Annotated in this window: 56 protein-coding genes; 37 read left to right on the top strand and 19 right to left on the bottom strand. The window is 39.1% G+C overall.

Going from position 1 to position 54,714, the window contains the following annotated elements; genetic code table 11:
* A partial coding sequence (locus tag FTU05_RS12050) for a transposase (protein WP_180165448.1) occupies positions 1–210 on the bottom strand: 210 nt, incomplete at its 3' end.
* Between the two features lie 41 nt (positions 211–251).
* Between FTU05_RS12050 and FTU05_RS12045 the strand changes: the two genes are divergently transcribed.
* The gene (locus tag FTU05_RS12045) at positions 252–518 is read left to right on the top strand and encodes a hypothetical protein (protein ID WP_180036251.1); all 267 of its coding nucleotides are present in this window, start codon (positions 252–254) and stop codon (positions 516–518) included.
* Positions 512–1,138, top strand: coding sequence for a hypothetical protein (locus FTU05_RS12040; protein WP_180112650.1), 627 nt, complete (start codon positions 512–514; stop codon positions 1,136–1,138). Before FTU05_RS12045 ends, FTU05_RS12040 begins: the two co-directional genes overlap by 7 nt.
* Positions 1,139–1,373: 235 nt before the next feature.
* Here the strand turns inward: FTU05_RS12040 and FTU05_RS12035 are convergent, their stop codons facing one another.
* The 3 genes from FTU05_RS12035 to FTU05_RS12025 all read right to left on the bottom strand — a co-directional run bounded on the left by FTU05_RS12035 (position 1,374) and on the right by FTU05_RS12025 (position 2,581).
* A complete protein-coding gene (locus FTU05_RS12035; protein WP_070155664.1) occupies positions 1,374–1,664 on the bottom strand; it encodes an addiction module antidote protein in 291 nt (96 codons plus the stop codon).
* 1 nt (position 1,665) lies between these two features.
* Positions 1,666–1,962, bottom strand: coding sequence for a type II toxin-antitoxin system RelE/ParE family toxin (locus tag FTU05_RS12030; RefSeq protein WP_004647749.1), 297 nt, complete (start codon positions 1,960–1,962; stop codon positions 1,666–1,668).
* A gap of 97 nt (positions 1,963–2,059) precedes the next feature.
* Positions 2,060–2,581: a hypothetical protein gene (locus FTU05_RS12025; RefSeq protein WP_180105732.1), complete on the bottom strand. Its 522-nt coding sequence runs from the start codon at positions 2,579–2,581 to the stop codon at positions 2,060–2,062.
* A gap of 172 nt (positions 2,582–2,753) precedes the next feature.
* Between FTU05_RS12025 and FTU05_RS12020 the strand changes: the two genes are divergently transcribed.
* The gene (locus FTU05_RS12020; protein ID WP_180165452.1) at positions 2,754–4,079 is read left to right on the top strand and encodes an ISNCY family transposase; all 1,326 of its coding nucleotides are present in this window, start codon (positions 2,754–2,756) and stop codon (positions 4,077–4,079) included.
* Between the two features lie 501 nt (positions 4,080–4,580).
* On the opposite strand, the gene FTU05_RS12015 is transcribed toward FTU05_RS12020, so the two are convergent.
* Together FTU05_RS12015 and FTU05_RS12010 are read right to left on the bottom strand one after the other, a co-directional pair.
* A complete protein-coding gene (locus FTU05_RS12015) occupies positions 4,581–4,895 on the bottom strand; it encodes a hypothetical protein (RefSeq protein WP_058971764.1) in 315 nt (104 codons plus the stop codon).
* A gap of 138 nt (positions 4,896–5,033) precedes the next feature.
* Positions 5,034–5,294 carry a hypothetical protein gene (locus tag FTU05_RS12010; protein ID WP_068976015.1) on the bottom strand — a complete coding sequence of 87 codons (261 nt, stop codon included), beginning with the start codon at positions 5,292–5,294 and terminating at the stop codon, positions 5,034–5,036.
* A 166-nt stretch (positions 5,295–5,460) separates the two neighbouring features.
* Between FTU05_RS12010 and FTU05_RS12005 the strand changes: the two genes are divergently transcribed.
* From FTU05_RS12005 to FTU05_RS11985, 5 genes are all read left to right on the top strand, one after another.
* Positions 5,461–5,781, top strand: coding sequence for a type II toxin-antitoxin system RelE/ParE family toxin (locus FTU05_RS12005; protein ID WP_058971762.1), 321 nt, complete (start codon positions 5,461–5,463; stop codon positions 5,779–5,781).
* Positions 5,774–6,046 carry a NadS family protein gene (nadS, locus tag FTU05_RS12000; protein WP_000369781.1) on the top strand — a complete coding sequence of 91 codons (273 nt, stop codon included), beginning with the start codon at positions 5,774–5,776 and terminating at the stop codon, positions 6,044–6,046. The genes FTU05_RS12005 and nadS overlap by 8 nt, the downstream gene beginning before the upstream one ends.
* A gap of 96 nt (positions 6,047–6,142) precedes the next feature.
* Positions 6,143–6,478: a hypothetical protein gene (locus tag FTU05_RS11995; protein WP_179997550.1), complete on the top strand. Its 336-nt coding sequence runs from the start codon at positions 6,143–6,145 to the stop codon at positions 6,476–6,478.
* Positions 6,479–6,527: 49 nt separating this feature from the next.
* Complete coding sequence (locus FTU05_RS11990; RefSeq protein WP_001231652.1) at positions 6,528–6,707, top strand: hypothetical protein; 180 nt, start codon at positions 6,528–6,530, stop codon at positions 6,705–6,707.
* Positions 6,704–7,090 (top strand): type II toxin-antitoxin system death-on-curing family toxin, encoded by a 387-nt coding sequence (locus tag FTU05_RS11985; protein ID WP_000053135.1) that lies wholly within the window; start codon positions 6,704–6,706, stop codon positions 7,088–7,090. The genes FTU05_RS11990 and FTU05_RS11985 overlap by 4 nt, the downstream gene beginning before the upstream one ends.
* Position 7,091: 1 nt before the next feature.
* On the opposite strand, the gene FTU05_RS11980 is transcribed toward FTU05_RS11985, so the two are convergent.
* Together FTU05_RS11980 and FTU05_RS11975 are read right to left on the bottom strand one after the other, a co-directional pair.
* Entirely contained in the window at positions 7,092–7,643 is a 552-nt protein-coding gene (locus tag FTU05_RS11980) for a macro domain-containing protein (protein ID WP_000755487.1), read from the bottom strand.
* A gap of 5 nt (positions 7,644–7,648) precedes the next feature.
* Positions 7,649–8,332 (bottom strand): hypothetical protein, encoded by a 684-nt coding sequence (locus FTU05_RS11975; protein WP_180165450.1) that lies wholly within the window; start codon positions 8,330–8,332, stop codon positions 7,649–7,651.
* Positions 8,333–9,415: 1,083 nt separating this feature from the next.
* Here FTU05_RS11975 and FTU05_RS11970 point away from each other — a divergent pair.
* From FTU05_RS11970 to FTU05_RS11955, 4 genes are all read left to right on the top strand, one after another.
* The gene (locus FTU05_RS11970) at positions 9,416–9,694 is read left to right on the top strand and encodes a metalloregulator ArsR/SmtB family transcription factor (protein ID WP_004871185.1); all 279 of its coding nucleotides are present in this window, start codon (positions 9,416–9,418) and stop codon (positions 9,692–9,694) included.
* 10 nt (positions 9,695–9,704) lie between these two features.
* Entirely contained in the window at positions 9,705–10,724 is a 1,020-nt protein-coding gene (locus FTU05_RS11965; protein WP_180056120.1) for a permease, read from the top strand.
* A 24-nt stretch (positions 10,725–10,748) separates the two neighbouring features.
* Positions 10,749–10,988, top strand: coding sequence for a thioredoxin family protein (locus FTU05_RS11960; RefSeq protein WP_004871187.1), 240 nt, complete (start codon positions 10,749–10,751; stop codon positions 10,986–10,988).
* An 86-nt stretch (positions 10,989–11,074) separates the two neighbouring features.
* Positions 11,075–12,136, top strand: coding sequence for an ArsO family NAD(P)H-dependent flavin-containing monooxygenase (locus FTU05_RS11955; RefSeq protein WP_020846547.1), 1,062 nt, complete (start codon positions 11,075–11,077; stop codon positions 12,134–12,136).
* A gap of 396 nt (positions 12,137–12,532) precedes the next feature.
* Here the strand turns inward: FTU05_RS11955 and FTU05_RS11950 are convergent, their stop codons facing one another.
* The 3 genes from FTU05_RS11950 to FTU05_RS11940 form a co-directional block, all read right to left on the bottom strand.
* Positions 12,533–12,814, bottom strand: coding sequence for an addiction module antidote protein (locus tag FTU05_RS11950; protein ID WP_180136112.1), 282 nt, complete (start codon positions 12,812–12,814; stop codon positions 12,533–12,535).
* Positions 12,815–13,117, bottom strand: a complete 303-nt coding sequence (locus FTU05_RS11945; RefSeq protein WP_180165446.1) for a type II toxin-antitoxin system RelE/ParE family toxin — start codon at positions 13,115–13,117, stop codon at positions 12,815–12,817.
* A 108-nt stretch (positions 13,118–13,225) separates the two neighbouring features.
* Positions 13,226–13,552, bottom strand: coding sequence for a hypothetical protein (locus tag FTU05_RS11940; protein ID WP_180022336.1), 327 nt, complete (start codon positions 13,550–13,552; stop codon positions 13,226–13,228).
* Between the two features lie 1,071 nt (positions 13,553–14,623).
* On the opposite strand from FTU05_RS11940, the gene FTU05_RS11935 reads away from it, so the two are divergent.
* Positions 14,624–14,884: a helix-turn-helix domain-containing protein gene (locus FTU05_RS11935; RefSeq protein ID WP_180024772.1), complete on the top strand. Its 261-nt coding sequence runs from the start codon at positions 14,624–14,626 to the stop codon at positions 14,882–14,884.
* 777 nt (positions 14,885–15,661) lie between these two features.
* Here FTU05_RS11935 and FTU05_RS11930 read toward each other — a convergent pair.
* On the bottom strand, positions 15,662–18,079 hold the full coding sequence (locus FTU05_RS11930; RefSeq protein ID WP_168378843.1) for a membrane-bound PQQ-dependent dehydrogenase, glucose/quinate/shikimate family: 2,418 nt from the start codon (positions 18,077–18,079) through the stop codon (positions 15,662–15,664).
* A gap of 990 nt (positions 18,080–19,069) precedes the next feature.
* On the opposite strand from FTU05_RS11930, the gene FTU05_RS11925 reads away from it, so the two are divergent.
* From FTU05_RS11925 to FTU05_RS11900, 6 genes are all read left to right on the top strand, one after another.
* Positions 19,070–20,296, top strand: a complete 1,227-nt coding sequence (locus FTU05_RS11925; protein ID WP_216076653.1) for an SfnB family sulfur acquisition oxidoreductase — start codon at positions 19,070–19,072, stop codon at positions 20,294–20,296.
* Between the two features lie 11 nt (positions 20,297–20,307).
* Positions 20,308–21,537, top strand: coding sequence for an SfnB family sulfur acquisition oxidoreductase (locus tag FTU05_RS11920; protein WP_180165444.1), 1,230 nt, complete (start codon positions 20,308–20,310; stop codon positions 21,535–21,537).
* Entirely contained in the window at positions 21,537–22,973 is a 1,437-nt protein-coding gene (locus tag FTU05_RS11915; protein WP_180165442.1) for an LLM class flavin-dependent oxidoreductase, read from the top strand. Before FTU05_RS11920 ends, FTU05_RS11915 begins: the two co-directional genes overlap by 1 nt.
* Before the next feature lie 64 nt (positions 22,974–23,037).
* Positions 23,038–23,868 (top strand): MetQ/NlpA family ABC transporter substrate-binding protein, encoded by an 831-nt coding sequence (locus FTU05_RS11910; protein WP_180123837.1) that lies wholly within the window; start codon positions 23,038–23,040, stop codon positions 23,866–23,868.
* Positions 23,869–23,878: 10 nt separating this feature from the next.
* Positions 23,879–24,949 carry a methionine ABC transporter ATP-binding protein gene (locus FTU05_RS11905; protein ID WP_180165440.1) on the top strand — a complete coding sequence of 357 codons (1,071 nt, stop codon included), beginning with the start codon at positions 23,879–23,881 and terminating at the stop codon, positions 24,947–24,949.
* On the top strand, positions 24,930–25,589 hold the full coding sequence (locus FTU05_RS11900; RefSeq protein WP_078191524.1) for a methionine ABC transporter permease: 660 nt from the start codon (positions 24,930–24,932) through the stop codon (positions 25,587–25,589). The genes FTU05_RS11905 and FTU05_RS11900 overlap by 20 nt, the downstream gene beginning before the upstream one ends.
* A gap of 140 nt (positions 25,590–25,729) precedes the next feature.
* Here the strand turns inward: FTU05_RS11900 and FTU05_RS11895 are convergent, their stop codons facing one another.
* Positions 25,730–27,430 (bottom strand): NAD-dependent malic enzyme, encoded by a 1,701-nt coding sequence (locus FTU05_RS11895; protein ID WP_180165438.1) that lies wholly within the window; start codon positions 27,428–27,430, stop codon positions 25,730–25,732.
* A 400-nt stretch (positions 27,431–27,830) separates the two neighbouring features.
* On the opposite strand from FTU05_RS11895, the gene FTU05_RS11890 reads away from it, so the two are divergent.
* Both FTU05_RS11890 and FTU05_RS11885 read left to right on the top strand, forming a co-directional pair.
* Positions 27,831–29,042, top strand: coding sequence for an iron-containing alcohol dehydrogenase (locus FTU05_RS11890; RefSeq protein ID WP_180123833.1), 1,212 nt, complete (start codon positions 27,831–27,833; stop codon positions 29,040–29,042).
* Positions 29,043–29,288: 246 nt separating this feature from the next.
* Entirely contained in the window at positions 29,289–30,251 is a 963-nt protein-coding gene (locus FTU05_RS11885; protein WP_180041637.1) for an alpha/beta hydrolase, read from the top strand.
* Between the two features lie 21 nt (positions 30,252–30,272).
* Here the strand turns inward: FTU05_RS11885 and FTU05_RS11880 are convergent, their stop codons facing one another.
* On the bottom strand, positions 30,273–31,454 hold the full coding sequence (locus FTU05_RS11880; RefSeq protein WP_078191528.1) for a transcriptional regulator: 1,182 nt from the start codon (positions 31,452–31,454) through the stop codon (positions 30,273–30,275).
* A gap of 221 nt (positions 31,455–31,675) precedes the next feature.
* On the opposite strand from FTU05_RS11880, the gene FTU05_RS11875 reads away from it, so the two are divergent.
* The gene (locus FTU05_RS11875) at positions 31,676–33,187 is read left to right on the top strand and encodes an aldehyde dehydrogenase family protein (RefSeq protein ID WP_078194071.1); all 1,512 of its coding nucleotides are present in this window, start codon (positions 31,676–31,678) and stop codon (positions 33,185–33,187) included.
* A gap of 242 nt (positions 33,188–33,429) precedes the next feature.
* Entirely contained in the window at positions 33,430–33,921 is a 492-nt protein-coding gene (locus FTU05_RS11870) for a hypothetical protein (RefSeq protein ID WP_180024783.1), read from the top strand.
* A gap of 191 nt (positions 33,922–34,112) precedes the next feature.
* On the opposite strand, the gene FTU05_RS11865 is transcribed toward FTU05_RS11870, so the two are convergent.
* Complete coding sequence (locus tag FTU05_RS11865; protein WP_180165436.1) at positions 34,113–34,718, bottom strand: 2-hydroxychromene-2-carboxylate isomerase; 606 nt, start codon at positions 34,716–34,718, stop codon at positions 34,113–34,115.
* 314 nt (positions 34,719–35,032) lie between these two features.
* Positions 35,033–35,776 (bottom strand): SDR family oxidoreductase, encoded by a 744-nt coding sequence (locus FTU05_RS11860; RefSeq protein ID WP_180117765.1) that lies wholly within the window; start codon positions 35,774–35,776, stop codon positions 35,033–35,035.
* A gap of 153 nt (positions 35,777–35,929) precedes the next feature.
* Between FTU05_RS11860 and FTU05_RS11855 the strand changes: the two genes are divergently transcribed.
* The 8 genes from FTU05_RS11855 to glmS all read left to right on the top strand — a co-directional run bounded on the left by FTU05_RS11855 (position 35,930) and on the right by glmS (position 43,549).
* Positions 35,930–36,502, top strand: coding sequence for a TetR/AcrR family transcriptional regulator (locus FTU05_RS11855; RefSeq protein WP_180165434.1), 573 nt, complete (start codon positions 35,930–35,932; stop codon positions 36,500–36,502).
* A 314-nt stretch (positions 36,503–36,816) separates the two neighbouring features.
* The gene (gene ribBA / locus FTU05_RS11850) at positions 36,817–37,932 is read left to right on the top strand and encodes a bifunctional 3,4-dihydroxy-2-butanone-4-phosphate synthase/GTP cyclohydrolase II (RefSeq protein ID WP_180165432.1); all 1,116 of its coding nucleotides are present in this window, start codon (positions 36,817–36,819) and stop codon (positions 37,930–37,932) included.
* Between the two features lie 18 nt (positions 37,933–37,950).
* Positions 37,951–38,421, top strand: coding sequence for a 6,7-dimethyl-8-ribityllumazine synthase (gene ribE / locus FTU05_RS11845; protein ID WP_180165430.1), 471 nt, complete (start codon positions 37,951–37,953; stop codon positions 38,419–38,421).
* Positions 38,422–38,425: 4 nt separating this feature from the next.
* On the top strand, positions 38,426–38,875 hold the full coding sequence (gene nusB / locus FTU05_RS11840; RefSeq protein ID WP_180065119.1) for a transcription antitermination factor NusB: 450 nt from the start codon (positions 38,426–38,428) through the stop codon (positions 38,873–38,875).
* Positions 38,876–38,895: 20 nt separating this feature from the next.
* A complete protein-coding gene (gene thiL, locus FTU05_RS11835; RefSeq protein WP_180165428.1) occupies positions 38,896–39,813 on the top strand; it encodes a thiamine-phosphate kinase in 918 nt (305 codons plus the stop codon).
* A gap of 22 nt (positions 39,814–39,835) precedes the next feature.
* Positions 39,836–40,312, top strand: coding sequence for a phosphatidylglycerophosphatase A (locus tag FTU05_RS11830; protein WP_078194116.1), 477 nt, complete (start codon positions 39,836–39,838; stop codon positions 40,310–40,312).
* 21 nt (positions 40,313–40,333) lie between these two features.
* Entirely contained in the window at positions 40,334–41,698 is a 1,365-nt protein-coding gene (gene glmU / locus FTU05_RS11825; protein WP_180165426.1) for a bifunctional UDP-N-acetylglucosamine diphosphorylase/glucosamine-1-phosphate N-acetyltransferase GlmU, read from the top strand.
* 12 nt (positions 41,699–41,710) lie between these two features.
* Positions 41,711–43,549 carry a glutamine--fructose-6-phosphate transaminase (isomerizing) gene (glmS, locus tag FTU05_RS11820; RefSeq protein WP_180165424.1) on the top strand — a complete coding sequence of 613 codons (1,839 nt, stop codon included), beginning with the start codon at positions 41,711–41,713 and terminating at the stop codon, positions 43,547–43,549.
* A gap of 594 nt (positions 43,550–44,143) precedes the next feature.
* Here the strand turns inward: glmS and FTU05_RS11815 are convergent.
* Both FTU05_RS11815 and FTU05_RS11810 read right to left on the bottom strand, forming a co-directional pair.
* Complete coding sequence (locus FTU05_RS11815) at positions 44,144–44,629, bottom strand: GNAT family N-acetyltransferase (protein ID WP_180003567.1); 486 nt, start codon at positions 44,627–44,629, stop codon at positions 44,144–44,146.
* Positions 44,619–44,885: a DUF1778 domain-containing protein gene (locus tag FTU05_RS11810; protein WP_180165422.1), complete on the bottom strand. Its 267-nt coding sequence runs from the start codon at positions 44,883–44,885 to the stop codon at positions 44,619–44,621. Before FTU05_RS11810 ends, FTU05_RS11815 begins: the two co-directional genes overlap by 11 nt.
* A 429-nt stretch (positions 44,886–45,314) precedes the next feature.
* Here FTU05_RS11810 and FTU05_RS11805 point away from each other — a divergent pair, with 429 nt between their 5' ends.
* The 6 genes from FTU05_RS11805 to FTU05_RS11780 all read left to right on the top strand — a co-directional run bounded on the left by FTU05_RS11805 (position 45,315) and on the right by FTU05_RS11780 (position 54,512).
* Positions 45,315–46,118, top strand: coding sequence for a TnsA endonuclease C-terminal domain-containing protein (locus FTU05_RS11805; RefSeq protein WP_180003570.1), 804 nt, complete (start codon positions 45,315–45,317; stop codon positions 46,116–46,118).
* Positions 46,105–48,225, top strand: a complete 2,121-nt coding sequence (locus FTU05_RS11800) for a Mu transposase C-terminal domain-containing protein (RefSeq protein WP_180033628.1) — start codon at positions 46,105–46,107, stop codon at positions 48,223–48,225. The genes FTU05_RS11805 and FTU05_RS11800 overlap by 14 nt, the downstream gene beginning before the upstream one ends.
* Positions 48,222–49,904 (top strand): AAA family ATPase, encoded by a 1,683-nt coding sequence (locus FTU05_RS11795; RefSeq protein ID WP_180165421.1) that lies wholly within the window; start codon positions 48,222–48,224, stop codon positions 49,902–49,904. Before FTU05_RS11800 ends, FTU05_RS11795 begins: the two co-directional genes overlap by 4 nt.
* Positions 49,905–49,929: 25 nt before the next feature.
* On the top strand, positions 49,930–51,471 hold the full coding sequence (locus tag FTU05_RS11790; protein WP_180165420.1) for a TnsD family Tn7-like transposition protein: 1,542 nt from the start codon (positions 49,930–49,932) through the stop codon (positions 51,469–51,471).
* Positions 51,464–53,053 carry a Tn7-like element transposition protein TnsE gene (locus FTU05_RS11785; RefSeq protein WP_180003577.1) on the top strand — a complete coding sequence of 530 codons (1,590 nt, stop codon included), beginning with the start codon at positions 51,464–51,466 and terminating at the stop codon, positions 53,051–53,053. Before FTU05_RS11790 ends, FTU05_RS11785 begins: the two co-directional genes overlap by 8 nt.
* Positions 53,054–53,141: 88 nt before the next feature.
* Positions 53,142–54,512: a phosphomannomutase CpsG gene (locus tag FTU05_RS11780; RefSeq protein ID WP_180165419.1), complete on the top strand. Its 1,371-nt coding sequence runs from the start codon at positions 53,142–53,144 to the stop codon at positions 54,510–54,512.
* Positions 54,513–54,618: 106 nt separating this feature from the next.
* Here the strand turns inward: FTU05_RS11780 and FTU05_RS11775 are convergent.
* On the bottom strand, positions 54,619–54,714 hold a 96-nt coding region (locus tag FTU05_RS11775; RefSeq protein ID WP_179992416.1), incomplete at its 5' end, for a transposase domain-containing protein.

Below are 54,714 nucleotides of genomic sequence, written 5' to 3'. Positions count from 1 at the left end.
TAAAGATAGACGGAATAAGGATTTAATCATTAAGCAGCATTGGATAGCTGCGTCGGAGTAGGTTTGATTTCGCCCTTGTTTGCCTTTTGATGGAGCATACCATTGCGTAGCAGGATCAAACCAAATGGCAATATTTCCGCGACTCATGAGTGCTCGGTTATATGCGGGCCAATTGGTTGTGCGATAGATTTTGTGTATAGGCTTCTTCATTTGAAAATTATATCGCTGAAAAAGCCTTTACAGATAGGTTTGTGCAACAAAGCCCATGTGCAGAAACAATGCTTGAAATATTAAGACCTTATATACCTGAATTACCAATAGGGAAAGGGAAAACGGGAACGTATTATGTATATATTAGAGCAGTTACTCCTTACTGGCTTTTTGATGACTTTAAAAAAGCAGGAACACCATATAAAGTATTTCCAACAGATCCAAGTAAATATACGAAAGAAGATCCTAAAAAATTAATTAAAGAGTATGTTCCTGCAATGAATGATTTGGATTATATAAAATGGTAACTAAACATGCTTTATTGATATTATGTGTTTTTGCACTAATGGGTTGTCATGAAAAAGATAATCCTGCTGAGAACCATCAGAAGATAAATATTATTCCTAAAATTGAGAAACTTGTTATGACAAATGATGAATATGATAAAGAATATTTTGGATCTCTAAGAGATTGGATATCAGAAAATGATTTTTTGAAAATATCTGAGTATGTTATAAAAAAAGCAAAAGAAAATAATTTTCAGGATATTGATCCTGTTTTAGGAAAAAAAGAAAAAATGTATAGCAAGGATTTTAGCGATCCTTATATGTCTTATCATTATATTAATATTCCTAATTTATCTCAAACGGAAGTTTATTTGAAATATAAAAAAGATAATAATAAATTAACTTATATTTCTTTATCCTCTGGTGGACCAGTAAGCTTTATTTTGAAAAATTCAGATATAAATGTATTAAATGAATTAAAATTAAAACTATTGAAAAAAGAAAAGCTTAGTTACTCAAATCAACTAGCGGAATATCAACTGAGTGACGGAACTTTAAAGTATCAGGTAGTAGCAAAAAATACCCTAGATGATACAAGCTTACCTAAAGAATTCTATAGCTTTGATATATATATAGAATAGTTGAAAATAAAGTTTTGAGACTGTTCTAAATTTTGTGTAAATGCTTAATTTTAATTTATCATTAAAAGAATAATTACAAAAGGTACTTCACATAGAAAACAATATAAAGTCATTCGTAATTAAGTTGATTATTTTCAGTGGTTCTAAAGATTTCCTAAAATTAACATAATACACCTTATACGAAATAAAAAAATGGGAGCTTTAATCTCCCATTTTTATTATATTTTTTAATATTTTAGGCGTGTTGTACTGTGAGTTTTAAGCCTAAAGCATTCACTACACGATTAATCGTATCAAAACGTGGTGCTGAATCCTGACGTAGGGCTTTGTAAAGTGCTTCACGTCCAATCCCTGCTTCTTTAGCGATTTGAGTCATGCCACGAGCTTTAGCAATTACGCCAAGGGCATGAGCTAATTCAGCTGGATCATTTTCTTCAAGAACTATGTTGAGATACATCACAATGTCTTCTTCAGTTTTGAGTGACTCAGCCATATCAAAACTTGGTAAATCAGCGACTTTAACCATTTTAATCCTCCAATGTTTTCGATAATTTGACTGCACGATCGATGTCTTGTTGTTGAGTTGATTTATCTCCTCCACCAAGCATTACAATCACTACGTCACCATGTTGGATGTAATACATCCTCCATCCGGAACCGAAGAATTCTCTCATTTCCCAAACGCCATCCTGGAGAGGTTTAATATCTCCCCAATTTCCACGTTGAACCTTATCTAATCGACGATTCAGGCGGATACGAGTCATATTGTCTTTAATGCCATCTAACCATTCATCAAATTCTGGCAGACGTTTAATTTCAATCATGAGTATTCCTTCTCTTCTCACCATATTGTATTCGATCGAATACAATATGCAAGTAATCTATACGAACATCCATTAATTTCGTATAACAGCCATTATGTTAAATCCCCTCATTCCAAGCTTTATCTAAACTTTTCAAATTATTGTATGCTTCTTCAAAATTATTTAATTTAAATGTTAAAACAGGAGATGAAAAAGGTTTTTCCCAAACTACGGATGTTACAAGGTCATGCATATTGTCCCATGCTACCCCAAATCGAATCCATTGAACCTCTGATTCAGTCACGATCTGTTCAATCATAATTACATTACAGACAAGATCTAAATCATCAGGACAAATTAAAATTGGTATGACAGTTGATACTGCACCATATTCAGAAGTTTCGGGTTTTAATAGTTTCCATGCATTACTCAAAGGAACGCTATTTTCAAAGTCATATAGCCAACCCTGTGCTGGAACGGAAGATTTTGCATCTTTAAAACTAGTGTTTTTACTTATCCATATATTTAATGGAAGCCCATCAATAGCAAAAATAGGAAATGGTTTAGTGTTTCCACTTCCATCCTGAATACATCCTTTGATAGGGTGTTCATTTAATAATGTTGCTGAAATTAAGTTCATATATTTTTTAAATACTTTAAAGATTTCCTAAAATTAACATAATAGAGCTTATACGAAACAAGCTTTGTAAGCCCCAAGTAGAAATGTCCGGTTTCTCCAAAGTAAAAATGTCCGCTTTTAGAATATGCACTTTTGCAATTTTCTTAGCGGACGGTTTGATATGTTGGTGTCTATGTCGGATAAAGAACTTAAACGATTGTCGGTCTTGCAAGAAATCTGTGATCAACGCATAACCCAGTCCCAAGCTGCTCAGCTACTTCATATTTCAGAACGTCAGATCAGACGTTTATTGCAGAAATACAAAGCTCAAGGCCCAGCTGCATTAGCACATGCTGCACGTGGCCAAATCAGCAATTCCAGGCTTCCTGAAGAGCTCAGACTCAAGTGCCTCAATATTGTTTCGGATCAACTGCATGGTTTTGGACCCACTTTAGCGCATGAAAAGCTCACCACTGTTCATGGATTCGATATTTCAGTGGAAACACTGCGTTCCTGGATGATTGCAGCCGATCTGTGGATTCCTCGCGCCAAGCGCCTGAAACGCCCGTATCAGCCTCGTTATAACCGAGATTGTTATGGTGAACTGATTCAAATCGATGGCTCACATCATGACTGGTTTGAAGGACGCGCTGCTAAGTGCTGTCTGCTGGTATTTATCGATGATGCCACAGGAAAATTACAGCATTTACGCTTCTGTGAGTCGGAATCAGCATTTGACTATATGATTTCAACACGTTTGTATGTTGAGCAGCATGGTAAGCCGTTGGCGTTTTACAGTGATAAACATTCAGTCTTCAGGGTGAATCAAAGCAGCAAGAAAGACACCAAGATTACCCAGTTTGGACGCGTACTCAGTACCCTCAATATCGATATCATCTTCGCCAATTCACCACAAGCCAAAGGCCGTGTAGAACGGGCGAATAGAACGCTTCAGGACCGTCTGATTAAAGAAATGCGCCTGGAAGGCATCTGTTCGATTGAGCAAGCGAATGCCTGGCTGCCCTGCTTTATCGAGCAATTTAATCGTAAATTTGCCAATATGGCCTTTAATCCCAAGGATCTACACCAGACTGTCACTGAAACAGCCGAAGAGTTAGATGATGTTTTTACCTGGCGTGAACCCCGCAGAGTCACGAACAGCCTGACGATTACTTATGATAAATGCGTATATTTACTGGAAAATACCGAAGAAAATAAAAGGTTGATCGGCAAGTATCTTGAGTTTCTGGAATACCCGGATGGCACGGTAGCCATTGAACATCAAGGAAGAAAAATCAATTACAGCATCTTCGATAAATTAAGTCAGCTCAACCAGCGAGAGGTTGTTGAGAATAAACGTTTAGGTGCTGTTCTCAATCATATTCAACAACAGCACGAAGAATTAGAACAGCAAAACAAACGCAATCGTTCTCAAAAGATGCCGAGCAGACGTGCACAGAAAACAGTAATCAAAGAACGAAATCTGAATCCTGTGCTTGACTTGGAAGTGTCTGTATAGGACATTTCTATTTGGTTATTAGGTAGGACATTTCTACTTAGGAATAACAAAGCTTTTTAAAATATCCTTGTTTTTCATAAAGTTAAAAAATTTTCATCCCCCTAAAAAACAACAAAAAACCGACTTGGAAACAAGTCGGTTTCTTTTTAAGCAAAACTGTAACTTTTAGCCAATAAAATTGATCAAAAAATATTCATTTTTGCGTTTTTTCTTGATTTCTTAAGGGTCACAGTTCAGAAATAATCCCCAATTTCTGCGGACAACTCTCGGGATAAAAATCCACCAATTGTGTACGCCTGAGCGCACATGAATTTAGGGGTTTTGCGGATATTCACAATCCCTTGTATTCAATATCATGAAGTCATAAGAGAACAGGACGTTCCGCAGAATAAAAATAAATAATCGCACAAGGATCGGCGGCACGACAGGAGTCAAGCCAAGCGAACCAATACGAAAAAGCCCGACAGGATGTCGGGCTTTTTTATTGCCTGCATTTAAGATCTAATCAGTCTTAGCCAATTCATTTTGGTTGATAAGTTTAATCAGCGCATTTTGAACAAACTCATCAAGTTCAATCCCTTTTTCTTTTATGATGGTTTCTATCTTTGCTAGCGTTTCACTTTCTAATTCGAACTCGATTTCTGCTGATGTTTCCATGAGTAAATCATAGTTATTTTCGACCATCTTTTTAAAGGTTTCTTCTAGATCTTTTGTTGATGGAATATTGAAAGATAAGCGTAATGAGCTATTGATAATTTCAACATGGGTATACCCTAAATATTCAGTACTTTTTCCTACAAATCCTAAGTGCTTCATAAAAAACCTTCAATAAATATAGTAAAGAGCTGTCTAAATTAAGCCAGACTCTCTTTTACAAATTTTAGATCAGCAATAAATAACCGAATAACGCCCATTATGTTAATTTTAGAAAGTCTTCAAGCTCACCTTAAAGAATTAACCTACTAGAGGATGCTCTTTCATTAAATTCTGTATGTCATTTGGGTCATAACAACCACATAAGCCTAGAAGCACTACGTCTGATATCTCATCAATACAACAACCTGAAACGATTTGCATACGTTGATTTTTGTCATATCCAAAAACTGTATATGTCAAATCTTCATCATCAAAATGATCTTTACAGATTGAACAGCAATCAGGGTATTTCTTCAAAACCTTATCAATATCTTTTTGCTGAGTAACAGTAACGCTCATATAACAACTCAAATAACTTTTCTTGGCCATAATTTTACATCTATATTTTTCTGAATATCCTTTTATTTAGCATGATGGGCATTATTCGGAATGAGAGCGGACAACTCTCGTTTTTTGTTATGGAAACTGCTAAAATACAAGTACGCCATTGACGTACAAAGAGTCCATGTTATTTATTGAAACCAGCATCTTTACCAAGCAAATTAAAGACCTTGTATCTGATGAGGAATATCGTCAACTTCAGGAAGATCTTTTGGTACAGCCTGATAGAGGTGATCTAATCAAGAATGGCGGTGGTATTCGCAAAGTACGTTGTGCTCAAGGTAACAAAGGAAAAAGTGGTGGCATTCGGGTGATTTATTATTGGGTCACCGAGGATGATCAGATATTTTTCTTAGTGGCTTATCCAAAATCAGTGAAAGATAATTTAACAGATAAGGAAACAGCCATTCTGCGCCAACTCGTGAAGGAGCAATTTCATGGATAACAACTTATTTGATGACTTGGTTGCTTCAATCAAAGAAGCTGGAGCTATCAAACGTAAAGAAGTTAAAGCAAGTCGAGTTACAGAACTCGAACTACCAGATATTAAAGAAGTACGTGAAAAAACAGGCTTGAGCCAAAATGAGTTTGCTGCACGTCTGCATATTAGTCCTCGTACCCTGCAAAATTGGGAACAGGGACGACGCTATCCAACTGGACCAGCAGCTACATTGATTCGAATTTTAGATGCTCATCCAAGTCTTATTTAAAAAATTACTTAAAAAATGGGAGCTTAAGGCTCCCATTTTTAGATTCGTATAACGTGTATTATGTTAATTTTAGGGAAATTAATCAGTTGATGAAAAATGAAAATAGGAATCTTTTGGTTTTTGCAAAAGCAAGTTATCGGCATAGCTCATCCATTCAATTTAAATGATGCAGATTCAATAGGCTTAATTGATAGTCCATATACACATGTCGATTATTGGAAAAATATGCAAAGTGTATACCCAGAACTACGTCATTATGAATATGAACAGATTCCAAGGGGTAGGGTAATTTTCGACACAAATAAAGGAAAAGCAATCGTGTATATGGACAAAAAATTATTTAACACAGTAACAGCCACTAAAATTTATGATTTCTTTGATATAGATTCAGAAAATGCTATTCCAAGAAAAGATCCTCACTATCGTACTTAATTGTTTAATTTAGGCTAAAATGAAATTCTCTTTTAATAGGGGTATGAAGATGAGAAAGCGTTTAAAAGACTATAGCCTTGATCAAATTTCAAATCGTGAAAAGGTTTCGGGTCAAGTATTACCAATCCAATTTAGCAATGACGAAGCGACTAAACGTGTTGTGATGCATAGTGCAAAACGAGTCATTAATCAGCATAAAGCTGAAATCCAAGAGCTTGCTTATAAATGAGTTTGATTAGCTCAACATTCGTCATTGCTGTGCATGATGAGATCCTATTACAAACTGGCGTAGGGCGAATAGGCTGTCATATTGAAAAGCTAGAAAGCGTATTAAGCCGTATAGATCAGCAAATGTATTACAGTAATGTAAGCGACATTTTTGAGATCGCAGCATGGTTTGGTATAGCTATCTCAAAAGGTCATGCTTTTGTTGATGGTAATAAAAGAACTGGTTTAGCTGTAATGCTGACTTATCTCGAAATTCAAGGTGTTACCATTCAGGAACAAACAGGTTTAGATGATTTGATGGTCGATATTGTTGAATCACAAGAAGAACATGAATTATTAGCCAAAATTGTGGCTGAATTCTTATACGAGCTTTCGATAATTTAAACTAAGAAATCAGAATCTGAATATTTGGATCATCGATATTCGATAAAAGATTCTTATAAATTAAATAATTTTCATCCTCTCGGCAGATAAAAAATACTTCTGCAACATGATCATATTGAGGCAACATAGAGAGTATGGTGCCAATCGCAATTTCAGCAGCCTTTTGAGGTGGAAAACCATAAACACCTGTACTAATACATGGAAAAGAAACAGTGAGTGCATGAATTTCATTAGCTTTGAATAGTGCATTACTATAAGCATCACAAAGCAATTGTGGCTCATTGTGTTCGCCATCTAACCATCGTGGTCCAACCGCATGAATAAGGTATTTAGCAGGCAGATTACCTGCTGTTGTTACTTCTGCTTGACCTGTAGGGCATCCACCTTTTTCTTGATTTAGACGAACACATTCTTCTTTCATCAATGGTCCAGCTTTTTTATGAATCACATAATCAAGTCCCCCACCACCAAGCAAAGATTTATTTGCTGAGTTAACGATGGCATGTACAGCAAAAGCTGTTATATCTGCTTGGATGAGATGGACTTTTTTCATAAATTTTATGCAATACCGCGATCTTTTTTAAATTGAGAAATAATAGGATTTAATTCAGATCCACAGAATTCAATATACTCATTTGTAATTCCACGACCACTAGAAGGATGTGGCAACCCAACTACAGTGCAGTTTTCAAATTTATTGATATAAGCCAATGAGCCATGATAATCAGGCATTCTTAATGTTTGCAATTTTTCAATTTCATTGCCCATAATTGGAGTGAATTTATCCCTTACTTTATAAAATTTTAGTACCTTAGTTAAAAGCTCACTTCCCATAAACAGAATTACTTTAGGTCTAAGTTCTTCTATATGTGCTATAAAATTATCAACATTTTCATCTTGTTTGTATAAAGGAATTGCAGAACGAGATTTTTTTGATTCTACAGCCCAATTAGTTTGTACAATCATTTTGTCGAAAGCATCGCCTAAGCCTTCCTCATTTAGAGGATGCCCCCACATAGAAAACCAAGTTCTAATTCTTTTATCGTATTTAATCCATGTCTTAGCAACATCACCATATCGCAATGATTTATTAGAAAAGGTACATTCTTTAGTCATATCTATTATAACTTCTTGCCCCTTACTTTGTGATTCTTCACCCCATTCATAACCACAAATCATTAATCCGTTTTTATCATTAAAGCCTGCGAAAATTGAATTTGCTAAATTTAGACTTTTTCCCACTTTATCTTCTCTGATACTTTTAAGACTCAAATTATCACATATATTTCATATAAATCATTTATATGGAAAGTTTTTTATAGATATAAAAATACACTTAACATAAAATCTCTTATACGAAATCCAGATTCAAGACATAAAAAAGCCCAACATCCTGTTGGGCTTTTTCGTATTGGTTCGCTCGGTATAACTCCTGTCGTACCTTACAGTCCTTGTGCGTATCTATGTTCTTATTATTGTGTGGAACTTCCTGTTCCTGATGAATCCATCATAGGAAATTGCAGCCAGATCGTATAGGCGCAAAGGGCCGGAATTGGTGTGAGCCAAAGCGTACAAAATTGGTGGATTTTTATCCCAAGAGTTGTCCGCAGAAATTGGGGATAATTTAAGCCAGCGCTGTCTTGATAACGCAGAGAAAAATGACAAATTGATTAAATATTGATCAATTTTATTGGCAAGAAGTATCAAAATTGCTCGAAAAGAAACCGACTTGTTTCCAAGTCGGTTTTTTGTTGTTTTTCAGGGGGGGTGAAAAAATTTTTAACTATATGAAAAACAATGATATTTCAAAAAGCATTTCGTATAAGCTCTATTATGTTAAATAGAATCCTATTTAGTTGAATATTCATGCTTATAAGTGGTGTGTAAATCTTAAGTGAGAAAATCACTTTTATTTCAGCACACGTCAGATGCCGTGATCGCAGAAATTACCGAATTTTTGCATCATCATTTTGATCTCAATCATGTGACTGTACAGCTAGAATCAATCGATTATGCTGAACATTGTGAGATGAACCATAAATATCATGTTTCATAGACATCTGACATTTAGTAGTACGTGAAGAAACCCTATATTTTGTATCGTCCATCCTAAGTGGTTTTAGATATTCCTTTGGCACAGTTAGGTACTTTTTTTAAAGAAGATGGAAAATTCATTATTGGGGAAAATGGTAAGTATTTAAAATAAAAACATAATTTATTGTGAAGGCCCTGAAAAATGGTTTTTTTTATTTCCCATGTCACATTGACAATAATCAATATGATTTACATACTGGTTACATTAGAGCCATTTAAGGATAGTGTAGATTGAACAATCTTCAGGCCTGTAATTTATATAAAGCTTTAACCGATGAAACGCGGGTTAAAATTTTACAAACACTGCATTCAGGTGAATGTTGTGCCTGTGAACTATTGAAAAATTTATCAATTACGCAATCTACGCTCTCCCATCATATGAAGTGTCTGACTGAATTAGGTCTAGTCAAGGGAAGAAAAGATGGACGCTGGATGCGTTATTCACTAAATATCCCTTGTACCGAACAGCTCTATTCATTCACTAAAACACTTTTAGTCGGCCAAGGTTAGGGGGATTTAAATGGACAGTATTATTGCAATCTTTGCATGGTTAAATAGCGTCCTGTTGAAAATGACATGGCTATCAGATGGAGTTGCCTGGTTCGTTGAAAATATCTTAGGTTTATCGATTGCCACGCAAGTCGGTGGCAGCGTGCATTTTTTTATCTATGATGTCATTAAAATTTTTATACTTTTAAGTGTCCTGATCTATTCACTGTCGTATATCCAGAGCTATTTCCCTCCAGAACGAACCCGACAAATTCTGGGACGCATGAAAGGGATTAAAGCCAATATCATGGGTGCCTTACTGGGAACCATTACCCCATTTTGTTCATGTTCATCTATTCCTATCTTTATTGGTTTTACTCGGGCCGGTTTACCTGTCGGCGTAACATTCTCTTTTTTGATTTCCTCTCCTTTGGTCGATTTAGCTTCCATTATTTTACTCGCGAGTATCTTCAACTGGAAAATTGCCATGATCTACGTGGTACTTGGTCTGATTCTGGCAGTCCTAGGTGGTTCACTCATCAGCTTTTTCAAAATGGAAAGGTATGTCGCTGAATTTGTAACGCACAATAATGCGGTGCAAGATGATGAAAATTTTAAAATGTCCGCGAAAGAGCGTCGCGAATTTGCCTGGGAGCAGGTGGTCGAAATCTTCCGGAAAGTTTGGATCTATGTCTTGATCGGTGTCGGTATTGGTGCTGCGATTCATAACTGGATTCCAACGCAGTGGATTACTGCCTTATTAGGGCAAGACCATTGGTATTCAGTGCTTGTTGCGACTGTGGTCGGCATGCCGATGTACGCAGATATATTTGGATCTTTACCTATCGCAGAAGCATTGGTAGCTAAAGGTGTGGGCTTAGGTACAGTTTTGGCCTTTATGATGGCGGTGACAGCGCTTTCTCTGCCATCGTTAATTTTGTTAAAACAGGTCGTGAAGAAACAATTGCTCAGCCTTTTTGTCGCGATTGTTTTTGTTGGTGTTTTAATCATTGGATATAGTCTAAATTTAGTTGGTCAGTTCTTTATATAAAAAAGCAGTCTCAGGAGATTAGAAATGCAGATTAAAGTTATGGGTACAGGTTGTCATAAATGTAAGGCTTTACTAGCAGCGACAGAAGAAGCAGTGAAAAGCAGTGGGGTACAAGCTGAAATTGAGTATGTCACGGACATAATTAAGATTGCTGAAACAGGTTTGATGAGTACGCCTGGTCTAGTCATTAATGATAAAATTGTCTCAAGCGGTAAAGTATTAGAAGCTCCAGCAATAGCTGAGTTAATTGAAAAAAATAAGTAAATTGAGTTATTGAAATTTAATATAAAAAACCAGTTGCTCCGGCAACTGGTTTTTTATATTAAAGAAAAATGAAAGGGGAAAGGGCTTTGAATCATAAACAGAATGAAACGGATGTGATCATTATCGGTGGTGGGCAGGCTGCTTTATCTACGGCTTATTTTTTAAAGCGAAAAAAAATACCATTCATTATTTTAGATGATCAAAATCAAGCAGGTGGAGCCTGGTTACATGCCTGGAATTCTTTGCGTCTATTTTCACCGAATAGCTGGAGTTCCTTACCAGGTTGGGTTATGCCGAATACAGAACAAACGTATCCGACCAAGAAAGAAGTTATTGAATACTTGCAGCAATATGAGCAGCGTTACCACTTTCCGATTATTCGTCCTATATATGTTGATCACGTCAAAAGCGAAGGAGAGGCATTGAGTGTGCATGCAGGTGAACAGTTATGGAAAGCCAAGGCTGTAGTCAGTGCAACGGGCACCTGGAGTCATCCTTATATCCCATCTTACCCGGGCCAAGAAAATTTTAAAGGGCTGAAATTACACTCCGCCCATTATCAAAATGCAGAACCGTTTAAAGATAAGCACGTCATGATTATCGGTGGTGGAAATTCCGGAGCACAAATTTTGGCTGAAGTTTCCCAAGTGGCAGACACTCTTTGGATCACGCCAACACCTCCTCAATTTTTAGCAGATGATGTTGATGGCCGTATACTATTTTTACGTGCGACAGAGCGTTTAAAGGCAAAATTAGAAGGCGGCACAATAGATCAGCCTGTTGGCGGTCTAGGTGATATTGTCATGATTGATTCAGTCAAAGATGCACGTTCACGAGGAGTTTTACATAGTGAGCGCCCGTTTTCGGCTTTTACAGAAGATGGCGTGATTTGGGAAGATGGATCTTTTCAACAGGTTGATGCAGTGATTTGGTGTACTGGATTTAAAGCGACTTTAGACCATTTAAAGCCACTTGGAATAGTAGAGGAAAATAATACGATACTGGTTGAAGGAACAAGATCAGTAAAACAACCCAACCTATGGTTAGTAGGATATGGTGAATGGACTGGACCTGGTTCAGCAACGCTGGTGGGTGTTTCAAGGACCGCGAGAACAACTGCTGAGGAAATTTCCGAATTTCTGGATTAAAATTTTGACCTATTTGTCTTGAGCAAGAAATAGCACAACAAATGGCAAATAAAACTCGTTATTTGGGTGCTATTTTTGTGGGCAAAATAAAAAGTTAAAAAATCAGTAGAAACCCGGCTTGGAAACAAGTCGGTTTTTTGGGTTTTCGCCACCGATTTTTTATAACATAACCTTTTGAAATATAACACTATTTATTTTGATGCGAAGTATGATTTTAATTTCCTGTTGGAAAGCCATGAGACATCCATTGTATGCCCCATAAAATAATTAGAATTAAAATTACGAAAAAGATAATTTCTAATTTTTTCATTTTTAAAGTTCTACTAAAATTAACATAATACACCTTATACGAAATTAAAAAATGGAGCCTAAAGCTCCATTTTTTAATAACTTTTTTTAAATTGCTAAGCGTAAATTCAGTGCTTTTACAACTTTAATCACAGTATCAAAACTAGGGTTAACATCACCAGAAAGTGCTTTATAAAGACTTTCTCGGCCTAAGCCTGTATCTCGTGATAATTGAGCCATTCCTTTAGCTTTTGCAATGTTACCTAAAGCCTTTGCAATGAATGCGGCATCGCCATTAGATTCTTCAATACATGCTTGTAAGTAAGCCTGCATATCATTCTCTGTTTTAAGATGCTCAGCACTGTCCCATTTGCGAAGTTTAATAGCCATTTATAGCTCCTCCTCTAAATCTTGTGCCAATTGCAGGGCAAGTTTTATATCTTTACTTTGCGTAGACTTATCTCCGCCTGCTAAAAGAATAACAACCCTTTGCCCTTGCTTGCAGTAATAAATCCTATAGCCTGGCCCAAAGAAGAAACGTAATTCAGAAACACCTTCACCGACCGGCTCAGTATCTCCAAAGTTTCCATCTTCAACCCGATCAATTCGGACTTGTATGCGTCTTTTTGCCTGCTGGTCTTTTAACTTGGTGAACCAGTCATCAAAGACTTCAGTGATATATATTGAGTACATAAGTAGAATGTATCCTATAGGATACATTTATGCAAGAAATAAACTTGATATTTGGGGCTCGAAACGGTGAATTTCGTATAACAGCCATTATGTTAAATGGAGAGAAAATTAGTCTAAAATTCTTATATATTCTTTTTGTACCCCAGTTAAGATACTCACAAGTTGTTTCTTTAAATTATCAGCATCTTCTTTATAATCAGTATTCCAATCATTCCATTCAGTTGGTCTGTTAGCTAAATCCCAATCGCATAAAGCTAACCCATTTATTACTTCCATATCGAAAATTAAAGTACCTAATTGCTCCTGCATTTCTATAGGGAAATTATCTTTAAAACCATCGTAAATATTTTCAACATTTTTCGTAAATTCAGCATAGTGGTAATGAGTTTCTGTGGGTCTCGAATAGTTCTGTACAAATTCTAAAAGTTCATTCATTTTATTTTCCCTTACCATCAATTTTCCCATGCGATACTGTAACCACATCGCCTCGTTTATTAGTTACCACTGTGACTGATGGTTTTGCTGCAACTCGTGGTGTGCCACTATTTTCTCCACCTGCTCTACCCATGAAAAAATTTATCAATGGTGTATTAATAGAAACAGCATTCCAAAATCAATTTAATGATCATAGGAATAACGTAAATTGAAGAAAAAAATTGGAATTTTTATCATCCTTATAGGCCTAATTATGGTAATAGCTGCTAATTTTGAAAAGAAGGCAGAGTAAAACTTCTATAAAAATTTTTATTAAAAAATTTAATAATTTATATTACATTTCTTCAAGTAATATAACACCCAGTATTGAAGCTATTTCAGAAAATTCCTTTAAAGACATAGATGCTTTCAAGAGTAATAAGCATGACATTAAGATGTTAGGCTATCTAGATAAGCCTTAATTATTATGTTTACCTTAAGTCTAATTTATGAATTTTTTTATAAATGCTTAATATTAATTTCCTGTTGGAAAGCCATGAAACATCCATTGTATTCCCAATAAGATTACTAAAATGAGGATCACCCAAACAATAATCTTTAACATATACATTTTGTAAGTTTTCCTAAAATTAACATAATACAGATTATACGAAATTCTTGAAATTTTACTATAAGAATCAATATCTTAGTCAAAGCCGTTCCAGGGTTCAGCGCACTGGAACGGCTTTTTTGTGATTTTTCACGTTCCACGCCTGTTCTTTAATCAAAGTTCCACATCTTTGTGTAGTTTCATTTAACCCTAAAGCAGAAAAAAATGTCCAGATAAAACAAGAATAGATGTCCAAGTAATTATTGATTTTGCATCAAGAGACAGGTTAGCCTAATTCTAAAAAGTATTGAAAATACTATACACATATGAGCTCCATTCAAATAATTTAAGGCAAAATCGAACCTTATTAATTCAATAATATTCAAAAATCACTATAAAAAAGTTTGCTATATAGCGAATATTTGCCATAATTTATAAAAAGTTCGCTATATAGCAAACAAATTTCTAAGGTTAAAATTGATATGGCTACAAGAGAAGAAATAGGTAAAGAAATACGTTTGGCAAGAAAAGCTCTGGGCTATACACAGAAAAATCTTTCAGAAAAAACGAACATCAATAAAACAACAATTTCAGAGATAGAAAATGGCCACTTTACAGGCTCATTTAGCATATTTGAATGTGTACTTAATGCAGTAGGCCTGCAATTTGAAGTGGATAAAAAGAAGTATAAATTTCCGCAGTGGGATGAAATTGAAACAATGTTTGCGGAAGATGATGAATAAAAGTTTAGCGGCTTAGATTATCAGTCGAAGTGCAACAAAGATGAATTTTTAGATAAGAAAGTAGAAAGGCTATATTTATACGTCTTACGCCAAAAGGCAAAATAGAAATCGTAATTCCAGATCGTATAGCCTCAACACCAAATTATACCAATCAGTAAAACCCCCTTAGATTCAGTATGTATGTGTCGGTTATTATTGTTGATTATCACAATAATTTTAGTGACCAAAAACCAAAGTACCTCACCCTACTTTAAGTTACACTACATAAAATAAAGACTTTATATAATTGTTATATATAGGATTTATTAAAATACAATTTATGTAATTCGAGGTATTTTATGTCGGTGACTATTGCCAAGGTTGGGGTCGGGAGTTCGAGTCTCCTTTCCCGCTCCAAATTCAAAAAGCCCTCATCGAAAGATGGGGGCTTTTTTTATGACTAATTTTATTCATTTTTTGAAAACCTCCTACTACTAGCTACTCGAAAATTAGGATTATTCTTTAAATATACGAGACAAAATAACATCCCTTGATTTGATAATATGTGATGAAACACCGTGTATCAAATAAATTACATGACTCTCTTACTCCCTATAATTAAGGTGACGAATTAAGCATAAAAAGGGACTTTAAAAGTTGAATGCGATCTACGTTTTAGAATTTGTGAAAAACTATGATTAGTGTAGTTAATTACTTATTAAAATTTTAGATATTGATCATTATTTTTTCAAAAAAACCAAAGCCTAAGCTTTGGTTTTTTAGTAAATTGTATGTCAATTATTTTTGATCAGGCAAAGCATAGGCAATGATGTAATCACCTACATCTTTAGAGTGGCTTGCACCACCTGCAGAAATAACCACATATTGTTTTCCAGTTTTTGGTGACTTATAAATCAATGGTGCTGCAACAGCAGCCACAGGAAGTTCAGCTTTCCACACTTCTTTACCGGTTTTAGAGTCTAAAGCACGTAAGTAGTAATCTTGAGTACCTGCAAAGAATACTAGACCAGAAGCAGTTGACGTTGGACCACCTAAAGTAGGCATACCAAGAGGCATTGGCATATGAGATTTAATACCTAAAGGTCCAAGTTGTTCAGCAGTCCCCATTGGCACTTCCCAAACGACTTTTTTAGATTTCAAATCAATCGCTGTCATGGTTCCGAACGGAGGGCGGTTACATGGTACACCCAATGCAGACTGCATGATGTCGATTTTTACACCTGCATATGGACCTGCAAATTGTGGACGTACAGTCCCCATGAATCCTGGAACTTCATCCGTTGAGATTTTGTACTTGCCCATGTCTTCTTTACGTACAAGAGACATACGAAGTGGCATACGCATATCGTTGACGAACATCAAACCTGTTGATTCATCGATAGAAATACCACCCCAGTTCATACCACCTAAAAGACTTGGCCATTCTATATATGGTTTTTCACCCGGCGGGGTATAAAGACCTTGATACACAGAATCTTTATAATCAATACGACAGTTTAATTGGTCAAAGGTAGAGATCCCCCACATGTCTTTTTCACGTAAAGTGTCATTCCCAATTTGTGGCATATCGACAGAATATGGTTGAGTTGGAGAAAGTTTTTCACCTTCAGCAGCACCAGAGGTTGGAACGGCTTTTTCAACCACTTTAGACACTGGTTTACCCGTACGACGGTCTAAGACAAAGATTTGTCCCATTTTAGTGGTTTGAATCAATGCAGGAACTTTTTCACCTTGATCATTGGTCATGGTGTAAAGCACAGGTTGTGACGGTAAGTCATAATCCCATACGTCATGATGCACAATTTGATACGACCACACTGTTTTACCAGTCGTTGCATTGACAGCAACGACAGCCGAACCAAATTTCTCTTTAGCACCACTACGGTCACCACCCCAATAATCTGGAGGACCATTACCAGTAGGTAAATAAACAAGATTTAAGTCTTTGTCATAGGTTGGAATGGTCCACATGTTTGGCGTTTCAAGGGTATAACCTTTACCATCTTTAGGCTCACCAACAAGTTCAGGATTACCAATATCCCACGCCCAAGCCAATTTACCTGTACGAACATCATAGGCACGTACGACACCAGAAGGCTCGCCGTGCACAATATCACGGACCCAGCCACCTAAAATTGCAACATGACCTGCAATGAGAGGAGTTGATGTTGGGTGGTAGCGTTTACTTTGTTCAGTTGGCCCCATGTCATGTAAAACATCGACTTGACCATTGATACCAAACTCAGGGCATAAAGCACCTGTTTTCGCATTCAAGGCAATTAAACGACCATCAACAGTAGAGGTTAAAATACGTTGTGGACATGCTTTGATGCCGTTAGATGCTAAATCGGCAGGTGTAAGTGATTTATCTTTAGTTGCATCGTAGTAGCCTACACCACGACAGGTAATATGTTCCGCAGTTTTTGCTTTAGGATCATATTTCCAAAGTGCTTTACCACTATCACCATCAATGGCAGTGATAATATTGGTCGGTGTACATGAATACAGTGTGCTACCAATTTGAATGGGTGTATTTTCGTCTACACCTGCTTTCAAATCACGACCCGTATGGTAGGTCCAAGCAACTTTCAAATCTTTGACATTTTCAGGGGTAATGTCAGTATATGGAGCGAAACGTGTACCGTTACCATTACGACCAAAATACTCCCAGTTGTCTGGGTTTTCAGCATTTGGTTTTGCTAAACTTGGATCTTGTACGAGATCAACTGGATTTAAAATTTTGCCATGTGGGAAGAATGCGGCAATCAGCGCAACCACACAGGCAGCTAAACCAACGAATCCAACTTGATTGGCTATTTTAACTTTTGTGAGGCTCAGTGCAGGCAGACTACGACTTGCCCATAGGCTTAAAACAAATAAAACAGTTGGGGTCACTAAACGTGGAATATATTGCCAAAAGTCAAAACCTTGCACTTCAGCAATTGCCCAGATCACAGTTGCAATAAATGTGATGATAGACAACCAAAAGCCAGCGGCTTTTTTCATTGCATATAAAACAGCGATGACGATATACGCAACACCAGCAATGAGATAATAGCTTGAACCACCGAGACTCAATAATTTAGAACCTTGGATGATTAAATATAGTGCGATCAGAGCAGTCAGTACGATAAAAAAATATCGGTAGACTTTAGCCCCTACACGCTCTTGCGGAGAGGTTTGTTCTGTGTTCATACCTTGCCTCTGGGTAATATAGGCTTGGTTGAATAGTCAAAAAATTAGAATAAAGTAAAGTCTTTTAAATCGTATGCTATAAATACATGGTGCCCAACAAAACGCATTTGAAATCGTATAAATCTAATTACATTCTACTCATTCAATTCTTGAAGTTATGGCTAGCATTCAGTTTTAAATACTTACATATAAGGAAATAATTTGGGCTATTGATACCAAATAGTTGCCTATGTAACGAAGTTTGAAGATTGAGTACAATCACACACTGTGATTGTACTTTAGTAGTAGAAGTATACTCCTTTTCAAGTATTGTGTTTTGATCGACATGCTTATTCAAAGATTCAAAAAATTAAGCCCTCCTAAACAACTTAGATTTAAGTCATCATTGAGGGGTGAAAACAGCCTCGTTCGTTCAATTGATTTCAAACCATTACACATGCATGAATCTGATTAATTTAAGAAATATTGAACTGGTAATTTAGAATCTCATCCTTTATTCCTGTTCGAAGCAATTTCTTAACTGCATTGGCAACGATATTCAGACTGAGGTTTCCACTCATCCCATTTAATGTATGTTAAAACATCAAGCTCTAGAGCCAATAGCTAGATGAAGCCTATCACTACTTTCTTTATAGGTATCGTAATATTACTAAGCTTTTGTCTTCTACAAAGAAAGTGAGATAATTTGGAGCGATTCAGACGAATCTACAATGTTAAATGAGGCCTTGAACAAAGCTATACTTCATTCAAATAGAAGTATCTAACCCACTGTCTTAGATATATTATTTTTAAGGTTGAATATCTGCAAAGTTGCTAATACCTTATTTTCTAATAAATTCATTTGTTGTTATTTCTACATCTATTGTTTTAAATCAAACACTTATTTTATCAAATTTGCATAATTTTTATGCAGATTAAATGCTAAAAAGACATTCTGCTAAGTTAAGAATAATCCATCATTTAAAGAATCACGCATTTACGAGTAGCGTTTTGATATCTATTAAAGGTGTCATTATGTCTCATTTAATCTCTGAAAATATTCATGTTATTGAAAATGACTTAGAAGCAATTCATGCAGCGTATCACGTTGCAGATTTTGCTTTGGAAGGTCGAAATGAACGTGATCAGAACCGCCTACTGCCTTTTGCAGAAATCGACTTATTCAGTCAGAAAGGTTTAGGCGGCATTCGTATTCCCAAAAAATTTGGCGGTGCCTACGTGTCCAACAAGACACTGGCGCAGGTTTTTCGCATTATCAATAAAGCAGATTCTAGCGTGGGCCAAATTCCACAAAACCAAATTGCCTTGCTGTATATGATTGACCTCATGGGAACGGATGAACAAAAAGCCTTTATTTTTAATGAAATTTTACAGGGAAAACGTTTAGCCAATGGTGGCCCAGAGCGCAATACCAAAGACACCAAAACCTTAAATACAACGCTGCGCATTGAAAATGGAACGTATGTGGTCGATGGTGAAAAGTTCTATTCGACCGGCAGTAGTTTTGCAGATTGGTTGGCGATTAAAGCCGTTCACCCTGAAGGTCATGTTGTCCTGACCATCATTGATCGACACGCTACAGGCGTAGAAGTGATTGATAACTGGAATGGTTTTGGCCAACGCACAACGTCTAGTGGCACTGTCAAACTGAATCATGTGGCAGTAGATCCCCTATTAATTTTTGATGAACGTAAGCTTTCTGCAGGGCCAACGTATCGCGGTGCCTTTTCGCAATTGATGCAAGTCGCGATCGATGTGGGGATTGCGGAAGCTGCCTTTGCAGACACCCTTTCTGCGGTACAAAAAGCCCGTCCAATTGTAGATGCACAAGTCGAGAAAGCCAGTTTTGAGCCTTACACCCTACAGGAAGTGGGTAAATCTGCCGTTTTATTGGATGCTGCGATTCTACTTTTAGATGAAGCCGCAGATTACCTCGATGAATTAGATCAGCTTGATCAGGTGAGCGAACAACAAGCTGCTCTGGCTTCGATTCGTGTCGCTGAAGCCAAAATCTATGCCAATGATGCAGCCTTACAGATCTCTGAAAAACTCCTTGAATTAGGCGGCAGCCGTGCAAGTTTGAGTGCCCATAACCTTGATCAACACTGGCGCAATGCCCGAGTACACACCTTACATGATCCTGTGCGATGGAAGCTGCATACCTTAGGCGACTATTACTTAAATCATAAATTACCTGCACGCCATGCGTGGATTTAAGGAGAATTCTGATGACCTCATTTCCAAATATTAATTCGCTACAGGCCATATCAACAACACCTGCGCATATTATTCAGTCCGATGCAGAAGCACTTGAAATTGCAAAACAATTGGCCGAACAATTTAGAAAAAATGCCGTGCAACGTGATGCCGAACGCATACTGCCGTTTGATGAAATCGAGGCCTATAGTCAATCTGGTCTCTGGGCAATCACGGTTCCCAAGGCATTTGGCGGTGCCGAAGTTTCAAGTTATACCGTGGCGCAAGTGATTGCGCTTATGAGTGGTGTAGATGGCTCAATTGGGCAAATTCCACAAAACCATTTTTATGCATTGGAAGTATTACGAAACACCGGCACAACTGAACAAAAGCAAAAGCTTTATGCCGAAGTGCTTGCTGGCGCTCGTTTTGGCAATGCCTTAGCCGAGTTTAAAACCAAAACCGCTGCTCAAAAACAAACGTCGATTCGCCCTCATGACGATGGTTTTGTAGTGAATGGTGAAAAGTTTTATTGCACCGGCAGTTTATTTGCACATCGCATTCCCACATTGGTCAAAGACCCCGATGGTCGTGAATATTTAGCCTTTATTGCACGTGAAAGTGCAGGTCTAGAGTTGATCGATGATTGGACAGGGTTTGGGTTTGGACAACGCACCACCGGCAGCGGCTCTGTTAAATTTCATCAAGTTGCGGTTCCTGCCACAGATGTCATTCCCTTTGATCGTGCATTTACGGAGCCGACATTGGTTGGGCCATTTGCGCAAATTATGCATGCTGCGATTGAAGTTGGTATAGCCCGCGCAGCCTTTGAAGAAAGTTTGCGCCGCGTACACCAAGCTCGACCATGGATTGATTCAGGTCTTGATCTTGCAAGCGAAGATCCTTTAACCAAATACGAACTCGGTCGCATTGCCGCAGATGTTCGCGCCAGTGAGGTCTTGCTGAAACAAGCTGCTCGCTCCATCGATGCTGCTCGCCCACAGCCCAATGCCGAAAACATCGCAAAAGCCTCATTAAATGTAGCGAAAGTGCGTGCGCATAGTACTGAAACTGCACTGAAAGCGGCTTCAAAATTGATTGAGCTTGCAGGCAGCCGTGGCAGTCAGCGTGAAGATGGTCTAGATCGATTTTGGCGTAATGCACGTGTCCATACCTTGCATGATGCAGGGCGTTGGAAATATTTCTTCATTGCCAATTACCTCCTAAATGGCGTATTGCCCCCACGTCGAGGGACCTTGTAATGAGCCAAATCACCACAGCAGATACCCAATCACATTCTGCCAAGAAAATTTTACTGAATGCCTTCGACATGAACTGTGTCGGCCATATCAATCATGGCTTATGGACCCATCCACGCGATGAGTCACACCGCTTTAATGAACTGAGCTATTGGACGGATCTTGCCAAAACCTTGGAGCAAGGGCTGTTTGACGGGCTATTTATTGCAGATATCACCGGGGTCTATGATGTTTATGAAGACAATATCGATCTCACACTTAAAGAGTCGATCCAACTGCCGAGCCATGACCCCAGCACCCTGATTTCTGCAATGGCTGCGGTCACTGAAAACTTAGGTTTTGGTGTAACAGTCAATTTGAGCTATGAAACGCCTTATCAATTTGCACGTCGATTTGCCAGCCTAGACCACCTGACCCAAGGTCGAATCGGCTGGAATATCGTGACGGGATATTTAGATAGTGCAGAACGCCTCATTGGGCAAAAAGGCTTGAAAGATCATGACCTACGCTATGAACAAGCTGAAGAGTTTTTGCAGCTTTGCTATAAGTTTTGGGAAGGCTCTTGGGAAAATGATGCGGTTCAAAAAGATAAAGCAAATCGCATCTTTAGCGACCCCAAAAAAGTACATGCCATTCAGCACCAAGGGAAGTTCTATCAAAGCCAAGGGGTATTTCAAGTTTCCCCTTCGATACAGCGCACCCCTGTGTTGTATCAGGCCGGTGCTTCACCACGTGGTTTAGCTTTTGCTACGCAACATGCAGAAGGCATGTTTATCGGTGCAGACAGCGCTGAAAAAGTCAAAAATCAGGTACAGAAAATTCGCAGTCAAACCGCAGCGCAAGGTCGTGACCCACAAGCCGTAAAACTCTTTGTCGGCATTACGGTAGTGACCGCAGAGACCGATGAACTCGCCCAAGAGAAATTGGCTGAATACATTCGCTATGCCAATCCTGAAGCGGGACTGGCACACTTTTCTAGCTCGATTGGGATGAACCTCGCCAACTTTGCAGAAGATGAAGCCATTCCGTATCAGCAGACCAATAGCATCGCATCGGTCAATCAAAAATTTAAAGAGCAGAAAATTACGCGCCAAGATTTGCGTGCTCAGCACGTTCTAGGTGGGCGTTATCCGCTCTTTGTTGGGAGTGGTGCCAACGTTGCAGAACAGTTAATTGATTATTTGGATGAAACTGGCATCGATGGATTTAATCTGACTCGCACCGTTGCACCTGAGTCACATCAAGATTTTATTCGTTTGGTCATTCCTGAATTACAGCAACGTGGTCGCTATAAAACTGCATATGACACCGGTAGTTTGCGGCAAAAACTGTTTCAACAAGGTGACCATTTAGCCACGACACATCCTGCTCATCGCTACCGATGTCGCACTTCCGACGCGGGATCTCAGGCAGCAATTAAAAACGTTGAGACAGCATAAGCTGCACTTAAAAAATAAAATTTTAGTCAAAAAATTTAATTATTTCAAAAAATAGAGGTGTGCCATGGCACAAACAGCAAAATCTAAATTCACACTGATTGGTGTGATCGTGGCCATCTTGGTGATTGGCTTAGTTATTTGGAATCAACAAAAGAAAAATCATCAAAGTGAATTGGTGATTGGGATTAGCCCATCTTTTGCTAAACCCTTACAAGTCGCCGCAGATGAAGCCAAGCAGCAAGGGCTGAATGTGAAATTGGTGGAATTTTCAGACTGGAATACCCCGAATATCACTCTAAACCACGGCGATATTGATGCAAACTTTTTCCAACATCAGCCGTTTCTAGACAATGCAAAAAAAGAAACGGATTTTAAAATCAAAGCCTTTGATGTTGGTGCTGCAACCCATGTCGGACTGTATTCAAAAAAGTATAAAAACTTTGCTGATTTACCCCATAAAGCCAAAGTGGTGATTCCGAATGATCCGGTCAATCAGGGCCGTGCCTTACAACTTTTACAGCAAGCCAAGCTCATTGAACTGAAACAGCCAGATAACTTTTTATCGACCTTAAACGACATTGCAGCAAATCCTAAACAACTTCAATTTATTGAGGTGGAAGGCCCTCAAACGGCACGTGCGATTGATGATGTCGATCTGGCTTTTGGCTATCCACATTATTTACGTCTAGCAAAAACTGCCGATCCTGAAAATGCCTTACTGTTTGACTCCAATACCGACAAGCGTTTTGCCATCTTATTTGCCGTTCGTGATGACTATGTAGATCGTGACGATAAACTGCGTAAATTTGTCGATATTTATCAAAACTCACCTAAAGTTAAACAGGCATTGGACGCAGATTTTGGTGCAAAACTGTGGTTCCCTGGTTGGAAATAAGGAGTCGCTCATGGTGAGTTTCGGTTCATCGGTTGAATTTGCCGTCCCCCATATCCAAATCAAAAATTTAAATAAATTTTATGATGTGCAAGGACAGCAGGTTCATGCCTTAAAAGATATCAATCTGAATATTCCACAAGGCAAAATATTCGGCATTATTGGGAAAAGCGGCGCGGGTAAATCTTCGCTGATTCGAACGCTGAATGGCTTAGAACAAATCAGTGATGGCAGTATTCACATCCATCAACAAGAATTATCAAGCTTAAATCACGCAGAACTGATTGCACTGCGTCAACGCATAGGCATGATTTTTCAGCATTTTAATTTGATGTCTGCCAAAACCGTGTATGACAATATTGCGCTGCCCCTTAAAATTGCCAATTTCAGTCAAGCTGATATCTCTCAGCGAGTGAATGAAGTGCTGAAGCTAGTGGGTCTTGAAAATAAAGCAGCGCACTACCCTTCTCAACTTTCCGGTGGGCAAAAACAACGTGTCGGGATTGCACGAGCGTTAGTTCATCATCCGGAAATTTTACTCTGTGATGAAGCGACTTCTGCACTCGATCCTGAAAGTACTTCTGTCGTGCTGTCTTTGCTTAAAGAAATTAATCAAAAGCTCGGTATTACCATTGTGTTGATTACCCATGAAATGCAAGTCATTCGAGAGATTTGCGATCAGGTTGTAGTGATCGATCAAGGTGAAATTGTAGAAGCAGGACAGGTTTGGAACGTGTTTTCTACGCCTCAGCAGCAGATCACACAAGAGTTGCTCAACCTTGAACAGCTTGATTTACCAAGCGATATTCAGCCACAACCGTCAGATCCAAATGATCAAATCATTTTAAAATTACGTTATGAATCGACACTACAACAGTCGCCAGACTTAAAGTTTATTTTTGATCAATTTCAGGCGCCAGTACATCTGTATCAAAGTCATATCGATAGTATTCAAGGGCATTTAATCGGTTCGTTGATTGTTGCAGTGGACAGCAGCCATTTAGAGATCAACGCCGTATCTGAACAACTTAAACACCATATCGCACAGATTGAGGTACTCGGCTATGCACGACCAACTCATTGATTTACTGATTAGTGGAACCATTGATACCTTACTGATGGTCGGCGTTTCAGCCTTTGTGGCCTTTCTGATCGGCCTGCCTTTAGCGGTCGTATTGGTGTGTAGTGCTGAACACGGGATTTATCCTTCAAAAAGCCTAAACCACACGCTAGGCTGGTTGGTCAATATTACCCGTTCAGTGCCTTTTCTTATTTTAATGGTGGCGCTTATTCCACTCACGCGCTTTATTGTGGGTACCAGTTATGGCGTTTGGGCCGCTGTTGTGCCTTTAACCCTTGCGGCCACGCCTTTTTTTGCACGTATAGCTGAAGTAAGCTTACGTGAAGTCGATCAAGGTCTGATTGAGGCCGCTCAAGCCATCGGCTGTAATCGCAAACAAATCATTTGGCATGTGCTGCTCCCTGAAGCGCTTCCTGGCATCGTCGCGGGCTTTACTGTGACTTTGGTGACCATGATTAATTCTTCTGCCATTGCAGGAGCGATCGGTGCAGGTGGTTTGGGGGATATTGCTTACCGTTACGGTTATCAACGCTTTGATATGCAAATCATGCTGGCAGTGATAGTGGTCTTGGTCGCGATCGTGATGCTGGTTCAAGCCTGTGGAGATCACATTTCCAACCAGCTCGATAAACGCAAAATTTAAAACGACCCTCACGATTATTTTTCGTATTTCTTAGAAAAATAATATGCCGCTACACATAAAAAAATACCCTAATCTGCATTAGGGTATTTTTTCGATCAGTTGCAAAATTGATTCTGCTTAAACAGAATCTTTAGACCGAATTAATAGGTCACACGGACATAATCACGATATTCAGGTTTCCAGAAATTCGCTTCAATCGCATGTTCGAGCACTTCAACGCTGACATTTGGCGCAACACCATCAGCAATCGCTGCCAATGCCACTTTCAAAGCGATTTTCTTCGAAATATCCTGTAAATAATCCAAACTTGGCAACAAATCAGCATTTGGATCTGCCAATTTTGGTGAACAGTCTGCCAACGCCGTACTAGATGCCATCAGCATATTTTCCGTCACACGTTTCGCCCCAGATGCAATCACACCCAGACCAATCCCCGGGAAAATATAGGAGTTATTGCACTGTGAAATATGATGAATCTTGCCGTGATAATTCACTGGTGCAAATGGGCTGCCAGTCGCAATCAGAGCCTTACCTTTGGTCCACGCGATAATATCTGCAGGCACCGCTTCGACACGCGATATCGGATTAGATAGTGGCAACACAATAGGCTGTTCACAATTCGCAGCCATCGTTTCAATGACCTCTTGGCTAAACAGTCCCGGTTGTCCCGAAACGCCAATCAATACAGTCGGTTTAGCATGTGTAACTACATCCAATAGCGAAATGACTGAATCTGCATTTGCCCAATGAGCAACGTTATCCGGTGCTTGCGCAAGTTTGCGTTGGAAATCTAAAAGATTCGGCTGATTTTCAGTAATTAAACCAAAGCGATCGACCATAAACACCCGCGCACGCGCTTGAGCATCGGTTAAACCTTCCGCCACCATTTGCTTGATGATCTGTTCTGCAATCCCGCAACCTGCTGAACCTGCACCTAAGAATGTGACGATTTGATCTTTGAGCTGCTTGCCTGCTGCACGTGATGCCGCAATTAAACTTCCGACAGACACCGCTGCTGTTCCTTGAATATCATCATTAAAGCAGCAAATTTTATCGCGATATTTTTCCAATAAAGGCATCGCATTTTTTTGTGCAAAGTCTTCAAATTGAATCAGCGCTTTTGGCCAACGTTGTTGAATGGCTTTAATCACGTCATCGACAAATTGATAATATTCTTCACCGCTGATACGAGGCTGACTCCATCCCATATAAATCGGGTCATTCAACAGCTGTTGGTTATTGGTTCCGACATCTAAAGTAATCGGCAATGTATAAGCTGGACTGATCCCACCACATGCGGTGTACAGCGACAACTTACCAATTGGAATCCCCATCCCGCCAATGCCTTGGTCACCAAGTCCAAGAATACGTTCACCGTCCGTAATAACGATCACTTTCACGTTCTTTTTATTCACGTTATGAATAATTTGGTCAATATGATCACGGTCAGGATATGAAATAAAAATCCCACGATGACGACGGTAAATGTCAGAGAAGCGCTGACAAGCTTCACCCACTGTTGGTGTATAGATGATCGGCATCATCTCACTGAGGTGGTTTTCAATTAAGTGATAGAACAATGTTTCATTGGTGTCTTGAATATTGCGCAGGTAGATATGCTTATTGATATCACTATTAAATGCACAATATTGCTGATAAGAACGCTGACTTTGTTCTTCAATGCTTTCTGTGACGTGTGGAATTAAACCGTGCAAATTAAAGCTCTTACGTTCATCTTCATTAAACGCAGAACCTTTATTTAAAAGTGGGAGTTCTAAAAGTGTATTTCCGGCATAAGGAATATATAAAGGACGTTTCGTTTTCAAATTTTCACTGGGCATTATTTAACTCGTTTAATTAATCTTTTGTTTCGCACTGCAAAAAGCGAAATGCACAAAAGTGACTATCTCGTTATTTGTTATAGCCTATCCTGATTCGAGTGCTTTGGGGCATTTAGTAAATTGATAGTAGTTTTAGTTAGATTTTATAATCTGATAACTCGATCATGCATCCAATCATCGCAACGCCTATTTGGGCTTAAACGTATACGACTTTTAGCGAATCTCAGAAAATAGCAAAAATAATTAATGATTAAATTTCAATCAATTAAATAAGTTCAATACAAAGCCCTAAATTTGGTAGGTCTTTGGTAGGTGTGAATTTAAAACATCCCTCGCAATACTCAGTTTAGGTGAGTATCACCCATAACAAATGACAATGAATGGTAGAAGGAATCGCACCATGGCTTTTAAAAATATTGCAGATCAAACAAACGGTTTTTACATCCCTTGTGTTTCACTTTTTGGCCCTGGCTGTGCTAAAGAAATTGGTGCAAAGGCACAAAATCTTGGCGCAAAAAAAGCGCTTATCGTGACCGATGCCGGTCTTTACAAATTTGGTGTGGCAGACACCATTGCCGCATATTTAACTGAAGCTGGCGTAGAAAGTCACATCTTCCCGGGCGCAGAACCCAACCCAACTGACACCAACGTGCATAGCGGTGTAGATGCCTATAATGACAATGGCTGTGATTTTATTGTCTCTCTCGGTGGCGGCTCTTCTCATGACTGTGCCAAAGGCATTGGCTTAGTCACTGCGGGTGGTGGTCATATTCGTGACTATGAAGGCATCGATAAAAGTACAGTCCCAATGACTCCACTCATTGCGATTAATACCACCGCAGGTACGGCATCAGAAATGACCCGTTTCTGTATCATTACCAATACTGACACCCACGTTAAAATGGCGATTGTCGATTGGCGTTGTACCCCACTTATCGCTATTGACGACCCGAAACTGATGATTGCGAAACCTGCGGCGCTCACTGCAGCAACCGGTATGGATGCATTAACACATGCGGTCGAAGCTTATGTTTCTACAGCAGCCAATCCTATTACCGATGCTTGTGCTGAAAAAGCCATTTCAATGATCAGTGAATGGCTCAGCCCTGCCGTCGCCAATGGCGAAAACCTAGAAGCACGTGATGCGATGAGCTATGCACAGTACTTAGCAGGGATGGCATTTAACAATGCATCTTTAGGTTATGTCCACGCGATGGCGCACCAACTCGGCGGCTTCTACAACTTGCCACATGGCGTATGTAATGCCGTGCTGTTACCACACGTTTGCGAATTTAACCTGATTGCCTGCCCTGACCGATATGCACGTATCGCGCAGCTCATGGGTGTGCCAACCGATGGTTTAACGGTGACTGAAGCGGCTTATGCAGCGATTGCAGCAATCCGTGAACTGTCTGCTTCGATTGGCATTCCATCGAGCCTTTCTGAACTTGGTGTGAAAGAACAAGACCTCAGCATCATGTCTGAAAATGCGCAAAAAGATGCCTGTATGCTCACCAACCCACGTAAAGCGACTCATGCTCAAGTGGTTGATATTTTCAAGGCAGCGCTTAAAGCCAATGCCTCTGTGGTCGACTTCAAAGCAGCCGTTTAAGTTAAGCCCAATAGGTCTTCATGTTTAAGTGACCCAAGTGCCTACATTACCCTTTGAGTCTGGTGATGTAGGCTTCAACTGAATCCATTTCACTTTTTATTTCAGGAAAGCGACCATAGATTGGTTGCTTTCATACTGAGGTCACTCTTTTTTAGTCGGTAAAACAGCATCGATTATTCATTTGACAAAAGCTCATGGCTCATCAAGGATAAAGCATAATGTCCAATAATATTGATGAGTATAATAATGAGCCATTCACCAATTCAGTATCAGCCTGACATTTTGGGTGCAGGCTATGAACAAGCCACGCTGACCTTCCCTGATGATTATGAAGGCCCTGTGGTTGCCACACTGGTTCGCAAAAAAGCAGCGGCTCCAACCTCCAAAGCGGTGCTCTATATCCATGGTTTTATCGATTATTTTTTCCAAACCGAAATGGCGGAACGCTTCAATCAGCACGGTTTCGACTTTTATGCCTTAGATTTAAGAAAGTATGGCCGCTCCATCCGCCCGCATCAAAAATACTATAATGTGCATGCACTGTCTGAATACGATGCCGAAATAGATCAAGCCCTAACGATCATTGCAGATGAAGGTCATGATGCCTTACTGCTCTGTGGTCATTCTACCGGTGGCTTAACCACCACTTTGTATGCAGCCCATCATCCAAATCATCCTTTAATTCAAGCCCTTTGGGTTAATAGCCCATTTTATGATTTCAACATGAATCCGGTGAAACGCGCACTGGGTATTCCACAGCTGAGTAAATTGGCAAAAACCTTTCCCAATTTAAAATTTCCAAGTGAACTGAATAAATGGTACACCGCCAGCTTACACTGTGAACTCAAGGGTGAATGGGACTTCAACTTAGACTGGAAAAAGACCCGCTATCCAATGGTATACATCAGTTTCGTCCGCAGTATTTATGAAGCTCAAAAGGAAATTCATCAAGGTGTGACGATTGATGTACCGGTATTAGTGATGCATTCACATCAAACTAAAAATCCCAAAAAATGGGGTAAAGCAGCGCAGACCACTGATGTGATTTTGGGTGTAAAAGATATCCAAAAATATGCCAAAAAAATTCAAGGCGATGTCACCATTCAAAGCATTCACAATGGCTTGCATGATTTAGTACTTTCGGAAAAAACCGCGCGTGAACAAGTCTATACCCAGCTCTTTGAATGGCTGGCCAATAAAGGTCTTTAATAGCCTGAATTACATTGCAACTTACTGTTTTAATTTCAACAAGGTCTGATGTACGGGATGCGATCTCGGCATCAGCTCAATCAGGCGTTCAACCGCATCAATGGCTTCAGGAAAACGCGCGACATGTTTGAGCAGAACATCCGTTTCCTTGGCATTAAAAATCGCTTGGCTCAATCGTGACTCAAGACAATCACGCCATGCCCCTAAAAAAGGACTTTCGGTTTTGGCCAAGAAAACCCCTGAACACAGTTTTAATGCAGAATCGAGATAACCTGCATCTAAAGCTTGCTCGGCTTGTAAAAAGTCGGCTTCAACTTGCGCCAATAAGCGATAGGGTCTTGAGCCTAACATGCCACCCAAAATATCGCGTAGCTGCGACATTTCCGCTTTTAAAGTCCCAACACTCACCTTACGTTCACCATATAAGGCTTGATGCAATGTATCTAAGGTCATGCCTTGTGGACATAGCGCCAAGATGGTCAAAATTTCAATTTGCCGTGGGGTCAGCACCATCACTTTGCCATTAAATAACACTTGCGGCACTGCAAAGGCCCGAATGTACAAATGCTGTTTTTGAAAATCGAGCAAAGCCGATTGAATAATCGAAGCGCAGCGTTCAGCCGCAAGTAGCCCTAAACTATTGTGGTTTTTCCACACGGTGGATAAATCAACCACACCTAAAATTTGCTGTGTGTGTGGATCGATAATCGGTGCTGCATAGCAGACCCATTCATGTACAGACGGCATATAATGTTCATTTGAAAACACACAACTCGACTGTTGGGTTTTTAAAGACAACGCTAATGCATTGGTTCCGACCAATTCTTCGCGCCATTGCCCACCTGCAATAAAATGCACACTTTCCGCAGCACTTTGCATTTGCCGACTCGACGCACTCCAAATAATCGTGCTACCCACATCACCCACGGCAAGTACCATCGACGACTGTTCGGCTATGTGTTTTAAATCTTCGGCACAATGTTGCAAGGCATGATGCAATGCCGACTGTTGTTGACTTTGAGGGCTTAAATTTACCAAAGGCGCAGCACTCCGGTTTTCCGGAATTTCCGCCTGCGCCGATCGCTGCCAAGAACTCGCAATGCTCTCATTCAATTGCGAGGTTTGCTGCTTTGACAGACTCATGCCCTGCCTTAACCGTTCGACATTCTGTCGTTTTTCAGATAAATCCTTCTGTATCATCATTCATTATTCTCACAACAATTCATGACTAAAAATCCGTTTCCCAGCTTTTGTTTTTAAGACTGAAAAAAAATATTGTAAACCTTCTTGTCTCCAACCTTTTTCCAACCTTATACAGGCTATGCTAATCAAATAATGTACAAAAGTACCTTATACCAAAGCTGTAGATTGCCACAGATGGGCAGCCCAACAAGATCATAATAAACAAGCAAAGGAAAATTCATATGCGTTATGTCGATCCTAATCAACCCGGTTCAAAAGTTCAGTTTAAAGCTCAGTATGAAAACCTGATTGGTGGCCAATGGGTCGCGCCAGTGAAAGGTGAATACTTTGAAAATATCTCCCCTGTAGACGGTAAAGTTTTTACCAAAGTGCCACGTTCTTCTGCTGAAGATATCGAATTGGCTTTGGATGCAGCGCATAAAGCCAAAGCCCAATGGAACGCCTCTTCCCCAACGACACGCTCAAATATTTTATTAAAAATTGCCGATCGACTTGAAGAAAACCTAGAGCTCCTTGCAGTTGCAGAAACATGGGACAACGGTAAACCGATTCGTGAAACCTTAGCCGCTGATATTCCACTTTGTATCGATCACTTCCGTTATTTTGCCGGCTGTATCCGTGCCCAAGAAGGCGGCATTTCTGAAATTGATGAAAATACTATTGCTTACCATTTCCATGAACCACTTGGTGTGGTCGGTCAAATTATTCCGTGGAATTTCCCAATCTTGATGGCGGCTTGGAAACTTGCTCCAGCATTGGCTGCGGGTAACTGCATCGTGTTGAAACCTGCGGAGCAAACGCCTGTCAGCATCTTGGTCTTGGCTGAACTCATTCAAGATCTACTCCCACCGGGCGTGCTGAATATTGTGAATGGTTATGGTGTTGAAGTCGGTCGTCCATTGGCGACCAATCCACGCATCTCAAAAATCGCCTTCACCGGTTCAACCGCTGTGGGTCAAATGATCATGCAATATGCGACTGAAAATATCATTCCTGTGACTTTAGAACTTGGTGGAAAATCACCAAATATCTTCTTTGAAGACATCATGGACAAAGATGATGAGTTCTTAGATAAAACACTCGAAGGTTTTGCCATGTTTGCGCTGAACCAAGGTGAAATTTGCACATGTCCATCACGTGCATTGGTACAAGAAAGCATTGCAGATCGATTCTTGGAAATGGCAGTAGAGCGTGTGAAACGTATTAAGACCGGTCATCCTTTAGATACCGACACCATGATTGGTGCACAGGCATCGCAAGAGCAGCAAGACAAAATTTTAGGCTGTATCGCTACAGGTAAAAATGAAGGTGCACAGCTCATTACTGGTGGTGATCCACGTAATGAAGTCGGTACAGGTTTCTATATTGAGCCAACGATTTTTAAAGGCACCAATGACATGAAGATTTTCCAAGAGGAAATCTTCGGCCCTGTGCTTTCAGTAGCAACCTTTAAAGACTTTGATGATGCCATTAAAATTGCCAATGACACGATTTATGGTCTAGGTGCAGGGGTTTGGTCGCGTTCAGCGCATACTTCATATCGTGCGGGTCGTGCTATTCAGGCAGGTCGTGTATGGACCAACTGTTATCATATCTACCCTGCACACGCAGCATTCGGTGGCTACAAAAAATCAGGGATCGGCCGGGAAAACCACAAAATGATGCTTGATCATTATCAACAAACCAAAAACTTGTTGGTGAGCTATGACACCAAACCAATGGGCTTCTTCTAAGCAGCGTTGAACAATACATGAGATAAAAAGCGAACTTCGGTTCGCTTTTTTGTTAGAAGCCTCTTCAAAGAATTCATTAAAATTTCTTTTAAAAAGCTGCAAATTTTCTTATGCTTGCTAAACAAATAACTTTATTAATTAAAAATATTTAAATAGCTATGAAATATTGTGTCTCCTGTGGAGAAAAAGCATTAGTACAACATCACTTTTGTAGTGCCTGTGGTCATTCATTTGGTGATCAAGTGTCAGACAAACCTAAGCAAGCACGTTATCCCGCATTTGTGCCCAACCAAGATGATATTTCGACCTATGAACATCATCTCAAATACTTAAACAAATTAAGCTCTTTCCAAAGCAAAGTATTCTATCTTTTCTTCTTTGGTGCTTTCGCGGTCATGTTTTTTACTTTCACAAGTGTATTTTCAGGTTGGGCGTCTGTTTCCAAAGCATTTGAATCTATATGGCTATTTCCTTTTTGTATCATCAGTTGTATTGCCATAAAATTTACAAGTTTGGACTATTGGCTTGCTAAACAAATTTATGGTCGAAATTATCGTTATAAAGACAATGGATTAAGACTCGTTTACCAAGAGCTACCAAGCGCTAAAAATCATAAAGATGAATTTATCTGTATCTTTTGCGGCAATAAACGATTCTTTCGTAAAGGTATTTATGCAAGCGATTCATGCACCGTAAATTGCACCAAATGTCAGCATTATTTATATACGGAATAAAGCTTAAGTTTTTTAAGTTAGTACGCCAAAAATAAGACTCAATACAAATGAAAGCTGAGTAAAAGTAGATGTAAGTAAGACAATCAGCCATGATCCATTCTATAATTTTACTTACATCTACAATAACTTCTGCATTCCCGTCCTAAAACTGGTGCTTATATTCAGTAGCATTCACTCAAGTATTCGTCCAATTAGGCTGATCGTGATGAAGCCTGTAAAGCCGCCTCAACAAAATGTAAATGATCAACACCCCAATATAACTCATCATCGACAAACCAACTTGGCGCCCCAAACACACCACGTGCAATGGCTTCTTCGGTAATAACTTTAAGCTCAGACTTTACTTTTTCATCTTCAAGCCATGATTTAACTTGCTCTACATCCAATCCAAGCTCTTGCATCAATTGAATTAATTCATTGAGATCATTTAAATTGCGTGGCTGACCAAACATCGCGTTAAAAATACCCGTCAGTACATTGAGAAATACTTCAGGCTGAAATAATTGGACTGCGGTAATCAAACGCATCAACTGCAAAGTATTGATTGGAAAATACGGATTCATTTGCACGGGAATCTGCCATAGATCTGACCAGCGCTTAAGATCCCGCATGGAATAGCGTGCCTTGGCAGGCACAGCCATCGGACTACTGTTGCCAGTAGCTTTAAACACTCCACCAAGAAGCATCGGCTTCCAGATCAGCTCGGCTTGATACTGCTGTGCAATCTGTTGAATGCGATGAAAACCGATATAACTATATGGGCTGCCGACATCAAAATAAAATTCAATGACTTTCATGTTTTTCGTCCTTTTTTTGCTTATTTTCCTAACTGATGTTACGCACGTAAAAGTAACATCGTATTTTTTAAATGATTTTTAAGCCGATTTGACGGAGTCTTACATCCAGGGTTTAAATAAAGGGATTAGCCTTCGGCTGGAGGTACTTTTGTTTCGGCAAAAGTACCCAAAACCATTGTCATCCGCAAAACTCGTTCACTAGCGTCTAATTATTCAAAGTATCGCAAAAACATTTTTGAATAGATGTAGTCCTGTCTCAAACACTTGCGGATGACCTTACCGCGTATCGTTCTTTCATTTGAATCAAATTACGCTTACCAGCGTTCCATCCACGGTCGCAGATCTAATTCATGCGTCCATGCATCTCGTGGTTGCTGTGAGAGATGCCAATAATTTTCTGCAATATGTACGGGATTTAAAATACCATCTTGCGCTTTTTTTGCGTACAAATCGGGAAAAGTCTCTTTAATAAAGTCGGTATCAATCGCCCCATCAACCACCACATGCGCCACATGAATATTTCTAGGCCCAAGTTCACGCGCCATGCTTTGTGCCAAGGCACGAAGCGCATGTTTTGCGCCAGCAAAAGCGGCAAAGCCTGCGGCACCACGAACCCCAGCCGTCGCACCCGTAAAAATAATTGTGCCAGATTCACGGCTCACCATGCGCTTCGCCACTTCCCGACCCGTTAAAAATGCCGAGAAACATGCCATTTCCCAAATCTTGAAATATTTACGTGCGGTTTCTTCCAAAATACTACATGGCACATTGGCACCAATATTAAAGACCATGACCTCAATCGGGCCAATGTTTGATTCAATGTGCTCGATGAGTTCAATCACTTGCTCTTCTTTTCGAGCATCAGAAGCAAAACCATAGGCTTTACCACCCAGTTGTTCAATCTCATCAATTAAAGGCTGTAATTTGTCTGCATTCCGACGTGTCATACAGGCAATATAACCCTCTCGCGCAAAACGCTTGGCAATTTCACCGCCGGTTGCATCACCTGCACCAATCACTAAAGCGACTTTTGCTGAAGTCTTGTTGATTTGTTGCATAGTCTCACTCCATTGCTGTTTTATTTTTATTCCACGCTCATTTTATTTACGCGTCGGTTTTAAACCACACTTTATTAAATAACGATCGTTACTATAACGAATACTATGTTATGATTAATTTATCGTCAATCATAATTTTTTAGGGTCATGCACATGCGCTATAAACCCGAATACAAACAACAAAAACGACAAGAATTGCTCAACATTACGGGGCAAATTGCGAAAAAAAATGGCTTTGCTGCAACAGGTGTTGACAGCTTAATGAAAGCTGCAGGTGTAACTAGTGGCGCATTCTATTCACATTTTTCGTCAAAACAGGATTTACTCAAAGCATTGGTTGAATATGAATTGCAGCAAAGCTTTAACATGTGGCAAAGCAACCCGCATCATAATGCAGCCGACTGGATTAATTTTGAATTAGACCGTTACTTAACCCCTTCCCACCTTGAACATCCTGAACAAGGCTGTGTTTTGCCGACACTTGCGACCGAAGTAGCTCGTGCAGATGACACGATTAAACAGGCCTATGAAAAGGAATTACTGCGCGGTCATGCTTTATTTAGCGCACATTTGGCGAGTGAAGAAAAAGCTTGGGCCATAATGTCCCAACTGGTCGGTGCGGTTTTAATTGCACGGGCAATGCATGATCCCGAATTACAAAAAAGCATTTTGCAGGCCAATAAAATGGTCATTCAAGATTATTTGGCCGCGCACTCAGCTGCATAAGTGACGATTATTTTATGTGATCCTTCATGTAGTTATACGATTAAACACTTCCGACAAACTGTTCATCTCTTTCATTTGAATTATTTAAAATCTGTATAAGCTTACCCATTTTTATGCTTTTCAATCGCTTAAAGATTGGGCATAAATGGCACAATTCAAATAAAGTCCTCTTTTCAAGGTTCTGAGGACTGTGTATAACAATGAGCCATTAAAGGAAAATGATAAGCATAGGCAAAGAACGCAAAAAAACGTTAGACTATGCAACAATCAATGCAAGTAAATGTCATTCGAGACAAACAAAAAGGTGAAGATTGATGCCGCTCAATACTGTTGAAGAGCTCGTAGCTGATATTCGTGCAGGTAAAATGGTCATCCTCATGGATGATGAAGATCGTGAAAATGAAGGCGACCTTGTTATCGCTGCGACCCACGTACGCCCTGAAGATATCAACTTCATGATTACGCATGCGCGTGGTCTTGTGTGCTTAACGCTCAGCAAAGAGCGTTGCCAGCAGTTAAATTTACCTTTAATGGTCGATGCAAACGGTGCACAGCACGGTACAAACTTCACATTGTCGATTGAAGCAGCAAATGGCATTTCAACAGGTATTTCTCCTGCTGAACGTGCGCACACCATTCAAACTGCTGTTGCAGCACATGCAAAACCAGCTGACATCGTACAGCCAGGCCATATTTTCCCGCTGATGGCACAGCCTGGTGGTGTCCTACACCGTGCAGGCCACACTGAAGCCGGTTGTGATTTATCGCGTTTAGCAGGTCTTGAACCAGCTTCGGTGATTTGTGAAATCATCAATGAAGACGGCACCATGGCACGTCGCCCTGATCTTGAAGTCTTTGCTGAAAAGCATGGCTTAAAAATGGGGACGATTGCGGACTTAATTCACTACCGCATGACCAATGAGCAAACCGTTGAGCGCATTGATCAACAAACTTTAGATACTGAATACGGTACTTTTGAATTGTTCCGTTACCGTGAATTGGGCAATCCAGATATTCATGTGGCTTTGGTCAAAGGCGAACCTAAAGATGGCGTAACCACGGTACGTGTGCATGGCTTTAATCCAACCCGCGATTTATTGAAACTAAATAAAGCCGATGGTGAACCTGCTTGGAATTTAGATAAAGCATTGAAAACCATTGCCGCAAGCGATCGCGGTGTATTGGTGTGGATTGGTCAACGTCATTTACAAGACTTAGGCCCTGCCCTTGACTCACTCAAAGCACCAAAAAATGTAAAATCGAATGCTGCACTGTCTCATCAATACCAAACCATTGGTGTAGGTGCACAAATTTTGCGTGATTTAGGCGTGGAAAAAATGAAGCTATTAAGCTCACCACTACGCTTTAATGCATTGTCAGGTTTTAATTTAGAAGTGGTGGAATACATCACCGCACAACAAACATCTTAAGAAATTATCGAGGTTATTATGGCTGTTCGCCGTATTGAAGGTATGTTACATCTCGCGAACGAAGACCGTTATGCGATTTTAGTTGGTCGTTTTAATAGCTTTGTTGTAGAACATCTGTTAGAAGGTGCCGTTGATACATTGAAACGTCATGGTGTATCAGAGGATAATATCACTGTCGTTCATGCACCAGGTGCTTGGGAACTGCCAATCGTTGCGAAGAAACTTGCAGCTTCAGATCGTTTCGATGCCATCATCGCGCTTGGCGCAGTGATTCGTGGTAGCACGCCTCACTTCGATTTTGTTGCTGGCGAATGTGCCAAAGGTTTAGGCGTTGTTGGTCTAGACACTGGCTTACCAGTAATTAATGGTGTATTGACTACGGATAGTATTGAACAAGCGATTGAACGCTCAGGTACAAAAGCAGGCAATAAAGGTAGTGAAGCTGCCTTGACTGCTATTGAAATGGTTAACTTGTTAAAGGCTATTTAACGCTATGTCGCAAACACTTCAAGCAACTTATGCAGCAAAACGTAAAGCACGTCGCTTTGCTGTACAAGGAATTTATGAATGGCAAATGAGCCGCAATCCTGTCCATGAGATTGAAGCACGTACACGTGTGGATAATGCCATGCATAAGGTCGACCTCGGCTATTACCACGAGTTATTGACCGAGGTTGTTGCCAATCATGAAGTATTGGATGCGCTTTTAATCCCTGTACTCGATCGTGAAGTAGACGCTTTAGATGGTGTTGAACTTGCAACACTTCGTCTTGGTGCATATGAACTCAAAGAACATCTTGAGATTCCATATCGCGTCGTGTTAGATGAAGCGATCGAGTTAGCTAAACATTTTGGCGGTGCAGACAGCCACAAATACATCAATGGTGTATTGGATCGTTTAGCGACTACATTGCGTGCAGCAGAAAAACAACAAGCTAATTAATTTTTTAAGTAGTACGTTGTATGGCTGAGTTCTCGATCATTGATACCTATTTTAATCGTCAGAATATCAATTCTGTCGATTTAGGGGTCGGTGATGACTCAGCCTTGCTCACCCCTCCTCCACAGCAACAATTGGTCATCTGTGCCGATACACTGGTTGCTGGGCGTCACTTTCCCCTCGACACAAAACCACATGCCATCGGCTGGAAATCTGTTGCTGTCAACCTCTCTGACATTGCTGCAATGGGTGCCAAACCACACAGTATTTTATTGGCATTGAGCCTACCCCAAATTGATCATGACTGGCTCAAAGGCTTTAGTCAGGGTTTATATGATTGTTGCGATCAATTTGGTGTGAGTTTAATTGGTGGTGATACCACACAAAGTCCTCATCTGACGATTTCAGTCACAGCATTAGGCTGGGTCGATATAGGCAAAGCAGTAACCCGCTCAGGTGCCCAAATCGGTGATTATATCTGCGTCAGCGGACAAGTCGGTGACGCAGCATTTGGCTTAAACCATTTAGGTCATCGCTTACAGCACCGTTTAGATTATCCCACACCCCGTTGCTTACTGGGCCAACAGCTCAAAGGCTTAGCCAACAGTATGATTGATGTCTCTGATGGGCTCGCACAAGATTTAGGACATATCCTCGCCGCTTCACACGTCGGTGCAGAAATTGAATTAGATCAACTTCCTATCGATCCCGATGTAAAACAATTACAACAAGAAAAGCAGTGGCAATACGCCCTCGCGGGTGGAGATGACTACGAGTTATGCTTTACAATAAGTCCGCAGAATTATAAAAAACTTCTGCAACTAAAATTAGATGTAAACATTAGTAAAATCGGTCAAATCACCCCAAATTTGGGAATCCGTTATAACAACCACGGTGTTGACCAAGTCTTAAAATTTAAGGGATACCAGCATTTTGCATAAGCCAGCCATTAACTTTAAATCCATGTCTTGGTTTAACCGAGTCATCGCCTTTTGTGGCGTGGGATTTGGTTCGGGTCTTGCACCCAAAGCACCGGGCACCTTTGGCTCTGCTTTTGCTTTGTTGTTTATTCCAGGTTGGCTTGCAATCGGCTTTTTCAACTCCATTATAGTCATGATCATCATGTCGATTATTGGTATCTATATTTGTGGTCAAACCGCCAAAGTCATGGGTGTTCATGACGATGGTCGCATCGTATGGGATGAATTTGCCGGTCAGTCCATTACCTTCCTCCCGATTTTATATCTTGGGCAAATGAGCTGGACTTGGGCATTGATTGGTTTTGCTTTATTCCGTTTATTTGATGTCTGGAAACCGTGGCCTATTCGTGTCATTGACCGTCAAGTCGGTGGTGGCTTTGGCATCATGTTCGACGACATTATTGCAGGTCTTTGGGCCGCGCTTTGCATCTGTATTTATTTTTATATTTTGTCTATGTAATAGAAACACCTAGGATTAAACATGTCTACTAGCGTTATTATTCTTGCTGCAGGTAAAGGGACACGTATGAGTTCTCGTTTACCCAAAGTATTACAACCACTCGCAGGACAACCCCTACTTGGCCATGTCATCAACACTGCGAAAAAACTAAATGCAGAAGAAATAATTACCATTTATGGGCATGGCGGTGAATTGGTTCAAAACGCGTTTGCACATGAAAATGTCAAATGGGTTGAACAAGCAGAACAATTAGGTACAGGCCATGCAGTCAAAGTGACTCTGCCTGTCCTAGCAAAAACCGGGATTTCTTTGATTCTCTCAGGTGATGTGCCTTGCATCACTGAAGCAACATTACAAAAACTTTTAGATGCATCTGCTCAAACAGGCATTGGTTTAGTAACCTTAACGGTTAATGATGCGACAGGTTATGGTCGTATTGTACGTGAAAATGGCAAAATTCAAGCCATTGTTGAACACAAAGATGCCTCTGAAGAACAACGTAAAATCAAAGAATTTAATACCGGTATTTATGCCGTGAGTAATGCCAAATTGCACGAATGGCTGCCAAAATTAAGCAATAACAATGCGCAAGGTGAATATTACCTGACCGATATCGTTGCCATGGCGATTGCTGACGGTCTCGAAGTGGCATCTGTTGAACCAGAACGCGCTTTCGAAGTGGAAGGTGTCAATGACCGCATACAATTGGCTGCACTTGAACGTGAATTTCAAGCATTCCAAGCTAAACAACTGATGCAACAAGGCGTTCACCTGATTGATCCTGCACGTTTCGACTTACGTGGTACATTGACTGTTGGTCAAGATATCCGTATCGATATCAACGTGATTATTGAAGGTGATGTTGAACTCGGTGATAACGTTGAAATTGGCGCAGGTTGTATCATTAAAAACTCCAAGATTGCGGCAGGCACTAAAGTTCAACCATATAGCGTTTTTGACAGTGCCATTGTTGGTGAAGACGCTCAAATCGGTCCATTTGCACGATTACGCCCTGGCGCAAAATTAGCTGCAGAAGTACATATTGGTAACTTTGTTGAAGTTAAAAATACCACTGTCGGGTTAGGCTCAAAAGCCAACCACTTTACCTATTTAGGTGATGCAGAAGTCGGTGCAGGTTCAAACATTGGCGCAGGTACCATTACCTGCAACTATGATGGCGCAAACAAATTTAAAACCATTATCGGTGACTCAGCCTTCATCGGCTCAAATAGCTCATTAGTCGCTCCTGTCACCATTGGTCATGGTGCAACAGTGGGTGCTGGCTCAACCATTACACGTGACGTGGTAGACAATAGCCTTGCGGTAGAACGTTCGAAGCAATTTGCCAAAGAAAACTATCAACGTCCCCAAAAATTGAAGAAATAAGAGGATTAAATTATGTGCGGTATTGTCGGTGGCGTTGCAGAACGTAGTATTACCAATATTTTAATTGAAGGCTTAAAGCGTCTTGAATATCGTGGCTATGACTCTGCGGGTTTAGCGCTGATTAATAAAGGCCATGTTCTACGTGAACGTCGCGTAGGTAAAGTTGCAAATCTTGAACAAGCCGTTAAAGAAGCCGATATCGCAGGTTCGGTCGGTATTGCACATACGCGCTGGGCAACCCATGGTAAACCGACTGAAAATAATGCCCATCCGCATATTTCAGGCAATGTGGCTGTTGTTCATAACGGTATTATTGAAAACTATCAAGAGCTTAAAGATGATCTTGAAGCTTTAGGCTATGTATTTACCTCACAAACCGATACAGAAGTTGTCGCACATTTAGTCAATGACGCTTTAAAAAGCACCCCGAGTCTTTTAGAAGCGGTTAAAAGTGTCGTACCTCAACTCAAAGGTGCTTATGCACTGGGTATCGTACATACCGACCATCCTGATGAATTAATCACGGTGCGTGAAGGTTCACCTCTCGTGATTGGTGTCGGTATTGGCGAGAACTTTATTAGCTCGGATCAATTGGCACTTTTACCAATTACCAACCGTTTTATCTACCTTGAAGAAGGTGATATTGCACGTTTGACACGTAATACTATTGAAGTATTCGTCGATGGTAAATTGGTGAATCGTCCAATCAAAGAGCTTGATGCGACTGTAAGCAATGCTTCAAAAGGTGAATATAAACACTATATGCTCAAAGAAATTTATGAGCAGCCTGAAGCGATTAAACAAACGATCTCTCAGGCATTAAATGGTAATGCGCTTCGTGATGATTTCCTTGCCAATGCAGCTCAAGATTTCAGCCAAATTCAACAAGTGCAAATCATCGCTTGTGGTACTAGCTACCATGCCGGCATGATTGCCAAATATTGGTTTGAACAACTGATTGATGTGCCTTGCCAAGTTGAAATTGCCAGTGAGTTCCGTTACCGCTCACCAGTGATTGTCAATAACACCCTGTATGTATGTATTTCTCAATCAGGTGAAACTGCCGATACTTTAGCTGCACTGCGTGATACACAAAAGCGTGCTGGCGCTAAGGGTTTAGATATTACCACCATGACCATTTGTAACGTTGCGACGTCTTCAATGGTCCGTGAAACCAACTACAGTTTGTTAACACTTGCAGGCCCTGAAATTGGTGTGGCTTCAACCAAAGCATTTACTACGCAGCTTGCAGCACTCATGCTTTTAGTTCTAAAAATGGGGCAAATTAAGCAGACCATTTCTGAAACTCAAATTGCTGAAATTATTGCAGACTTGTGGCATACGCCTAAGGTGATTTTAGATACGCTGCAAAACAATGCAGAAATTTTGCGTTTATCTGAGCTGTTTGTTGAAAAAAATCACTGCTTATTCTTAGGCCGTGGTACTGAGTTCCCTATCGCACTTGAAGGTGCTTTAAAACTCAAAGAAATTTCATATATTCATGCAGAAGGTTATGCTGCCGGTGAACTCAAACATGGTCCATTGGCTTTAGTGGATAACGACATGCCTGTTGTGATTCTAGCACCGAAAGATGACATGCTGGATAAACTCAAATCGAATATGGAAGAAGTCCAAGCACGTGGCGGTGAGTTATTTGTTTTCGCTGATGAAAATAGTGGGATTAAAGCCAAAGAGCGTCAACATGTGGTCTTTGTACCGAGTGTGAGCGCATTACTCGCTCCTATCGTGTACAGTATTCCTGTGCAATTACTTTCATACCATGTTGCTGTATTACGTGGAACTGATGTCGATCAGCCACGTAACTTGGCGAAGTCAGTGACGGTGGAATAATAATTTTTTGATCAAGGGCTGGTGTGTTCGTATAATTAAGTTTGTACCAAATAATTAAGTTTAGATTTAATTATTTAAGTTTGGATATTAATGAAGTAAACGAATAACCCCCCACCCTGTAGAACCAGTGATTCTTCACCAAGTCTACAGGGTTTTTAATATAATTAAATTCAAATTAGAGTCAAACCAGAAATATAAAATTATTACTAATATATTCAATTAGATAGATATATAAAAATCTCACCCTAGATTCAAAAAGCATTCCTTTTTGACCTCACCTTGAAAAAATTTCATTTTTATTTAAAGTATGCTTCGCCTTTCTGCGCAAGAATTGGCATTTTAAATGCGGAAGAATATTATGCAAACTTAATTTCATCTAGAATTAAAGATAGTAAATATTAATACAAACTTAATTTTAAAAATAAAAAAACAATGAATAAGATATATCAACAACTTAAGATAAAAAATAAAACAAACTTAATTAAATTACCATAATTAGACGCAGTATTTGGTCATAAAGCAAAATAAGGGATAAGGAACTATGTGCAAACTCTGAATAAGTCTATTAGCTATTCCTGTTACTAGCAGCCCACCTTATTTAAAATGAGGTATTTCATTCACTGGATATATTAATGTTAATGGATTTGATGTTAATGAGATAAAGCCAAACCGCTGATAAAACTCCATAGCTTTTTGATCCTTAGCATGTATTACAACAAAATTTACGCCAATAATTTGAGCAACTTTTGAAACTTGTTTAAGAGCATGTGCTAAAAGTACTTTTCCAACTCCTTGCCCCTGTGCTGCTTGATCAACGGCAAAGCGACCCACAACCACACAAGGTAAGGGATAACGAGGTAATCGTTTAGTGAGAACAGCATCAACCCCATCAAATCCTATAGAGGTACTTGATAGACAATAAAATCCCCTCACCTGTGCATCATCAATAGCAACATAGGTTTTACTTGTTCCTGATTTCTGATGTTGGGATGCGTATTGTTTTATGAACTTATTTAAATCATCTTGCCCACAATTAAATGATTTTTTCTGATGATGGGCTTGTAAAACCTCAATTTTCATCCAATAAACTCATTAAATTTTTCATCTCTTCATTTGCAAGGCGTGGATTTTCAAGCAAATTCATTAACATATCACGATCAGCATTATTTACTTTTAACTCGTGATTAGATTTAAGTAATTCTTTTGCTCGTTCAAATGAGGATTGGATCATAAAGGAACTCACACTAAGACCCAATAAATTCGCAGCTTGCTCAATTACATTCTTTGCATCTACGGTTGAACGAACATTGATTCGTTCTGTTGCTAAGTTAGCCATATTTTCCACCAATTTGTACATCATAATGATGTACAAATTATAGCAGATTAAGGTAGTACTTTAAGATCCAAATTTACATATTTTGTTCTAAAATATTTGGAATAGAAAATAAGCATTTTACTATGAACCAAAATGAATGGTCGGGTTTGAGTCTGAATATGCAATTGGTTTACATAAGAATATGCAACGATGTTTACTAAGATGTAATTTGAATACTTTTGCCTATCATCAACGTTTTTTTAAACTCATTAATTGAGTATTAAAATACCATATTAATTATTAAGTTGCTGAATTAAATAAATAATTAAATAAAAATTATAAAATTTTGTTTGTATATAAATATATTTAAGTTTGTATGTTTTTGCTAAATACAAAATTAACCCGCTTCAGATATGATTAATTATCCACCAAAACCCACAGGTCTTCTGTATGGCAAAAATTATAAAAAACTATGAAGAACTAGTAACAGAAGGGTATGGCCAGGGCCATGGACGCGATTATAAACCTTGTAAAACTGTTCAAAACTTCAGTTCAATTGGTCGCTCTCACAGAGTACAAGGCCGTGTCAGTAAACGTCTTCATCACTTATTTTCTGATCTAGAGCTATCTACCTTTTTACTGCTTGACTGGAATCAGAACGTTACAGATATTCGCGAGCATTATCCTTTGGATATCTATGATCTTAACTCCATCTGTTCTCGTTTCCGAATGAAAAAAGTGTCGATTGACTATATACCTTTTACCCTATCTTCAGATTTTTTAGTTGATTTTGGTAAGTTTTCTATAGCCCTTGACACTCTTTACAGCAAAGATCTGAATAAAGCTCATGTTATTGAGTCATTAGAAATTAAACGTCGCTACTGGGAAGAAGAGCACAATACGCCGTTCAAGTTGATTACTGAAAAAGACATTCCTGCTACGGTACTAGAGAACATTAAATGGTTGTATGTAGAAAAAAATGACCTTGAAATAACAAATCACATGATCGATCTAGCAGTTTATTTTATGGAAGAAATTAGCCAGTACCCTCAAAGCTCATTAATCCAATTTTGTAAGCATTTTGACCAAACTCAAAAAATGGGTATCGGAGCGACGCTCGCATTGTTTAGAAAATTATTTGCACTGCGAATACTTCAATTTAATCTAGAAATTTCGTACTTGGAGCTTAAACTCTCTGATATTCATGCAAGTAATTTGCTCCAGAATGAGAATACAGTCCATGCAACTAATTAATTCAGTTTACATCTTGAATTCAACACAATACCGAATACTCAAATTCTTACCGCAGTATACGGTATGGATTGCGATTGATAATAAAAATGCTTTTCCTGAACTCATTTTGTCTAAGGAACTTCAAACTCTCTCAGATGATCAAAGCCTGATACCAGCGCAAGATCCTTATGAATACTTAAAACGATTAAACTTGAGTGAAGATTCTATTCAACTCAAAAAAAGAGATGAAAACTTTTTAATTATTCAAGATTTAATTAATGATGAACAAGTTCTTATCAATGCAAAAATCAGGACTGCAAAAATTAAAACTCTACATCTAGAGAAAGAAGTATCAATTAATAAAATTCTACGACTCCTAAGACGCTACTGGCAGCGTGGTCAAACGATAAATGCTTTGGTACCGGACTATGAAAACTCAGGTGGAAAAGGCCAAAAAAGAACGATAGGTGATAAAAAAATTGGCAGACCACGCATCTATGAATCAAATGAAGGTAAGAATGTTACTGAACAGGTTGAATTATATTTTAAGAAAGCCATCGAAGAGTATTTAGTTCCTGTCAAAAAACAATCCATTAACGAAACTTATCTTCGGTTTAAAAATTTATTTTCCAAGCACTTTCATCAAGTGCAAGCTGGAGATATTCCAACGTATGCTCAATTCTACTACTTTTATAATACGCGATATAGAAATAAGAACAATTCCAAGGAAATTCTGAAGAATCAGAAAACCCTGAAAGATCACAAACCTCTGACTTCAACAGCGACCAAGCAAGCAAATGGTCCTGGTGCACGTTATGAGATAGATTCAACAGTCGCTGACATCTATCTAGTATCATCACGAGATCCATCACAGATTATTGGCCGACCTACCGTATATATTGTTATCGATGTATTCAGCAGGATGATTACTGGACTTTATGTCGGTATGGAAAACAGTTCATTTAACACAGCTATACAATGCCTCAGCGTTGCAATCCAAGATAAAGTGACATTCTGTCAGAGTTATGGCTTGCAAATACAACCAGAAGACTGGCCTATTTATGGTTTACCTGGTGCCATACTTGCAGACCGCGGTGAACTAATTGGCTATCAAATTGAACTTCTTGAAAAAAACTTTTCTGTTCGTATTGAAAATGCGCCACCGTATCGAAGCGATGCCAAAGGTATTGTGGAGAGGGCTTTTGGAATCATTCAGTCACGCTTTAAATCCTACGAGAATATTGGTGTTGTTTCTGGATTCAAGGAAAAAAAGAAAGGCGGACATGATTATCGACTAGAAGCTTGTCTAACTCTGGAAGAGTTCAGAAAAATCATCTTAAGCTGCGTCTTGTTACGCAATAATTTTGATATTTTGACGAAATACGATCGTAGTGCCGATATGCCGACTGACCTGCCTTCTACACCCCTTAAGCTCTGGCAGTGGGGTCTACAGCACCGTACTGGGATGTTGAGACAAGTGGATAACAAATCACTATATGTTGGCTTGCTACCTAGGATCGATGCATCCTTAAGTGATAAAGGACTTAAAGTCAAAGGATTAGTCTATCAATGTTTGGAAATGCATCAACAAGGCTGGTTTATTCGTAACACGACCAAATCCCGCCCGAAAAAGTTGCGGATTGGTTTTGACCCATACTCAGTAAATACCATTTATGTTTTCTTTGATGAAAATAAATTGGAATACTGGGAAGCCCACTTAAGTGATGCCTCACGTCAATATCAGCATCTGACCTGGTGGGAAGCTGAACAAATTCAAAAAGCGATCAAAACTGTTGAAAAACAGCATTCGCAACTAAAGTCTGTAGCCATCAGTGAATTGCAGGATTTTACTGACAAAATCATTCATGCAGCACAGAGTCGGCAGGCTCAAGTAGGAGTACACCAACTTTCTAAAGCACAACGTACTCGGGATATCCGTCAGAATAAACAAGAAGCTATCCAAGTGGAACGTGCGGAACATCTCCAGAACAGACCCAGCAATTCTATCCAGACTATCAATCCCAACCAAGACAATTCTCAAATATCCCAATCTGACAGCAGCAATCTGGATTTAACCAGTCAACCAGACTTAATGAGACAATTATTTGAAGAGGACGATGAAGAATGAATAATAATGAAATAGTAGTTAATACATCGATACAAGACATCTATGGGGATAATCCTCTCATTACTAAATTACCGCCTATCCTTGATACAAAGTCAGTCATTAAACACCTACGGGGAAAACTGAAATTTATTCCAGAACAACGTTTCTTACCCCAACCAGAAAGAATCCATCTGATTGCTCAGCTGCCTCATGATTTTTTTCAACCACTGACCAAACATCTATCACTGGAACAAAAAATTTCTATCATGATCCGGCAAGGTTACGTGAGTAGAAACATCAATAATGGTGATAGACAAAGGCATTTACACGCCGCTTTTCAACAACTTGAACCATCAAATGAAAGTTCTTACCGATATGCACCTCCAGAATCAACTGCGACCAGCATGTCAATTATAGGATGCTCAGGAAGCGGCAAAACAACGACGATGAACAAGATTTTGCGTTATTACCCGCAAGTGATTGAGCATAAAGAGCTAGGATTAAAACAAATTGTTTTCCTTAAAATTGATTGCCCGCATGACAGCTCTTTAAAAAACTTATGTTCAAACTTTTTTAGAGCAGTAGATTTAGCATTAGGAGATACTAACTTTGAGCATCGTTTCACCAGAAGCCGCTTAAATGTGAATGCAATGCTGCAACAGATGAAAATTATCGCAAATAATTATTCTATTGGACTTCTGATCATTGATGAAATCCAGCATTTGAATACAAAAAAATCTGGCGGGGCTGAGATCATTCTTAATTTCTTTGTCACGCTGGTGAATGTGGCATCGATCCCTATCGTGATGATTGGGACACCTAAAGCGAATGAAATCCTGCAAGAAGACTTAAGGTCAGCTAGACGCAGTGCAGGATTAGGCTCTTTAATCTGGGAACCTATGCGAAATGAAGCGCCTATTCCCGATCCTGGCGACCCTGATCAAATGATCATTTCTGAATGGTATGCCTTTACCAACAAGCTGTGGCAATATCAATGGATTCAACAACCAGCTGAACTGACCGATGAATTAAGAAACACTTGGTATTATTATACGCAGGGCATTCCAGATTTAGTGGTTAAACTGTTCTGCTTGGTGCAGATTCATGCAATCACCATTGGTCTGGAAAAAATCACATCTGAACTTTTTAAAAAAGTCTACGAAGAACAATTACAGCCAGTCCACGATATTTTGGATGCACTCCGCTCAGGCAACCCCACACGTATTGCACGGTATTCTGACTTAACTATCCCTCAAGTTCAAATTGAGGAATATGTTGAACAACACCGTTTCAAAGCTGCATTAAAAACGGAAAAACAGCATAAAGATCTAGGACCACATTATTCCACACTGATAGGTATGCTAACGGCCTTAGGTCACCCCGCTGCTACAATAGATCTGCATGTCACTTCTGCATTAAAAAAATATCCAAACGAGAACTTACAGGTACTACTCCAGCATATTCTGGAAGTATTAGACGGCTCTGTAGCAAAAGATAAATTCGACCAGCCTCAGACCACAACTTCGGTAAGAAAACCAAGAACATCACGCAAAGTCATGAAAGCAGAAGAATGGAAGAGCACTGAAGCCAATGACTTACGGAATTTTTTCAGTCAAGCACAAGAAAAGGAAGTCGATGTTTATGAGCTATTAAAATCATCTCACTATTTGTTTGATCCCACCTCTCCTGTGTTGCATTAAACAAAAAATAGAGAGTAAGTGTATTATGATTTCAAATTTTCCAATACCATATCCAGATGAGTTAATTTACAGTGTGATTGCACGTTATGCTATTCACAATGGAATTTTAAGTTCCAAATACCTTACTGAAGAATTATTCAATAATAGAAATTTGACGCCAACTTACGATTTACCGTCTTACATAGACAAATTGGCCAGTTATCTACCCGATTGCTATGATGCACTCCATTTAATCAACCAGCACACCTTATTACCAATTTATCAACCGTTTCAACCTGATACAGTGATGCGTTATGCTGTACATGTATTGCAGGGTGAACAGTATCAATCATTACATACCAAGTTGGGGAAAAATGCGTCGCGAATTAAATCTGTGAATTTTTTTCGGTTCTGTCCGCATTGTTGGCAAGAACAGATGGAACAATATGGTGAAGTGTATTGGAAACGTAGCTGGCAGATTACAGGATATGAATATTGCATAAAGCATGAATCTGCCCTTTTTGTCAGCTCTGTTCCTTGCAATGGGCTAGACCGAAGATTTTATAATGCTCATTTAAATGTCCTTATTGACTCCTCACAACTTTTTATTAATTCACAAGACTTAAAGCGTCATCTAGAGTTAGCAAAAATAATCGAGGATCTACTTATTCAATCTAGCCATAATGCAGTACAAGATGTTTCGATTTTATCAAATGCCTACTTCAATCTATTGAAAGACAGAGACTTACTGTCAGGTCAAAAAAATATCAATTACGAAAAAGTCCGTCAGCTTGTTGTCGATTATTGGGGCGAAAGTTTTCTTCAATATTATCAATTAGGTGATCTGAGCTCTGAGAACTGCTGGCTCAAGAATATCTGTAGAAAACATCGTAAAGCATTTTCTTATCTTGAGCATCTCATCGTATTAAAGGCACTTGTTCCCGAACAAAGTCCTATTTATACATACCAACAGTATTTGGATCTAGCGACAGTAGGTATAGAGGAACAAGCCATTCCTGTCACTGTAAAACACAAGACTTACCAAGTCCTGTCAGATGATCAACTGAAATGGATACAATTGATTCAGGATATGTCAGTCAAACTAGCTCGTAAACATGATGGTGCACTGTACGCACGTTTATATCGCAATCATAAAGATTGGCTGTTACAAATCAATCAAACCGCTATCATGACACCACTCTCTCTACCCAAACCACGTGTCGATTGGAGTATTCGGGATCGTCAGTTTATGAAACAATTGATTAAAATACGTGATGAATTATTAGAAGACTTAGACTCCCCACAATGGACCAAAAAGTTTTTAATTAAACAACTTGGGCATGTCAGCCTAATTGAAAAAAACTGGCATTTTCTGCCGTTGACCAAAGCATTTTTGGAGCGCTACGCTGAGTCGGTGGATTGTTATCAAATACGTCGTCTGACACGAACATATATTCGTCAACAAACTGAGAATAAATACTATCCACCGAGTGTTTTTTTACGTGTATCAGGATTAAGTGAGCAGCGATTAACGCCAGAAGCACGTCGATTTTTTAATAATATTTGGGAAGAAATAAAAAATGAGTGATTGTTCAACCGACTTTTTACCAAAAGAGATGATTTACTATACTGCGACAAAAATTAGTCGACGCGGTCAAACTCGGTTTGATATTGATACTCATTTGTTTAACCCTATTATTAACCGTCCTATTCAACTTAAATTACCGATTGAGAGTGTTCTTCTATACCGCTATAGAACCCAAATTGATGCCTCTCCTACAAAATTATTCACTCACACACTTGAACATGTAAATTTCACAACATTTAGAACTATTATTTTACCGGAGGGTGAGGATCAAAAAATACATGAAGGCCGGATATGTTTTGAATTTAATTACTACTCAACAGTTTTAAAGAAAAATATTACTATTCAAATACCTAAGCTTATCTTGGCCCGCGATTTATTTTTCTCTCATCCTTATTTAATTCGGGCGGCACTTTTTGCAGAAAATTATTCAACCGATGTTTTAGTGGATAGAAATGATAAAAAGGCTATTCATATTAATATAGCAAAAAACAAAAAAATTATGAACGCAGATGTCTCTGATCCTCATTTTTTGAAGAAGCTCGCTTTAATTTTATTACAGCCTGATTTAAATAAAGCCTTCCTTAGTATTTATCAGAAAACAATTATTGATCAAAAAGGCGCTAAAAGTTTTAATTTTGACATGGAAGTGCCTGATCTTAAAAATATTGATCTAACAGTAGATGGAATTTATGATAAAGAAACAGGTATTTACAGAATTGAGCGCATTACATCTTTCAAAAATCTTGATACAGCTATCAACCGTCCTATTCAATTTCATTTCACTTCAAAAAAAATCATACAACAGGTCAAAAATGCTCAAGGGCAAGGTTCAAACAAACCAAAACCAGCGAGTCAACCTAAAGAGAAATTGAATAAAAATGCTGAGGCAGATATCGATAAACTACTGGCCAAGCTAAGAAACCTACCTGGAGAAATTTATACAATTGAAGAATTAAAAATTTCTTTAGAGACACCTCCTGCTAAAACTGTAGTACGTAAAAGACGAAAGCAAATGGATAAAGATCAAAATCAAGAAGAAGGATTTGCTGGTGGAGAAGGAGATATAGAGGGTACAGTGTCTGGATTTACAACAGAATCAGAAATTCAACTAGAGCGAGTCACTTATAAAGACTTGATTAAACTATTGGAGCAAATTGAAGAAAAGGGATATAAAACCAAAGAAATCAAGAACTCACCTTTTAAAATATATAAACGTTTCAGAGGCCATAAGTTTGCAAACAATCAATTACGCTACTTTTATGTCTATAAAATTTTTAATATAGAAAATAACCATCAATTTTATTTGTGTGAAATTGATACTTCAGATGGTAAAAAAAATATCTCCACCTTATTACTCCCATATGAAGAAAAAACTCAACGATTAATTGAGACAGATTTGGATATATTAAACAATTCGATACTGTCTCAATCACTCAGTTGGCCTAAAAAGTTTCTATCTGAGATAAGAGGTATTACTGCCTTTACTACAATTAATCATCCTTCTAAACAGAAACAACTAGAAGATGTAAATTATTACGCTGACTGGGCTCAACGAATCTTAGCAAAGGTAAAATCAATATAAAGGTTAAACAGTATCTTGGCATATAGGAGCGATTTTCCTTCTATAATCATACCTTCCTTACTTCGCAGGAATTATTTCGAGAATTTAGATGACACAACTTACTTGTTTTAAAGCCTATGACATTCGCGGCAAACTCGGTACAGAACTCAATGAAGAGATTGCTTATAAAATCGGTCGCGCTTATGGGCAAATTTATCAACCTAAAAAAATTGTGGTTGGCTGCGACATCCGCCTAAGCAGTGAAGCTTTAAAGCAAGCCACCATCAAAGGTCTGAATGATGCGGGTGTTGATGTTTTAGATTTAGGTATGACTGGGACTGAAGAAGTCTATTTCGGCGCTTTTCATCTTGATGTACAAGGTGGCATCGAAATTACCGCAAGTCATAATCCAATGGACTATAACGGCATGAAATTGGTCCGCGAAAATGCACGCCCCATTGGAGCAGATTCAGGTCTAAAAGAAATTCGCTTACTGGCTGAATCAGGCAACTTTAATGCAATTACAGCCAAAGGCTTAACTGAAAAGTACAATATTCTGCCTGAATATATTGATCATTTAATGTCTTATATTAATCCTGCTAAAATTCGCCCACTCAAATTAGTCATGAATGCGGGCAACGGCGCTGCTGGTCATGTGGTTGATGCCATTGAAGCAAAGTTCAAACAACTTAACCTTCCAGTAGAATTGATTAAAATTCATAATGATGCTGATGGTACTTTCCCGAATGGTATTCCCAACCCTATTCTTGTTGAAAACCGTGACAGTACCCGTAATGCGGTGATTGAACATCATGCAGATATGGGTATCGCTTGGGATGGCGACTTTGACCGCTGCTTTTTATTTGATGAGAAAGGCCAATTCATTGAAGGCTATTATATTGTCGGTCTATTGGCACAAGCATTCTTACTGAAACAATCTGGTGAGAAAATTGTGCATGACCCTCGTCTGGTTTGGAATACCTTTGATGTCATTGAACAGTACCAAGGTGAAGCGATTCAGTCTAAATCAGGGCATTCATACATTAAAGAAAAAATGCGTGAGCACAATGCAGTGTATGGCGGTGAGATGAGTGCGCATCATTATTTCCGTGATTTTGCTTACTGTGACAGTGGCATGATTCCTTGGTTGTTGGCTATATCAGTCGTTTCTGAAACGCAAAAAACACTGTCTTCGTTGGTTGAAGATATGATTGAAAAATTCCCTTGTTCAGGGGAGATCAATTTTAAAGTTGCGGATACTCAAGCCACCATTCAAAAGATTTTTGATCACTTTGCCAATCAAAATCCTGCAATTGATGAAACGGATGGTGTCAGTCTAAATTTTGGTGCATGGCGCTTCAATGTTCGAGCATCGAATACTGAACCACTTTTACGTTTAAATATTGAAAGCCGAAAAGATCAAAATCCAAAACCAATGCAAGATTATGTCGATGAATTAACACAGCTGATTCAAGGTTAGTATTGTTCTGCATTCCAATAAAAAAAACCATTCAACTTATTCATTAAGTTGAATGGTTTTTTTCTTAGCTCAACTGTAAGCGTCCGCTGAACCCCATGCCTATTTTTTAATTCGATTTAGGTTTCCAGCGGTGTGGTAGCAATTCTTCAATCTGAGTCACTTTATGTGTCGGCAACCTTTTCAGCACATCACTTAAATAGGC

The organism is Acinetobacter sp. YH12049, from assembly GCF_013419875.1.
Taxonomy (GTDB): Bacteria; Pseudomonadota; Gammaproteobacteria; order Pseudomonadales; family Moraxellaceae; genus Acinetobacter; species Acinetobacter amyesii.
The sequence above is the reverse complement of the archived record's forward strand: the minus strand, read 5'-3'. Positions and strand labels throughout refer to the sequence as shown.

Coding starts and splice junctions, on each gene's coding strand:
- FTU05_RS11905 (WP_180165440.1), top strand. CDS start 23,879: ATGGTGAGTTTCGGTTCATCGGTTGAATTTGCCGTCCCCCATATCCAA.
- ribBA (WP_180165432.1), top strand. CDS start 36,817: ATGCCGCTCAATACTGTTGAAGAGCTCGTAGCTGATATTCGTGCAGGT.
- FTU05_RS11880 (WP_078191528.1), bottom strand. CDS start 31,454: ATGATGATACAGAAGGATTTATCTGAAAAACGACAGAATGTCGAACGG.
- FTU05_RS12015 (WP_058971764.1), bottom strand. CDS start 4,895: ATGAAGCACTTAGGATTTGTAGGAAAAAGTACTGAATATTTAGGGTAT.
- FTU05_RS12035 (WP_070155664.1), bottom strand. CDS start 1,664: ATGGTTAAAGTCGCTGATTTACCAAGTTTTGATATGGCTGAGTCACTC.
- FTU05_RS11800 (WP_180033628.1), top strand. CDS start 46,105: ATGCAACTAATTAATTCAGTTTACATCTTGAATTCAACACAATACCGA.
- FTU05_RS11855 (WP_180165434.1), top strand. CDS start 35,930: ATGCGCTATAAACCCGAATACAAACAACAAAAACGACAAGAATTGCTC.
- FTU05_RS11860 (WP_180117765.1), bottom strand. CDS start 35,776: ATGCAACAAATCAACAAGACTTCAGCAAAAGTCGCTTTAGTGATTGGT.
- FTU05_RS12010 (WP_068976015.1), bottom strand. CDS start 5,294: ATGAGCGTTACTGTTACTCAGCAAAAAGATATTGATAAGGTTTTGAAG.
- FTU05_RS11875 (WP_078194071.1), top strand. CDS start 31,676: ATGCGTTATGTCGATCCTAATCAACCCGGTTCAAAAGTTCAGTTTAAA.
- FTU05_RS12030 (WP_004647749.1), bottom strand. CDS start 1,962: ATGATTGAAATTAAACGTCTGCCAGAATTTGATGAATGGTTAGATGGC.
- FTU05_RS11865 (WP_180165436.1), bottom strand. CDS start 34,718: ATGAAAGTCATTGAATTTTATTTTGATGTCGGCAGCCCATATAGTTAT.
- FTU05_RS11885 (WP_180041637.1), top strand. CDS start 29,289: ATGAGCCATTCACCAATTCAGTATCAGCCTGACATTTTGGGTGCAGGC.
- FTU05_RS11790 (WP_180165420.1), top strand. CDS start 49,930: ATGATTTCAAATTTTCCAATACCATATCCAGATGAGTTAATTTACAGT.
- FTU05_RS11805 (WP_180003570.1), top strand. CDS start 45,315: ATGGCAAAAATTATAAAAAACTATGAAGAACTAGTAACAGAAGGGTAT.
- FTU05_RS11965 (WP_180056120.1), top strand. CDS start 9,705: ATGGACAGTATTATTGCAATCTTTGCATGGTTAAATAGCGTCCTGTTG.
- FTU05_RS11930 (WP_168378843.1), bottom strand. CDS start 18,079: ATGAACACAGAACAAACCTCTCCGCAAGAGCGTGTAGGGGCTAAAGTC.
- FTU05_RS12040 (WP_180112650.1), top strand. CDS start 512: ATGGTAACTAAACATGCTTTATTGATATTATGTGTTTTTGCACTAATG.
- FTU05_RS11950 (WP_180136112.1), bottom strand. CDS start 12,814: ATGGCTATTAAACTTCGCAAATGGGACAGTGCTGAGCATCTTAAAACA.
- FTU05_RS11830 (WP_078194116.1), top strand. CDS start 39,836: ATGTCTTGGTTTAACCGAGTCATCGCCTTTTGTGGCGTGGGATTTGGT.
- thiL (WP_180165428.1), top strand. CDS start 38,896: ATGGCTGAGTTCTCGATCATTGATACCTATTTTAATCGTCAGAATATC.
- ribE (WP_180165430.1), top strand. CDS start 37,951: ATGGCTGTTCGCCGTATTGAAGGTATGTTACATCTCGCGAACGAAGAC.
- FTU05_RS11995 (WP_179997550.1), top strand. CDS start 6,143: ATGAAAATAGGAATCTTTTGGTTTTTGCAAAAGCAAGTTATCGGCATA.
- nadS (WP_000369781.1), top strand. CDS start 5,774: ATGGATAACAACTTATTTGATGACTTGGTTGCTTCAATCAAAGAAGCT.
- FTU05_RS11895 (WP_180165438.1), bottom strand. CDS start 27,430: ATGCCCAGTGAAAATTTGAAAACGAAACGTCCTTTATATATTCCTTAT.
- glmU (WP_180165426.1), top strand. CDS start 40,334: ATGTCTACTAGCGTTATTATTCTTGCTGCAGGTAAAGGGACACGTATG.
- FTU05_RS11915 (WP_180165442.1), top strand. CDS start 21,537: ATGAGCCAAATCACCACAGCAGATACCCAATCACATTCTGCCAAGAAA.
- FTU05_RS11920 (WP_180165444.1), top strand. CDS start 20,308: ATGACCTCATTTCCAAATATTAATTCGCTACAGGCCATATCAACAACA.
- FTU05_RS11890 (WP_180123833.1), top strand. CDS start 27,831: ATGGCTTTTAAAAATATTGCAGATCAAACAAACGGTTTTTACATCCCT.
- FTU05_RS12005 (WP_058971762.1), top strand. CDS start 5,461: ATGTTATTTATTGAAACCAGCATCTTTACCAAGCAAATTAAAGACCTT.
- FTU05_RS11785 (WP_180003577.1), top strand. CDS start 51,464: ATGAGTGATTGTTCAACCGACTTTTTACCAAAAGAGATGATTTACTAT.
- glmS (WP_180165424.1), top strand. CDS start 41,711: ATGTGCGGTATTGTCGGTGGCGTTGCAGAACGTAGTATTACCAATATT.
- FTU05_RS11990 (WP_001231652.1), top strand. CDS start 6,528: ATGAGAAAGCGTTTAAAAGACTATAGCCTTGATCAAATTTCAAATCGT.
- FTU05_RS11900 (WP_078191524.1), top strand. CDS start 24,930: ATGCACGACCAACTCATTGATTTACTGATTAGTGGAACCATTGATACC.
- FTU05_RS11985 (WP_000053135.1), top strand. CDS start 6,704: ATGAGTTTGATTAGCTCAACATTCGTCATTGCTGTGCATGATGAGATC.
- FTU05_RS12020 (WP_180165452.1), top strand. CDS start 2,754: ATGTCGGATAAAGAACTTAAACGATTGTCGGTCTTGCAAGAAATCTGT.
- FTU05_RS11810 (WP_180165422.1), bottom strand. CDS start 44,885: ATGGCTAACTTAGCAACAGAACGAATCAATGTTCGTTCAACCGTAGAT.
- FTU05_RS11910 (WP_180123837.1), top strand. CDS start 23,038: ATGGCACAAACAGCAAAATCTAAATTCACACTGATTGGTGTGATCGTG.
- FTU05_RS11960 (WP_004871187.1), top strand. CDS start 10,749: ATGCAGATTAAAGTTATGGGTACAGGTTGTCATAAATGTAAGGCTTTA.
- FTU05_RS11940 (WP_180022336.1), bottom strand. CDS start 13,552: ATGAATGAACTTTTAGAATTTGTACAGAACTATTCGAGACCCACAGAA.
- FTU05_RS12025 (WP_180105732.1), bottom strand. CDS start 2,581: ATGAACTTAATTTCAGCAACATTATTAAATGAACACCCTATCAAAGGA.
- FTU05_RS11795 (WP_180165421.1), top strand. CDS start 48,222: ATGAATAATAATGAAATAGTAGTTAATACATCGATACAAGACATCTAT.
- FTU05_RS11935 (WP_180024772.1), top strand. CDS start 14,624: ATGGCTACAAGAGAAGAAATAGGTAAAGAAATACGTTTGGCAAGAAAA.
- FTU05_RS11780 (WP_180165419.1), top strand. CDS start 53,142: ATGACACAACTTACTTGTTTTAAAGCCTATGACATTCGCGGCAAACTC.
- nusB (WP_180065119.1), top strand. CDS start 38,426: ATGTCGCAAACACTTCAAGCAACTTATGCAGCAAAACGTAAAGCACGT.
- FTU05_RS11945 (WP_180165446.1), bottom strand. CDS start 13,117: ATGTACTCAATATATATCACTGAAGTCTTTGATGACTGGTTCACCAAG.
- FTU05_RS11815 (WP_180003567.1), bottom strand. CDS start 44,629: ATGAAAATTGAGGTTTTACAAGCCCATCATCAGAAAAAATCATTTAAT.
- FTU05_RS11980 (WP_000755487.1), bottom strand. CDS start 7,643: ATGAAAAAAGTCCATCTCATCCAAGCAGATATAACAGCTTTTGCTGTA.